This is a genomic window from Sphingomonas sp. P4_G3 (genome assembly GCF_056401105.1).
In genome coordinates, this window is record NZ_JBFUJZ010000002.1 from 1 (window position 1) to 55,924 (window position 55,924).

Sequence of the window (55,924 nt, forward strand, 5' to 3'; positions counted from 1 at the left end):
CGCCGCAGGCGCATTTCGCGGCACCGGCCCGCTCCCCCACCCGACCTCCCATAGAATACCCTGATTGGGAGGTCGGGTGGGGGAGCGGGCCGGTGCCGCGAAATGCGCCTGCGGCGCATTTCCAAACCGCGGTTTGTCAGGCCGCGGCGGCTTCGCCGCCCCAATCGCGCGAAGCCAGCGCTCGCGCTTCGCTGACCGGCAGCGGCCGGCCGAAATAATAGCCCTGAACCTTGGTGCAGCCGAGATCCTGGATCAGCCGGTGCTCGTCCTCGGTCTCGACGCCTTCCGCGGTCGTTGCCATACCCAAAGACTGGGCAAGCGCGACAACGGCGCGGATGATCGCGACCGGCTCCTTCTGACCCTTGGAAGCGCCCTGGACGAAGCTGCGATCGATCTTGATCGTCGAAAAGCGGGTGCGCGCGAGATAGCCCAGCGACGAATAACCGGTACCGAAATCGTCGAGGCTCAGGCGCACGCCGAGATCGAGCACGCGTTCGAGCACCTGCACCGCCACGGTGCCTTCGCGCATGAACACGCCCTCGGTCACTTCGAGTTCGAGCCGCTCCGGCGGCAGCCCGCTATTGGCGAGCGCCGATGCGACCACCGACACGAACGCGGGATTGTGGAGCTGTTCGGGCGATACGTTGACCGCGACCCGCGTCGGCGACGGCCATCGCGACGCTTCGTCGCACGCCTGGCGCAACACCCATTCGCCCATTGGAACGATCAGCCGTGCGTCTTCTGCCAGGGGCACGAACTTGGCCGGTGAAATGATGCCCAGTTCGGGATGCGTCCAACGCAAGAGCGCTTCGAAGCCGGTGAGGCTGCCCGACCCGGCGACCACCACAGGCTGGTATTCGAGGTGCATCTCACCCTTTTCGAGCGCCTGGCGCAGCGCCATTTCGAGCACGCGACGCTCTTCCGCCTTGACGTGGAGCTGAGGCTCGTAGGTGTGGAAGACGCCGCCGCCGGCATCTTTCGACCGATAAAGGGCAAGGTCCGCCGAGCGGATCAGCATTTCGGCGGTGCGGCCGTCGCGCGGGCCGATCGCGACGCCGACCGACGCACCGATATAGAGCGTGTGCGCATCGACCTCGTATGGCCGCGACAACATCTCGATAATCGCCTGTGCCAGCTTTTCGACGCGGGCCGTGTCGGACGCGTCGCGTACCACCACCGCGAATTCGTCGCCGCCGAGCCGGCCCACGACCTCATTGTCGCTGACCAGATGGCCGAGCCGTTCCGAGACGCGCCCGAGCAACCGATCGCCGACCGGATGGCCGAGCGAATCGTTGACCGCCTTGAAGCGATCGAGATCGATCATCATGAACGCACAGCGCGTGCCCCATTTCTCCGCCTCGGCCATCGCGCGGCCGAGTTGCTCGTTGAGGTGGAGCCGGTTGGGCAGGCCGGTGAGCATGTCGTACCGCGCCATGCGGTTGATCTTGTCGGCCGATTCGCGCTGGGCGGTGACGTCGGATCCCACGCCGCGGAAGCCGATAAAGGCGCCGTCGTCATCGTGGCGCGGGCTGGCGGCAAGCGCGAACCATCTTTCGGCCTCACCGACCTGCACGGGCAGCAGGATATCGCGAAACGGTTCGCGATTCTTGAGTTTGTCGGCGAGCATGCGCAGCCCGGACGAGAAGTCGCCGCTTTCCCAATGGACGCCGGCCAGCGCCTGGAGCAGCGGCATGCCGTTGATCTTCACCGGATCGAGATGGACCGAGCGCGCGAAACGCGGGCTGGCGCGCACGATGCGCCGGGCGCTGTCGGTCTCCCACAGCCAGTCGCCATCTTCTTCTTCGAATTCGCGGAGCAGCAGGCTGACGGTTTCGTCGCGTTCGGACAGACCGATTTCGTTAGCGCGGATCACCACCAGCGATTTTCCGCGCTGGAAACAACTGACCATCAGCAGGACGACGAACAGCATCGACGCCGCGGCCAGCAACGGGCTGCCGATCAATACCAGCATGACGGCAATGGCGGTGCCAAGGATACCGAGGAAGCTCAGCGTCGCCAGCGGTAGCGCGGCCATTGCCACGGCCGACGCCGTGAGCATGACCGACAGCACGATCCACAATGCCATCGCGGTGCCGATATCGACGCGCGACCCCAGCGCCAGCGGTGGAATCGACCAGACCGAGGCAAGCGCGATCCCTTCCAGCACGGTATCGCGCACATCGCCGAGGGTCGCGGAATTGGCGTCGCGATGGCGCGAGGCGAGGCGCCGCATCGTCACGCCGACCCCGACCAGGCCGGTCAGGACCGCCCAGCCGATCAGCATTTCGCGCGGCACCTGGCCGTCGAACATCATGACGACCAAAGCCGCGCCGATCAGGTTGGCGCCGAGCAGGAACAAGGCGAGCTGGCGTCCGGCGTGCAATTGCGCCGCCCGGATCGGACCCCAGTCGGTGGTGTCCGCCGGATCGTAGAGACCAAGCAACGCGCGGACGTCGATCCGCGGGGTGGCGAATTGGGAAGAGGGCTCCGTGCTCACCCCCTGCGGATAGCGCCTACAGGGTTAGCGAAGGGTTAGGCGCACGCAGGATTTTTTCGCGAATTCGCCCCGAAATGGAGAGCAATAGTCGCGACCGAGCCGCCAAAACTGTGGATAACCCCGCTCGATTGATCCAGATCAGTCCGTATTTTGCCGGCCCGCTAGGGCTTCAGGCGGCGATCGCGTATGGCTTGATCTCACCAGCGAGGTACAGATTGCGCGCCTTCGCCCGACTCAACTTGCCCGAACTCGTGCGCGGCAGCGTGCGCGGCGGGATCAGTTCGATCACGCAATTCATGCCGGTAACCGACCGCACCCGCTCGCGAATCTCGTCGCGCAGGCGCAGGCGTTCGGCTTCGTCGGACGTCCGGCACTGGACCAGGACGGCCGGCGTCTCTTCACCGCCCGGCGTGGTGATCGCGAAGGCGGCGATATCGCCCGCCTTGAAGCCGGGCAGCTGCTCGACTGCCCATTCGATGTCCTGCGGCCAATGGTTGCGGCCGTTGACGATGATCATGTCCTTGGCGCGGCCGACAATGTAAATATAGCCGTCCGACATATAGCCCATGTCGCCGGTATCGAGCCAACCGTCCTGCATGCAGGCGGCGGTCGCTTCGGGGTCGCGGAAATAGCCGACCATCACCGACGGCCCCGCGCACCACACCTTGCCGATCGCGCGTTCGGGCAGCGGCGTGCCGTCTTCCTCGCGAATCTCGATCTTCATGTCGCGCGCCGGTTTGCCGCAATTGACGATCGCGCGATACCGCTGCGGGCGATCGTGGCGGCCTTCCTGGCCCGACAGCTGGGTTTCCTCGACCAGTTCGACGCGGATGCCTTCGCCGGGCGGCATGATCGATACCGCGAGGGTCGCCTCGGCCAGGCCATAGCTCGGCAGGAACGCGGTCGCCTTGAACCCGGCATCGCCGAATGCGTCGACGAACGACTGCATCACGTCGGGACGGATCATGTCGGCGCCGTTGCCCGCCACGCGCCAGCGCGACAAATCGAATCGATCCCGCGCCTTGGTCTGGCTCGACATGCGGCGCGCGCAGATGTCGTAGCCGAAGGTCGGCGAATAAGAGAGCGTGGTGCCGGGATTGCGGCTGATCAGGTCGAGCCAGGCGAGCGGACGGCGGGCGAAATCCTCGGTCTTGAGGTAATCGGTCGATACCTGGTTGGCGACGATCGACAGGAAGCAGCCGACCAGTCCCATGTCATGATACCAGGGCAACCACGAGACGCAGCGATCGCCATCGCCGACATGCATGCCATGGCTGTGCGCGGCGAGATTGTTGAGCAGCGCATGATGCGTGATCGCGACGCCATGCGGAAAGCGCGTCGACCCGCTCGAATATTGCAGATAGGCGATGTCCTCGCCCGTGGCCTGCGGCAATTCGGCGTCGGGAGCGGGGCGCTCGGCGAAGCTCGCCCAGTCGATTCCCTCGACATTCTGGATCCTTGCCGCTTCGGCGCACATCGCGCCGATCTCGGGCGGATAGATCAGCATCGTCGGGTCGCAGCTTCTCAGCTGGACCGACAGCTGGTCGATATAACTTTGCGCGCCGCCGAAGCTGGTCGGTAGCGGCAGCGGCACCGGCCAGGCGCCGGCATAGACCACGCCGAAGAACAGGCTGGCGAACTCGACACCGGTTTCCGCGATCAGCGCGATCCGGTCCTCAGGCTTCACGCCCGACGCGATCAGCCGGCGGGCCATCGCCAGCGCGTCCTGCCGCATTTCGGAAAAAGGATAAGCGCGGACCAGCGCGCCGCGCGGATCGTGGAAATTGAGCCCGCGCACGCCTTGCGCGGCATAATCCAGCGCTTCGCCCAAAGTCCCGAAATCGGCCAGTCGGCGCGGCAAGGCGTCGTCGGTCGGAGTCGGCGCCAGGCTCTCCGTTCGCTCGCCTACCACGTCAGTCGCCATGTCTAATGTCATCACTTTCGCGCCCATGTTCCTGCGGCTCTTACCGGCCGCTTCATGCCAGCGACGGCCCCCTGCCGCCCGCACGCGTTCAAATTCGGTTGTCAGTGTGGCACAAACATGGCGACATGGCCCGAGTTCCTCGTCAATCCGCCCCACCGCTCGACCGTTCGAGCCTCGAACGACTGGCATTGCGCTATGTCGAACGCTTCGCGACGACGCGCGGACGGCTGACCGATTATCTCCGCCGCAAGATCCGCGAGCGGGGCTGGGACGGGGAAGCCGCCGACCCGGCGGCGATCGCCGATCGCATGGCCGAACTCGGCTATATCGACGATCGCGCCTGGGGAGAGGCCAAGGCGAGTACGATGGCGCGGCGCGGATTGGGGGCTCGACGCGTGGCAGGCGTATTGCGCCAGGCCGGCATCGGCGGCGACGATGTTGACGCTATCGCGCCGGCGGTCGCCGACCGGTCGGTCGATGCCGCGATCGCTTATGCGCGTCGGCGTCGGATCGGCCCGTTCGCCGATCAGCCGGGCGATCGCCCGACCCGCGAGAAGCATGTCGCGGCGCTGCTCCGCGCCGGCCATTCGTTCCAGCTGGCTCGCGCGCTGGCCAGCATGAATCCGGGCGATGATCCCGTTAAGCTGCTCGAATAGAACGATCCCGAAACGAGCGGCGCTAAGCCTTTGGCTTTCATCGTGATCGTGTTACACTGGTTGTTCGCAGGGGGTGACTGTGCGCGTAGAATCGCAGCTGGAGACGGGCGACCGCCCGCTGGAGCCGTTGGAAGAGGTTGACGTCGGGGCGCTGGCGGACGGCGAATCGCACCATCGTGGCGTCGTCAAATGGTTCGATGTCACGCGCGGTTTCGGCTTCCTGGTCGATGACGATCAGGCGGGCGATATCCTCATCCATTTTTCGGTGCTTCAGCCGCATGGCCGGCGCAGCCTGCCCGAGGGCGCGCGGGTCGATTGCATCGCGGTTCGCCGCGACCGCGGCCTGCAGGCAAGCGCAATCCTGGCCATCGACCTGTCGACCGCGATCGAGCCGCCGCCGCGCGTCCGTCCCGATGCCGATCGGGTCGATCCGGTCTCGATGCTCGACCAGGCCGGTCCGTTCGAACCGGTCGCGGTCAAATGGTTCAATCGCCTGAAGGGCTATGGTTTCCTGGTGCGCGACGCCGACTCGGCCGATATATTCGTGCATATGGAAACGCTGCGCCGAGCCGGTCTGCATGAGGTGGAACCCGAGCAACGTCTGAGGGCGCGGATCGTTGAGGGCCGCAAGGGCCCGTTGGCGGTCATGGTCGAACAGGACTGATTTCATGAAATTTGCTGTTGGATTGCTGGCGCTGGCCGCCGGCGTGGGTGGGGCTGGCTGGGCCGGTTATAGTTGGTACGCGTCGCCCTCGGCCGATGCCAGCGCCAACGCAGCCAAGACGATCGCGCTGACCGTCGCCAGCAGCAACGGCACCCACGCTTTCCAGGTCGAGGTCGCCAAGAGCGCGGGCGAACAGGAAAAGGGGCTGATGTTCCGGACCGACATTCCCGACAATGGCGGGATGCTGTTCTGGCCCTATCCGGCTGGCGGCGGCGCGCCCAAGGAAGCGAGCTTCTGGATGAAGAACACGCCGAGCCCGCTCGACATCATCTTCATCCGCGCCAACGGCACGATCGCGCGGATCGCGGAAAACGCGATTCCCGAAGATGAGACGCCGATTTCATCGGGTGAGCCGGTCGGCGCGGTGCTCGAGCTCAAGGGCGGGCGCAGTTCCGAGCTGGGGATTGCCGAGGGCGACAAGGTAACCTGGACCGGCAAATGACTCCTCAGCACCCCGGCGTAAGCTGGGGTCTCGGGCGGCATCGCCTCATCGCCAAAGATCCCAGCTTTCGCCGGGATGACGACGGCAGGCGTTGAACGCCGGACCGTCACCCGCTAAGCGCGGCCTATGGGTATCAATCTCAATCCCTTCACCTGGTGGACCGGCGCGACCTGGGGCACGATGGTCGGCCTGCTCGGCAAGGAACGCGTCGGCGAGGATGACCTCGGCAACGTCTATTACCGGGGTGGCAAGGACACTAACGGCAACCCGCGGCGCTGGGTGATCTATAACGGTGCGAACGACGCCAGCCGGGTGCCGCCCGAATGGTTCAGCTGGCTGCATCACCAGATCGACGACGTGCCCGATCGCGCGCTACCGGCGCAGCGTCGCTGGGAAAAGCCCGCCGTGCCCAATCTGACCGGGACCGCTCTGGCCTATCGGCCGCCGGGCGCGCTCGAAAAGGGCGGGCATCGTGCGCCTGCCACGGGTGATTACGAAGCCTGGACGCCGGAAGGATGAACTGGCGCCGCGTCGGCGGTATCACCGCGCTGGTGGCCGGAATCGGCGCGGCCGGCTGGGCTGGCTATAATTGGTACGAGACGCCGACGGCGCCGCCGCCCGACGCGGTGGCGACCGCCGCGCCGACCGCGCTCGACGATAGCGGCCAATCAGGTGGCGTCGAGACGATCGACGTATCGGGCGATGCGACCAATCCGACCCAGGGCGCGACGCCGATGAACCAGCGCGTCGCGACACTCGGCCTGCTCAACAAGCGCAACAGCCAGACGCGCGATCTGACGATGAAGCCCGGCGAGGCGATTCGCGTCGGGAATGCCATCGTCCGCCTGCGCGCGTGCGAGGAAACCGCGCCTTGGGAAGCCGAGCATTATACCGGTGCGTTCGTCCAGCTCGACATCGAACAGACCGACAAGCAGTGGAAGCGGGTATTTTCGGGCTGGCTGTACAAGGAGCGGCCGAACCTGAACGTCGTGATCGATCCGATCTACGACGTCTGGGTCAAGAGCTGCACGATGTCCTTCCCCAAAGGCGGCGCCGACACCGTGACGGCGCCGACCGAATCGCCCAAATCGGGCAGCCGGTCGAGCGCGCCGAAATCCCCCGCCGCGGCGCCCGACACCGCAGCGCCGAGCGAACCGTCGATCGCCGCGCCCAGCAACGCGACATAATCGCCCCGGCTGATCTCGATCGCGCCGAGCGAGGCGAGATGGGGCGTCATGAATTGGCAATCGAGCAGAGTGAACCCGCCCACGCGCAGGCGCGCCACCAACCAGGCGAGGGCCACTTTTGACGCATCGGTCGCGCGGCTGACCATCGATTCGCCGAAGAACGCCTTGCCGAGCGCGAGGCCGTAGAGACCGCCGATCAGCTGATCGCCGTCCCAACATTCGATCGAATGCGCGCGGCCCTGATAATGAAGCGTGGTGAACACGCTTTCGATCGTGGTGTTGATCCATGTCTCCGGCCGATCAGCGGCGCTTTCGGCACAGAGCGCGATCATGTCCTCGAACGCGGCGTCGGCAGTGACGCGGAACCGGTCCGAGGCAATCACCTTCCGGAGCGATTTCGACAGATGGAACCCGTCGAGCGGCAGGATCGCGCGCTTGCGCGGTTCGACCCAATAGACTCCGGCCGCGTCGCGCGCGTCGGCCATCGGAAAGACGCCGACGGCATAGGCCCCCAGAACGAGATTGGGATCGAGAACCTCATAGGACGGCTCTGGAGGCGGTTTCATCGCGCCAGCCGCTTCTCGATCGTCTGCCACAGCGTGGCGAATGCGTGCGCCGCCGCCGAGCTTCCGGCGAATTGACCCACCGCCGCGCGGCGATCGCCCATCTGTTCGACGATGCTGGCCATTGGGATGATCGGCCAGTCGGGATGTGCCGCCACCGCTTCGCCGTGCAACCGGCGGCGGCGATCGACCATGACATGGACCGGCAGCACCTTGGCCTTGCCCAAGGACGCGGCCATGTCGTCGAAGGCGCGTTGCGACAGCGGCGAGGGGATGACCGGCACGACGATCAGGTCGGCGGCGCGGATCACCTGTTCGCTGGTTTCGGTGAGGCCGGGCGGGCAATCCAGGATCACCCGATCATAATCCTTGGCCAAGGATGCCAACAGCTTTTGCAGCCGCTTCTTCTTGTCGAGTTCGTGGAACAGCAGGTCGAGCCCGCGCAGCGACGTGTCCGCGGCGATCACGTCGAGTCGCGCGATCGCGGTAGCCCGGGCGAGCTTGCTCGGCTCGATGTCTTTGGTGAACACCGACTGCGCGTCGGCCTTGCCCTTTTTGGTCGGCAGCAAAAAGGTGCTGGCCGCTTGCGGATCGAGATCCCAAAGCAATGTCCGGCGCGACGAGAGCGTGGCGGCGGCCCAGGCTAAATTGACCGCCAGCGTCGTTTTGCCGACGCCGCCTTTCAGGCTGTAGATCGCGATCGTTGCCATGCCGCTCCCGTTGGGCGATGATCGGCAAGGTGCCCAATCTGGGCAGTTGATGCAACAGCGGTCCGCGCCGAAACGCGGACCGCTGGGTTGGAATCACGCGTCGCAGGTCTGGGCGGGCTTGCCCGGCGCGGTCAGCTTGATCGATTTGGGCGTGCCCGACACTTCCCAGCCGCCGTCGCCGACATAGGGCTTGCCCGCTTCGGGCGCCTTCAGCACGACTGCCGTGGCGTCCGCAGGAGCCGACACGGTCAGCTGCTTGTCGCCTTCGAAAAAAGTCACGTGCGCCAATGTGTTATCGCCATGGCAGCGCATCGAGACCTCGGCCTTGATCGCCGGCGGAAGCTCGAATTTCGGCTTTTCGGCGACCGTCTTGTTCTCGACGGTGGTCGAGTTCTCGACAGTCGTGGCGTTGGTCTTGGATTGACAGGCCGTCAGCGCCAGAAGCGCTACGGCGGTTGCGGGGAGAAGGGGGGTCTTCATAGGCCTTCGCGCTTCGCGCACGCAGCAGCGAAGGTCAAGATGTAACCATTTTGGGCCGTTCCGGGCGTGATGCGTTGCAACAAAAGTGTCATTCGTGAAATTCGTCCATATCGGGGATACGGCCGAACGCAATTTTCGTACCGACGCGATCGATCCGTCCACCATAAAACGGCCCGAGCGACACCGCGTGGCGGCCGAATTTCTCGTTGAGCCGGTCCATCGCTCGGCTGAGCGCCAGCCCGCGAGTCTCGCGCGCCAGCGGGTCGTCGGGGTCGAGATGCTCGAACAGCGATCCCTGTTCGCCGGCGACCGGGACGATCTCGTTGAGCGTCACGCCGATCATCCGCACGCGCAGCGAACCGTGACGCTGTCGCCCTTCTTCGGCCAGCCGGGGAAACAAGGCATCGAGCGCAGCAAGCACCTGGAAACTGTCCTGCGTTGGCGCCAGGCGGCGGCTGGTCTGCCATACGATTTTGTCCTGCTCGAACCGGACATGGAGCACCAGCAGGCGCGCCGCATAGCCCTTGCGCCTGAGCCGGCTCGCCGCCTTGAGCGCTAGCCGCCGCGCGGTCAGCCGCACCGGCTCGAGCCCGCGCTTGCCGGGCGACAGCACGTGGCTGTGGCCGATCGACCGCGTTTGGGTCGCCTTGTCGGGCAGGTCGACGCCGTGGAGCAGATACCATAATCGATCGCCATTGGTGCCGCCCCAGGCGGTGCCGGCGTCGCGCGGGCGGCGCTCGCAATATTGACGGATATCGTTGACTCCGTCGCGCGCCAGCCGGCGCTCCATGTTCGCGCCGATCCCCGAAATGTCGCGCAACGCCAGTCCGAATAGCCGATGCGGCAATTGCTCGGCGGTCAGGATGATCAGCCCGTCGGGCTTCTGCATGTCAGAGGCGAGTTTGGCGAGCAGCCGGTTGGGCGCGATCCCGACCGACGAGGTCAGGCACTCGCCGACATTGGCACGGATCCCGGCCTTGATCCGCCGCGCCAATGCCATCGCCTGGTCGGGCGAATTCTCGTTGTCGAGCAGGCGGCACGCGACTTCGTCGATCGAACAGACGCGCGTCACGGGGATGTGCTTCCAGATTTCCGCGATCACGGCGTCGTGGAACTCGACATATTTGTCGTGGCGCGCGGGCGCGATCAGCAACTCGCGGCACAACCTCTTGGCTTCCCACACCGGCGTGCCGGTGGTGATGCCATAGCGCTTGGCTTCGACCGAGGCGGCGATCGCAACCGTGGTGTCGGACCCGACCGGCGCGACGATCACCGGCTTACCACGCAAGGCGGGGTCGAGCTGCTGTTCGACGCTGGCGAAATAGGAGTTCAGGTCGAGGAACAACCAGCGCAGCGGGCGCGGCGGCAAGGTCAAGTCGACCGACACGCCATATGCGTCGGAGGGGGCAGGGGAGAGCGATTCGGCCAGCGCCATAGGGTGGAACATTATCAGAACATTGGCGCGTGAAATAGCTCAGAGATAGGCACGGAGCGCCGTCCAAGCGCCCTGCTTCGCCGCAAGGCCGATCGTGTGGAGCGGGCTGCTCGACGGCAATGCGATCAGGTCATATCGCCGGACGTGCTCCTCCATCAGTCGTCGGCCGATCTTGTATGCGGTGCCGCCGTTGAACGCGATCGCGCGCAATCGAGGCAGCGACGCGGCGAGATGCTCGAGATCATTGGGCGCATGATCGCGGATCGCGGCGTCGCTGCTGCCGGGGCGAGTGGCGGTCGCGACGACGTCCCACAGGCCGATATGCGCGTCGAGCAGCGTTGCGAGCCGATCCTCATAGTCCAAGGCTGCCAGATCGCGCCCGACCACGGGGGAGAGCAGGCGCCAGAACTGGTTCTGCGGATGCGCGTAATAACGTTGCGCGGCGAGGCTGCGGTCGCCGGGCAGGCTGCCGCAGATCAATAACCGCGTTCGCGCGTCGACGACCGGCGGGAAGGAGCGTTTGAGTGTCACGGCGTCAGTGTAGCGCGGCCCGCCAGACACGTCCCGCCTTGACCGCGCGGGCCGATCGGGTGACGATCTCTCCAATCAGGGAGATGGGCATGAAGCGAGTGCTGTTGGTGGGCGTGATCCTGAGCATGCTGGCGGGATGCGGCGGCAGCCCGGCGGCGGTCGGGCAGAATTCGGCCGATTCGATCACCACTACAGCGGTCGGGAATGTCGTCGCGACCGTGCCGAGCCCGACGCCGACGCCCACAGCGAATGCTGCGGCGGCGGCACCCGACAACGGAGCGGTGTCCGACGACAGCGCCGCGTCCAACGACACCTCGGCAGATGCCGCGGCGAGCAGCGACGCGCACCAGGAGTAACGCTGAAACCCCTCTCCCCCGTGGGCGCATCGGGCCGCTCGGCGTTAGCCGAGTGGGAAGGTAAGGGGGCGAGCCGCAGGCTCGCGCGGCGCTAGCGCGCCCCCCTCATCCAAGCTTCGCTAGGCAGCAGGCTGCCAAGCTTCGCTATCCTTCTCCCACAAGGGGAGAAGGAAGAGGACACACACAACAAGGAATTGCCTCCCACGCAGCAGCGATTGCTTGCCCGCGCCGCGCGCCGGTTTATCTAGGTGCCATGCCCATCACGCCCGACACCCTGTCGCTCATCGGCCATACCCCTCTCGTCCGGCTCAACGGGCCGAGCGAAGCGGCTGGCGCCGAGATTTTCGGTAAATGCGAATTCGCCAATCCCGGCGCGAGCGTGAAGGATCGCGCCGCGTTGTTCATCGTCCAGGACGCCGAAGAGCGCGGGCTGATCGCGCCGGGCGGGACGATCGTCGAGGGGACGGCGGGGAATACCGGTATCGGGCTGGCGCTGGTCGCCAATGCCAAGGGCTACAGGACGATCATCGTCATGCCCGAGACGCAGAGCCGCGAGAAGATGGACACGTTGCACGCGCTCGGCGCCGAACTCGTGCTGGTGCCGGCCGCGCCTTATTCGAACCCAGGCCATTTCGTGCATACCAGCCGGCGCATCGCCGAAGAGACGCCGAACGCGATTTGGGCCAATCAGTTCGATAATATCGCCAACCGCAGGGCGCATATCGTCGGCACCGCCGAGGAGATCTGGGACCAGATGGATGGGCGGATCGACGGGTTCACCTGCGCGGTGGGGACGGGCGGGACGCTGGCCGGGGTTGGGCTCGGCCTCAAGTCGCACGACGAGAACGTGACGATCGCGCTCAGCGACCCCGATGGCGCCGCGCTCTATTCCTATTACGCCTGCGGTGAACTCCATAGCGAAGGATCGTCGGTGGCCGAAGGGATCGGGCAAGCGCGGATCACTGCCAACCTGGAAGGCGCGCCGGTCGACACCCAGTTCCGCATCTCGGACGCCGAAGGATATCATTGGGTCAGGCGCCTGCTCGACGAAGAAGGGCTTTGCCTGGGCCTGTCGTCGGGGATCAATGTCGCCGGTGCCGTCGCGCTGGCGAAACAATTGGGCCCGGACAGCAGGGTCGCGACGATCCTGTGCGACACGGGATTCCGCTACCTTTCAACGCTCTACAACAACGACTGGTTGGCATCCAAAGGATTGGTTCCCGCCTGATGCGGTAGACCGTGGCACCAGCAAGGTCGACAAACGCCTCGCGATGCGTTACATAAATGCCACACAAGTATGAAAACACTGGTTCGCGACAACATTCAAACGATGCAACGGGTGAAGGTCGGCATGATCGGCCTTGCGGCGGTATTGCTGATGATCGGCGTCGCCGCGACCCTGTTCGCGATCGTCAGCCGGGAACGTCCGCTTAATGCGGTGGGCGCGCCCAAGGTCGATGTCGCCGCCAACCTTGCCGCGTCGAACAGCACCGCCCCAATCGATACCGCGACGAGCGAACCGCTCGCCGAAATGGGCGTCGCTCCGGCGGCATCGCCCACTCCCGCCAAGCACTGATGTCCGCCTCCCTGCCGGGAAGCGATGGGAAATCATCCCAAAGCTGGGCTGAGTCGCGCCGATTCCAACATTTCAAGCCCTTGCCGGTGCCTGCAGGGGTCAGAAGGGCAGGCTATGGTTAAAGAAAATTTCATAGTGTTTGGAATAACTTAGCCAAAAGTGGGCAATTTTGGCCCATCAAACACCAAAAATTCCCATTGAATCCCATCCGGTGGCTTGATACGCCAGTCTCCGGAAGTGGGGCGTTTTTACCCGTTGATTCTGATCACCGCGGCGCGAGCGAGGGCTCGTTCCGCGAACGGGAAAACGCATGTCTGGTTCGGGGCGATCGGTGGCTGGGAGCAGTATCTATACGGGAACAGCGCTGCAGCTTGTCGATGACAAGAACCGCGTTTCCATACCTGCCAAGTTCCGCGACGCCGTCATCGACAACACGCCGCCCGAGCGCTTCAAGAAAGGCCCGTTCGTCCTCATGGGTCAGCACCCCGAGGCGAAGTGCCTGATCGCCTACGACCAGGGCTATGTCGACGCGAAGCTGGCCAAGGCTGCGGCGGGCGATAACGACCCCGCGTTCAACGTCCTTCGCGTCATTGCCGGCGGCGCCGAGGAAGTCGGCTTCGACAGCACTGGCCGCGCCGTCATCATCAACTGGATGAAGGAAGAGGCGGGCATCGCCAAGCACGCTTTCTTCTACGGGTCGCTGACGCATTTCGAGATCTGGGATCCCCACACCCTGCTCGCCGCGACCGACGACCAGGCTGCCCCTGTCCTCAAGCGTATCTGCCGCAACCTCATGCAGGAAAAGAACATCCTGTGAGCACGCCCACTCCCCATATTCCGGTGCTCATCGATGAGGTGATCGACGCTCTCCATCCCACCCCGGGAGAGCGTCATGTCGATGCGACCTTCGGCGCCGGCGGTTACACAAGGGCGATCCTTGCCACGGGCACCGAGGTGGTCGCGTTGGACCGTGACCCCGATGCGATCGCCGCCGGCCAGGACTTGGTCGCTGCGTCGGACGGGCGGCTTACGCTCGTCGAGGCGCCATTTTCCGCGCTCGAGTCCGAACTCGACGCCCGTGGCCTCGTCCCGGTCGATGGCGTCGTGATGGATATCGGCGTGTCGTCGATGCAGCTCGACCAGGCGGAGCGCGGCTTCTCGTTCCAGGGCGACGGGCCGCTCGACATGCGGATGAGCCAATCGGGCGAGAGTGCCGCCGATTTCCTCAACAGCGCCGACGAAAGCGACATCGCCGATGTCCTCTACCTCTATGGCGAAGAGCCTCGCTCGCGCCGTGTCGCCCGGGCGATCGTCTCCGCAAGACCCCTTACGCGGACTTCCGAACTCGCGACGGTGGTGCGGAAGGCGCTAGGTCATAAGCCGCACGACAAGAAGGACCCCGCGACGCGGACCTTCCAGGCCGTACGGATTCACATCAACCGGGAGCTCGGCGAGCTGGCCGATGGTCTCGCCGCGGCGGAGCGTGTGCTCAAGCCCGGTGGGCGGCTGGCAGTGGTGACCTTCCACAGCCTGGAGGATCGCCTGGTGAAGCATTTTCTGCGCGAACGGAGCGGCGCGATGCCGTCGGGTTCGCGGCATTTGCCGCCGCAGGCCGCTCCGGCCGAGGCGACATTCGAAACGATCGGGCGCGCGGTGCGCCCCAGTGACGCCGAGCTGGCGCGGAACCCGCGTGCCCGTTCGGCGACCTTGCGTGTGGCCAGGCGGACCGCGTCGGCAGCCTGGGTTGCGGGAGAAATGTGATGGTTGTGGCGCATCGATTTCGTTGGTTTGGCTGGTTCGTGCTCTGCGTGAGCGTGATCCTCGGCTGTTACCTCATGTCATCGCGCGTGGCGGCGGAACGCAACAAGCTCGCGGCGATCGAATCCTCGATCGCGCGGACGCAGCGTGACATCACCGCGCTCGAAACCGAATTCGACACGCGCGCCAGCTTCGCGCAGCTGCAGCGCTGGAACGGCGACACGCTGAAGCTGTCGGCGCCGACCGCCGGGCAATATATCCGTAACGACGCCGAGCTCGCCCAGGTCGATTTCAACGCGCCGACCCCAACGAACGGCCCGCAGGTCCAGACCGCGGCGGCGGTTATCCCGAGCGCCCCGGTCATGCCGACCGAAGTGGCGGTCGCCGCTACGCCGGCCGCGCCGGCGGCGGCCGCTCCGGCCAAGATGAAGGCGGCGGTCGCGATGGTTTCGGCACCGGTCGGGGCGAAGCTCCAGCCCGCAGCGGCCAAAACGGCGATCAAGGCGAAGCCGGCGACGGTGGCGTTGCTCGACCGCAAGCTGCTCAGCGACACGACGTTGGGCTCGCTGTCGCGCGGCGCGCGTCGGGAGGATGGCGCGCGATGAGCAATCTGCTCGCACGACCGATCGCGCCGCGTCGTCTTGCCGACGAACGCGCGCTGGTCCGTGCGACCGCGCAAAAGCGATTGATGATCATGATGCTGCTCTACGGCGCAGCGATCGGAGTCGTCGTCGCCAAGCTCAGCTTTTTCGCATTCTCCGCGGGAACCGCGACCGCGTCGACGATGGCCGACCGCGTGATCCGCGGCGATATCGTCGACCGCAACGGCGAGCCGCTGGCGCGCACGATCGACGCCTGGGCAATCGGTATCCACCCCGACCAGATCCTCGGCGATCGCCGTGAGATCGCACAGCGCCTGGCCAATATCCTCGGCCTCGACGAAAACCAGATCTACGCCAGGCTGCAGGGCACCAGGTTCACCTATATCGAGCGCGATGCCTCGGCATCGCTCGTCACCGAGGTCAATGCGATCGGCGAGCCGGCGATCGTGTTCGAACGCCAGCAACAGCGCCTCTATCCGCAATCGGAACTCGGCGCGCAGGTGCTCGGCTTCCTCGACGTCAACAACAAGGGCGCGAGCGGGATGGAGCGCGCGCTCGATCTGCGGCTGACCTCGCCCGACACCGCGGCCAAGCCGGTCGCGCTGTCGATCGACGCGCGCGCGCAATCGGCGCTCGAGAACGAGCTTGGCCAACAGGTCACCACCTTGAAGGCCAAGGGTGGGGCGGGCGTGGTGCTCGACGTTCGCACCGGCGAGATCATGGCGCTGGCGTCCTTCCCCACATTCAATCCCAACAATCCCGGCGCAGCGCCGAAACCGGCCGTGACCGAGGACGGCAAGCAGCTGCCCGGCCCGTTCTTCAACCGCGTGACCAGTGCGGCATACGAGCTTGGCTCGACCTTCAAGCCGATCACCATGGCCGCGGCGATCGACAGCGGTACCGTCACCTCGATGGCCAAGCGTTTCGACGCCACCCAGCCGCTGCAGATCGACGGTTTCAAGATCCATGACCATGATGGCGAAGGGCGCTGGCTCGATATCCCGGAGACGCTGATCCACTCGTCGAATATCGCCACCGCGCGGATTGCCGACGAAATGGGCGGCGACAAATTGTCGGCGATGTTCCGGTCGATGGGTTTCGACAAGCCGATGCCGTTCGAGTTGCCGGCGCGGGGTCGGACGATGTTCCCGCAGAAGTTCAGTCGCGTGACGACGATGACCACCGGCTTCGGGCACGGCATCGCGGTGACGCCGCTGCACCTGGCCGCGGCCTATGCTGCCCTGGTCAATGGCGGCGTGTGGCGGCCTGTCACGCTGATGAAGGTTCAGCCCGGTGCCGACGTTCCGGGGCGGCGCGTGATCAGCGAACAGACCAGCTACCGCATTCGCCAGCTGCTTCGGCTCGTGGTTACCCAGGGTACCGGCCGGACCGCCGATGCGCCCGGCTTCCGCGTTGGCGGCAAGACCGGCACCGCGGAAGTCGCGACGGGCGGCGGATATTCGAAGAAAGCCAACGTCTCGACCTTCGCGGCGGCTTTCCCAATGGACGCGCCACGCTATGTGGTGATCGTAATGCTCGATTCGCCACAGGGAGCCGTCAGGACCGCGGCCTATACCGCCGCACCGGTGGTCAACCGCTTCATCATGCGCGCCGGGCCGATGCTCGGCGTGATGCCCGACCCCTCGCGCGACATCAATGTCGACGAGCTGATGCCGCTGATCTGGCATCGCCCGGGGGAAAAGCCGCAGACGATGGCGGATCCCGAATGAAACTCGGCGGGCTGGTGACGGGCGGGGGCGACGCCAGCGTCACCGGCTTCGCGATCGACCATCGCAAGGTCGCGCCCGGTACGATCTTCGGCGCGTTCGAGGGCACGCGCGTCAATGGCGAGGACTTCATCCCGGCGGCGGTCGCGGCGGGTGCGATCGCGGTCGTCGCACGCCCGGACGTCGCCGTCGACGGGGCGCTGCACATCGCCTCGGACAATCCGCGCCAGACTTTCGCGCATCTCGCTGCGCAATTTTTCGCGCCTTTCCCCGAAACGGTGGTCGCGGTCACCGGCACCAACGGCAAGACCTCCACGGTCGAGATGACACGTCAATTGTGGCGGATGGCGGGGCATCACGCCGCGTCGATCGGGACGCTCGGCGTCACGACCTCGGACGACAGCGTCTCGACCGGCCTGACCACTCCCGACGTCGTCACCTTCCTGTCCAACGTCGCGGGGCTCGCGCGCGAGGGCGTCACCCATGTCGCCTTCGAGGCATCGAGCCACGGTCTGTCGCAATATCGCACCGAGGGGTTGAAGGTGATCGCCGCGGCCTTCACCAATCTCAGCCGGGACCATCTCGACTATCATGGCGACATGGCCGCCTATCTGACGGCAAAGTTGAGGCTGTTTTCGGAAGTGCTCGATCCCGACGGCACCGCCGTCGTCTGGGCCGACGATCCGCAAGCCGCGCGCGTCGTCGATCTCGCCCATGCGCGACGCCAGCGCCTCCTCACGGTCGGCGAACGCGGCGGCGCGCTTCGGCTGGTCAGCCGCGACCCGACCTTGCTCGGCCAGGGTCTGGTGATCGAAGCCGAGGATCGCGAGTTGAGGGTCACGCTGCCGTTGATCGGCGCCTATCAGGCGGCCAATGCGCTGACCGCGGCGGGGCTGGTGATCGCGACGGGCGGCGACGTTGCCCAGACCATCGCTAATCTCGCGCGGTTGCAGCCGGTGCGCGGGCGGCTCGAGCGCGCGGTGATCACGCGGACCGGGGCACCGGTCTATGTCGACTATGCCCATACGCCCGACGCGCTGGAGGCGGCGATCGCCGCGCTCAAGCCGCACACCGCCGGGCGGTTGATCGTCGTGTTCGGCGCCGGCGGCGACCGCGATCACGGCAAGCGCGAGCTGATGGGGGAGATCGCCGTGCGCTACGGCGACCTGGTGATCGTCACCGACGACAACCCCCGCAGCGAAGACCCGGCCGCGATCCGCGCCGAAGTGCTCAAGGGTGCGCCGGGAGCGATCGAAATTGGCGATCGCCGGTCGGCCATCGCTTATGCCGTCGGCCAGGCGGGCGCCGAGGACATCGTGCTGATCGCCGGCAAGGGGCACGAACAGGGCCAGATTGTCGGCGACCTGGTGCTGCCATTCGACGACGTGAGTGTAGCGCGCGAGGAGGCGGCGGCGTGACGCGTGGCCAAAACCGGGCTTCCCGGTTAGAGGAGGGGATGCTTGCCACTTTCCTCGCAATCGCCCTTTCTCGATCACCTCGTTCGGCCGGAGGAGCGCAATGACGCTCTGGACCTCGGCCGACATCGCGACAGCCACCAACGGCGCCGCTTCGGCGGCGTTCGACGTTTCTGGCGTCACCTTCGATTCGCGTGAAGTGGGGCAGGGCGACCTGTTCGTCGCGCTGACCGGCGAGACCACCGACGGCCACAAATTCCTCGATCAGGCGTTCGATCGCGGCGCGTCGGGCGCGATCGTCAGTCAGGATACGCCGCATCCCAACGTCCTTGTGTCGGACACGTTCGCCGCGCTGGAGGCACTGGCCAAGGCGTCGCGGGCCAGGACGTCTGCGCGGATCGTCGGGGTTACCGGGTCGGCCGGGAAGACCGGCACCAAGGAAGCCTTGTTCGCCGCGCTCGACCGCTCGCCGGCCAAGTCGGCGCATCGCTCGGTCAAGAGCTACAACAACCATACCGGCGTGCCGCTCAGCCTGGCGCGGATGCCCGCCGGGGTCGATTACGGCGTGTTCGAGATGGGGATGAACCATCCGGGCGAACTCGCCCATCTGACGACCCTGGTGCGCCCCCATGTCGCGATTGTCACCGCGATCGCGCCGGCGCACGCGGCGTTCTTTCCCGACGAAAGCGCGATCGCCGACGCCAAGGGCGAGATTTTCCAGGGCCTGGAGCCGGATGGCGTCGCGATCATCCCCTATGACAGTCCGCATCGCGACCGTCTCGCCGCAGCCGCCGCGCCCCATGCCGCACGCACGATCACCTTCGGGATCGACGAGGGCGCGGACGTCCGCGCGATCGAAGCGGTCAAGGCGGCCAATGGCGGCACCTTCGTCACCGCGCGGGTCGGCGAGCGCGAGCTCAGCTATACCGTCGCGCAACCCGGGAAGCATTGGGTATCAAATTCGCTGGCCGTGCTGGCTGCGGTCGACGCGGTCGGAGGCGATCTCGCGCTGGCTGGGCTCGCACTCGCCGATCTCGGTGGGCTTGCTGGACGCGGCGCCCGCTTCTCGGTCGAGGTGAAAGGCGGCCGCGCGCTGGTGATCGACGAGGCGTACAATGCCAACCCGGCATCGATGCGCGTGACGCTCGCGGTGCTCGGCGAAGAAGCGGCGACGCGGAAGATCGCGGTGCTCGGCGAAATGCGCGAACTCGGCGACAAATCGGACGAATATCACGCCGCGCTCGCCGGTCCGGTTCGTGACGCTGGCGTCCAGCTGGTCATTCTCGTCGGTGAAAAGATCGAGCCGCTCGCCGAAGCGCTTGAGGGCCAGGTCGAAATCGTTCATGTGCCCGACGCCGCTGCCGCGCGCGACCGCCTGACGGCGACACTCGAAGCGGGCGATGCGGTTCTCATCAAGGGTTCGAACGGGGTCGGGTTGGCTGCGGTGGTCGCAGCGCTCGCCGGCGGGAAAATATAATGCTGTATTGGATCGCGCAGGCGCTGGGTTTCCCGCACGTTCTCAACCTGGTCCGCTACCAGACCTTCCGCTCGGGAGCGGCGGTGGCGACCGCATTGCTGATTGGCCTGATCATCGGACCGCGCTTCATCGGCTGGCTGCGCGTGCGCCAGGGCAAGGGGCAGCCGATCCGCGCCGACGGTCCGCAAACGCACCTCGCCAAGCGCGGCACGCCGACGATGGGCGGGCTGATGATCCTGACCAGCATGACGATCTCGATCCTGATCTGGATGGACCTGACCAATCCGTATGTCTGGGCATGCCTGTTCGTGACCCTGGGATTCGGCACGATCGGGTTCCTCGACGATTACGACAAGGTGCGCAAAGCAAGCACTGCAGGCGTGTCGGGCAGGGTACGCCTGCTCGGCGAATTCGCCATTGCCGGCATCGCCAGTGCGATCATCATCCACACCAATACTGCCAACGGCACGCACCTCTATCTGCCGTTCTTCAATTCGGTGGTGATCGATCTCGGCTGGTTCTACGTCGTGTTCGCGGCGTTCACGATCGTCGCGTTCGGCAATGCGGTGAACCTGACCGACGGCCTCGACGGGCTCGCGACGATGCCGGTGATCATCGCCAGCGTCGCGTTCATGCTGATCGTCTATCTCGCCGGTAACGCGAAATTCGCCGATTATCTCGGCATCCCGCACATTCCGCGCGTCGGCGATCTCGCGATCTTCTGCGGCGCGATGATCGGGGCGGGGCTCGCCTTCCTGTGGTTCAATGCGCCGCCGGCGGCAGTATTCATGGGCGATACCGGCAGCCTCGCTTTGGGCGGCGCGCTCGGCGCGATCGCGGTCACCGTGCACCACGAGATCGTGCTCGGTATCATCGGTGGGCTGTTCGTGGTCGAGGCGATGAGCGTGATCATCCAGGTGTTCGTCTACAAGCGCACCGGCAAGCGCGTGTTCCGCATGGCGCCGATCCACCATCATTTCGAACAACTTGGCTGGCCGGAATCAACCGTCGTGATCCGTTTCTGGATCGTGGCTTTGGTTCTCGCGCTCGCTGGTCTGGCAACGCTGAAGCTGCGGTGATCACCAGTCCGTCCTGGCGCGGCGAACGCTATGCGGTGCTCGGGCTGGCGCGCTCGGGCCAGGCCACCGTGCGTGCGCTGCTGGCGTCGGGTGCTCAGGTCGTCGCGTGGGACACGGACGAGAGCAAGCGGACGATCGATGGGCCTGATTATGCCGATCCGGTCGAGATCGACCTGACGGGCTTCGCCGGTGTCGTCGTATCGCCGGGGGTACCGCTCAACCGTCACCCGATCGCGGCCAAGGCGCGCGGGGCGGGCGTGCCGGTGATCGGCGATATCGAACTGTTCGCCCAAGCGCGCGACTATCTGCCGTCGCACCGTGTCGTCGGCATCACCGGCACCAACGGCAAGTCGACCACCACTGCGCTGATCCATCACATCCTGGAGACAGCTGGTATTCCGGCGCGGCTTGGCGGCAATATCGGGCTGCCGATCCTGGGCGAGGAGCCGCTGCCGGTCGGCGGCGTCTATGTGCTCGAATTGTCGAGCTATCAGATCGATTTGACCTGCACGCTCGATTGCGATGTCGCGGTGCTGCTCAACATCACGCCCGATCATCTCGACCGCTACGATGGCTTCGATGCCTATGCCGCCTCGAAGGCGCGGCTGTTCGCGATGCAGTCGAAGGATCACGACGCGGTGATCGGGATCGGCGACGACGCTTCCGCAAAGATCGCGCGCGGCCTGTCGGCGCGTGGCGAGCATCTGTTCAAGATCGCGCCGGGCGTGTGCATGGACCAGTCGCGCTGGCCCTCGCTGCAAGGCCCGCACAATGCGCAGAATGCGCTCGCCGCGATCACTGCCTGCCAGGCGCTCGGCGTGGCGGAATCGGCGATCGACGCGGGCCTCGAAAGCTTCAAGGGCCTGCCGCACCGCATGGAGCGTGTCGGCACGGTCGACGGCGTCGCCTATGTCAACGACAGCAAGGCGACCAATCCGGACTCGACCGCCCCGGCGCTGGCGGCATTTGACGGCATCCACTGGGTTCTCGGCGGTCAGGCCAAGACCAAGGACCTCGACGCCTGTCGCCCCTCGTTCGGGCGTGTCCGCGCCGCCTATACGATTGGCGAAGCCGGGCCGATGTTCCTCGACCTGCTCAAGAACGACATTCCGACCGTTTATGCCGAAACGCTCGCGCATGCCGTCGAGCTGTGCCGCGCCGCCGCCAAGCCGGGCGAGACCGTCTTGCTGTCGCCGGCTTGCGCCTCGTTCGATCAGTTTCGCGATTACGAGGATCGCGGCGACACCTTCCGTGGACTGGTCGAGTCGCTGGCATGAACTCGCGGCCCGCCAAGGACGGATTCCTGACCCGGGTCGCGCGGCGCGGCGGCCGGTCGGACCGCTCGCCGCTCGGCGCGTGGTTCTGGGACATCGACTGGGTGCTGCTGATCCTGACTCTGTTCCTGATGGCGATCGGATTGGTCGCGGTTGCCGCTGCGTCTCCCGCATCGGCGCAGCGTTATTCAGACGCCACGCATCACATGCCCGCGCTCTATTATTTCTGGCGCCAGGTGATGTGGGTCGCGGTGTCGCTGCCGGTGCTGTTCATCGTCTCGATGCTGCCGACCGAGAGCGCGCGGCGGATGGCGCTGATCGGCTGCGCGGGATTCCTGATCATGCTGATGCTGGTGCCGCTGATCGGCGTTCAGGTGAATGGCGCGCGGCGTTGGCTCGGCGTCGGCGTCGCGCAATTCCAGCCGTCCGAATTCCTCAAGCCGTGCTTCATCGTCGCCGTCGCGTGGTTGTTGTCGCTCAAGAACAAGGAGCAGGGATTGTCGGGCGGCATGCTCGCCGCGCTGACCGGCGGATTGACCGCCTTGGTCGCCGCGTTGCTGATGCTGCAGCCCGATTTCGGCCAGACGGTGGTGTTCTGCGCGGTATGGCTCGCCTTGCTGCTGATCTCGGGGATTTCGGCGCGAGTGATCGGGGCGCTGTTCGGCGCCGCGTTCGTCGGCGTGATCTCAGCCTATCTCTTCTATTCGACCGCGCGCACCCGTATCGACGCCTTCCTGTTTCCGGACTCGACCGACGCCGCCGACCATTTCCAGGTCAATGCCGCCCGCGCGACGCTGACCGCGGGCGGCTGGTTCGGCACCGGTCCCGGAGGGGGACAGATGAAGTTCCGTCTGCCCGAAGCGCATACCGATTATGTCTTCTCGGTGATCGGCGAGGAATTCGGGCTGATCTCCTGCGCGATCGTCGCCGTGATCTTCCTCGCGATCGTCGTGCGCGTGTTCGTCAAGTTGCTGGATGAACAGGACGAATTCCGTGTGTTGGCCGCGTCCGGCCTGGCCATCCAGTTCGGATTGCAGGCGCTGATCTCGATGGCGGTGAATACCGGCCTGGCGCCGTCCAAGGGCATGACGATGCCGTTCATCAGCTATGGCGGATCGTCGATGATCGCACTGTCGATCGGGATGGGGTTGCTGCTTGCGTTTACGCGCCGGAACCCGTTTGTGAGCCGCTCACCCTATGTCGTGAAATGGAGCGGCGAATGACGAGAGTGCGGCAATTCGTTCTGGCCGCAGGCGGGACCGGTGGGCACATGGTGCCGGCCGCAGCGCTGGCCGCCGAGCTGAAGAAACGAGGCCACAAGGTCGATCTGATCAGCGACGAGCGCGGCGTGCGTTTCCCGGGCCTGTTCGACGGGATCGAGACGCACGTGCTCCCCGCGGGCCGCATGCAGGGCGGGCCGTTAGGCTGGTATCGCGCGGGCCGCGCGATGCTCGAGGGGCGCAAGCTGGCGATCAGCCTGTTCGAGAAGATCAAGCCGGCCGCGGTGATCGGCTTTGGCGGCTATCCGGCGCTGCCGGCGTTGCTCGCCGGGTTCAACCAGAAGGTGCCGACCGCGGTGCACGAGCAGAACGCCGTGCTCGGCCGCGTCAACCGGCTGGTGGCGGGGCGGGTCGATGCCATCGCCACCTCCTATGCCAAGGTCGACCGGCTGGCCGAAAAACATCGCGGCAAGGCGCACCTGACCGGCAATCCGGTGCGCGAGGACGTGCTGGCGCTGCGCGACAAGCCGTATCCGCTGCTCGAGGAGGACAGCATCTTCCGCGTGCTCGTCACCGGCGGCAGCCAGGGTGCCAGCATCCTGAGCAGCGTCGTGCCCGACGGGCTGTCGATGCTCCCGGTCAATTTCCGCCGCCGGCTGCAAGTGACTCACCAGGCACGGGTCGAGGACATCGACAAGGCACGGGCGAAATATGCCGAGCTGTCGATCGCCGCCGACCTCGCCACTTACCTGCCCGATCTGCCCGAGCATCTCGCCTGGGCGCATCTAGTGATCGCGCGTGCTGGCGCGTCGACGATTGCCGAACTGACCGCCGCCGGCCGCCCGGCGATTCTGGTGCCGCTGCCGAGCGCGACCGACGACCATCAGACCGAGAATGCGCGCGAAATCTCCGAAGCCGGTGGCGCGCGGACGATCCCGCAGAGCCAGTTCACCCCGGTCGAACTCGCCAAGCAGATGCAGAAACTCGGCCTCGATCCCGCCGCGCTGCAGAATGCCGCGGCGCGTGCCAGGTCGTGCGGCCATCCCGACGCGGCGCGCGATCTCGCCGATCTGGTCGAGGGGCTCGACCATCCTCCCGCTGACATTCCCGTCGGCAAAGTTCAAACCGCCGCTCCCGGCGGAGAGGCAGCAGCATTCGCATGACCGGGCTCAAGACCGATATCGGCGCCATCCACTTCGTCGGCATCGGCGGGATCGGCATGTCCGGCATTGCCGAGGTGATGCACAATCTCGGCTATAAGGTGCAGGGATCTGACGTCGCCGAGGGCTATGTCGTGCAAGGGCTGCGCGACAAGGGCATCGAGGTGAAGATCGGCCATGCCGCTGACAATCTCGGCGATGCCGCGGTCGTCGTCGTCTCGACCGCGATCAAGCGCGCCAATCCCGAAGTCGAGTGCGCGCTCGAACGCCGCATCCCGGTGGTGCGCCGCGCAGAGATGCTCGCCGAGCTGATGCGTCTCAAATCGACCGTCGCAGTCGCGGGAACGCACGGCAAGACCACCACGACGTCGATGGTCGCGGCGTTGCTCGACGCCGGCGGGATCGATCCGACGGTGATCAACGGCGGCATCATCAACAGCTATGGCTCGAACGCACGGCTCGGCGACAGCGAGTGGATGGTGGTCGAGGCCGATGAAAGCGACGGCAGCTTCCTGCGCCTCGACGGCACGCTGGCGGTGGTCACCAATATCGATCCCGAACATCTCGACCATTATGGCAGCTTCGACGCGATCAAGGACGCGTTCGTCCAGTTCATCGAGAACGTGCCTTTCTATGGCGCCGCCTTCCTGTGCCTCGATCATCCCGAAGTGCAGGCAGTGCTGCCGCGCGTCCGCGACCGCCGCATCGTCACCTACGGCTTCTCTACTCAGGCGGACATCCGCGGCGTCAACGTGACGCCGATCCCCGGCGGCAACCGGTTCGAGGCGATCATCCGTGGCCGCGACGGCACGACGCGCTCGATCGAGCATATCGAACTGCCGATGCCCGGCCGTCACAACGTCCAGAACGCGCTGTCGGCGATCGGCGTCGCACTCGAGCTCGGCGTCGATGACGCGACGATCCAGCAGGGCTTCGCCAAGTTCGGCGGGGTCAAGCGTCGCTTCACCAAGGTCGGCGAAGTTGCTTTTGCGGGAAATGGGGGCGCGGTCGTGATCGACGATTACGGCCATCACCCAGTCGAGATCCGCGCCGTGTTGTCGGCGGCGCGCGAGGGCGTCGCCAACCGCGTCATCGCGGTGGTTCAGCCGCATCGCTACACCCGTCTCGCCAATCTGATGGAGGATTTCCAACAGGCGTTCAACGATGCCGACATGGTTTATGTCACGCCGGTTTATGCCGCGGGCGAGCAACCGATCGAGGGGGTCGATGCGCAGGCTTTGGTCGATGGCTTGAAGCGCCGCGGCCACCGCGCGGCGGCGACGATCGGCTCGGCTGAAGAGTTGGCGACGGAATTGGCCTCGGTCGTCCAGCCGGGCGATATGATCGTGTGCCTGGGCGCGGGCGACATCACGAAATGGGCGGCTGGCTTGGCCGACGGGATCGAGGCGGTGCGGTGACGGTCTGCTACGCTTTGCCTCCGGTCCGCGGAAAACTGACCCAGGGCGCGCCGCTCGCGCCGCTGGTATGGTTCAAGAGCGGCGGCGCGGCCGAATATCTGTTCGAGCCGGCCGATGTCGAAGACCTCTCGACTTTCCTCTACGCGCTCGACCCGTCGGTGCCGGTGATGGGGCTCGGCCTGGGCTCGAACCTGATCGTCCGCGATGGCGGCGTCCCGGGCGTGGTGGTGCGACTAGGCAAGACGTTCGCCAAGGTCGAGCGGATCGACGAAACCACGCTTCGCTGCGGTGGTGGCGCGAGCGGCATCCTCGTTTCGTCGAATGCGCGCGACGCCGGGATCGCCGGCCTCGAATTCATGCGCTCGATCCCTGGCACGGTCGGCGGGTTCGTCCGGATGAACGGCGGCGCTTATGGCCGCGAGGTCAAGGACGTGCTGGTCGAGGCCGATGTGGTCCTGCGTTCGGGCGAGCGCCGGACGCTCGCGCTCGGCGATCTCGGCTACACCTATCGCCACAGCGAGTTGCCCGAGGGTGCGATTGTGATCGGCGCGACGTTCCGTGGCCACATCGATGAACCCTCCGCGATCCAGGCCGAAATGGACCGCATCGCCGCCGCGCGCGAGGAATCGCAGCCACTGCGCAGCCGCACCGGGGGCTCGACCTTCAAGAATCCCGAAGGCCAAAAGGCCTGGCAATTGGTCGATCAAGCGGGCTGCCGCGGACTTCGCAAGGGCGGTGCGCAAGTGTCGGAGAAGCATTGTAATTTCCTGCTCAACCTGGGCGACGCGACAAGCGCGGACATCGAGGGGCTGGGCGAAGAGGTACGCGAGAAGGTGAAGGCGAAGTCGGGCGTGATGCTGGAATGGGAAATTCAGCGCGTGGGAGTGGCGAAGTGACTCTCCACGTCGCGGTCCTGATGGGCGGCTGGTCGGCCGAGCGCGAAGTTTCGCTGATGTCGGGCAAAGGCATCGCCGAGGCGCTGGAATCGCTCGGCCATCGCGTGACGCGGATCGACATGGATCGCGACGTCGCGGCCAGGCTTACCGCGGCCAAGCCCGATATCGTGTTCAACGCGCTCCACGGCACGCCGGGCGAGGATGGCTCGGTGCAGGGCATGCTCGACCTGATGGGCCTCAAATACACCCATTCGGGCATGGTCACTTCGGTCATCGCGATCGACAAGGTGCTGACCAAGCAGGCGCTGGTCCCGCACGGCATCCCGATGCCCGGCGGACGGATCGTCAAATCGGCGGAAATATTCGAGGGCGACCCGCTCAAACGGCCCTATGTGCTCAAGCCCGTCAACGAGGGCTCGTCGGTCGGCGTTGCAATCGTCACCGACGACGGCAATTACGGCAACCCGATCGGCCGCGATGTCGCCGGCCCGTGGCAGGAATTCGAGGAACTGCTCGCCGAGCCTTATGTTCGTGGTCGCGAACTGACGACGGCGATCCTCGGCGGCCGTGCGCTTGGCGTGACGGAACTCAAGCCCAAATCCGGCTGGTACGATTACGACGCCAAGTACACTGACGGCATGACCGAGCACGTCTTTCCGGCGCAAATCCCCGATGCGATCGCCGCGGCCTGCAAGCGCCTCGCGCTCGAGGCGCATAATCTGCTCGGCTGCAAGGGCGCGTCGCGATCAGACTTCCGCTGGGACGATGAGCGCGGCGAGGACGGGCTGTTCCTGCTCGAGGTCAATACCCAGCCCGGCATGACGCCCTTGAGCCTCGTCCCCGAACAGGCGAGACATCTCGGCATCTCCTATCCGGAGCTGGTGCAGATGATCATCGACGAGGCGCTGGCATGAGCCGTGCCCCCACTAGGAGCGGGCGGCCGACCGCGCGCCGGCCGTCGGCAAAGCGCAAGCAGAAGAAGCCGTCGATCATCGACCGCATTCTCGCCTGGCTGCCGATTTCCCAGCATACTCTGCAGCGCATCGCGACCTGGTCGATCTTCGCGCTAGCAGTCGGGGCGGCGCTGGTCGTCGCGCAAATCTTCGGCATTCCCGGCGCGGTCGGCACCGCGGTCGCCGAACAGGCCGGCAATGCCGGTTTCCGCGTCGAACAGATCGAGATCCGTGGCGTCAAGCGGATGGACCAGATGACGGTCTATGCCGTTGCGCTCGAACAGAAATCGCGCGCGATGCCATTGGTCGACCTCAACCAGATCCGCGACAAGTTGCTGCAATATGGCTGGGTGCAGGATGCCCATGTTTCGCGGCGGCTGCCCGATACCTTATTGATCCGGATCGTCGAGCGCACGCCGGCGGCGGTGTGGCAGAACCAGGGGACGCTGAGCCTGATCGATCGCGACGGAGTCTATCTGGAAGCGGTATCGGCCGATGCCATGCCCGATTTGCCGCTGGTGATCGGTCCCGGCGCCGATCGCCAGGAGCCGGCCTATCAGACGCTGATGACCATTGCGCCCGCGCTCAAGCCGAAGGTGCGGGCTGCGACCTGGGTCGGCAACCGCCGCTGGGACCTGTTGTTCGACACCGGGGAGACTTTGTCGCTGCCCGAGGGAACCGATGAGGCTGCCAAGGCACTCCGGTTGTTTGCGGAGAGGGATGGTACGCTTCGACTTTTGGGTAGAGGATGGGTAAAGTTCGACATGCGCAACCCGGATGTGTTCGTGGCGCGCAAGCCCGACGGATCGAGCCGGATTGGGGTTCCGACGAGTTCGAAGGGCAATATGTCGACGCCGGCGCCGGCGTCGACGGATCGCGCGGCGTCGCGCGACCAGGTTTGAGTGGGGGAATAGAAACATGGCCAAGACACCGCCGGAGGGGTTGATCACGGCACTCGATATCGGGTCGTCCAAGGTCTCCGCGATGATCGCGCAGAAAGGCAGCGGCGGCGAGCTGATCGTGCTCGGCACCGGCCAGCGCGAAAGCCGCGGCGTGCGGCGCGGTTGCATCGCCGACATGGCGGCGACCGAAGTCGCGGTGCGCGAAGCGGTCGAACAGGCCGAACGTATCGCCCAGACCAATATCGAGAATGTCTGGGTCGGCTTTTCGGCGGGCGGGCTGGTCAGCGACGTCGCCTCGATCGAGTTCGAAATGGGTGGGCACCGTATCGAACAAAGCGATATCGACGCGCTGCTGCGCGCGGGGCGGGAATCGATCGATCCGGCCGGCCGTATGGTGCTCCATGCCCAGCCGGCGCTCTACACGCTCGACGGCATCACCGGGGTCAAGAACCCGCTGGGGCTTCATGCCGACCGGATGGGTGTCCACATCCATGTCGTCGCCGCCGATGGATCGCCGGTGCGCAATATCGGCCTGTGCGTCGCCAAGTCGCATTTGGAGGTAAAGTCGATCATCGCCGCGCCGGTCGCGACGGGGCTCGCCTGCCTCAGCGCGGAGGAGCGTGAGCTCGGGACGGCGCTGGTCGAGATGGGCGCCGGAATCACCAACGTTTCTTTGTTCGCCGGCGGCATGCTGGTCGGCCTGGTCACCGTGCCGATGGGCGCCAGCGACATCACCGACGACATTGCCTCGACTTTCGGCGCCAGCCGCGCCCAGGCCGAGCGGATGAAGTGCTTCCATGGCTGCGCCAACGCGACGCCGCGTGACAATCACGAGATGCTCGAGATCGCGCCGCTCAGCGACGATGGCGCGGGCGAGGGGCCGCGCATCACCAAGGCGCAGCTGATCGCGGTGATCCGCCAGCGGCTCGAATTGTTGATGGGAGAGATCGGCAAGGCGCTGACCGCGATGAAATTCGACGGCAATGTCGGGCGCCAGGTCGTGCTGACCGGCGGCGGTGCCGAGCTCAAGGGTATCGCCGATTATGCGCAAGCCGCGCTCGGCCGGTCGGTCCGGGTCGGGCGCCCGCGCGGACTTGCCGGCTTGCCCGATGCGCATTCGGGACCCGCTTTCGCGACCCTGGCGGGGCTGGTCCACCACGCCGCGACCGACCCGATCGACCTCAGGTCACTGGCATCGGGCGAACATCAGCTGGTGCATCGTCCGTCGCCGATGTCGATCTTCCGTCGCCTGATTAGAACGGCTCGGGCGAATTATTAAAGAAATGCGTCATCGACCCCCATTTGTAGTGGATAGTGCGGGGGGGATAGTGCAAGAAGTTGTGGGCATAAGTGCTTCGGGGGGCGGAGCATGTCGGAGAACGCGTAATGGTTGAATTTCTTCCTCCGGATGTAGACGAACTGACTCCGCGTATCGCGGTGATCGGCGTCGGTGGCGCAGGCGGTAACGCCATCGCCAACATGATGAAGAACGACGTCCAGGGCGTCGACTTCCTGGTCGCGAATACCGATGCGCAGGCGCTCAAGCAGAGTCAGGCGGGGCAGAAGATCCAGCTCGGCGTGCGGATCACGCAAGGGCTCGGCGCGGGGGCGCGGCCTGAGATCGGTCGTGCCGCGGCGGAGGAAGCGATCGACGGCGTCGCCAAGATGCTGGAAGGCGCACATATGTGCTTCATCGCCGCCGGCATGGGCGGCGGCACCGGTACGGGGGCTGCTCCGGTCATCGCCAAGGCGGCGCGCGACATGGGCATCCTGACCGTCGGCGTGGTGACCAAGCCGTTCGCGTTCGAGGGCAGTCGCCGTGCCAAGGCGGCGGAAGCTGGTATCGAGGAACTGCAGAAGTACGTCGATACGCTGATCGTTATCCCCAACCAGAATCTATTCCTGGTCGCCAACGCCAACACGACCTTCAAACAAGCCTTCGAAATGGCCGATGAAGTGCTGCAGCAGGGCGTGCGCGGGATCACCGACTTGATGGTCATGCCTGGCCTGATCAACCTCGACTTCGCCGACGTCCGTTCGGTGATGCAGGAAATGGGCAAGGCGATGATGGGCACCGGCGAGGCCGAGGGTGACAACCGCGCCATCGAAGCCGCGTCCAAGGCGATCGCCAATCCGCTGCTCGACGGCGTCAGCATGAAGGGCGCCAAGGGCGTGATCGTCTCGATCACCGGCGGCGAGGATATGCGCCTGCTCGAAGTCGACGAAGCGGCCAATCATATCCGCGAACTGGTCGACGAAGACGCCAACATCATCTGGGGGTCGGCATTCAATCCCGACCTGGAAGGCAAGATCCGCGTGTCGGTTGTCGCCACCGGGATCGAGGCCGACAGCGCCGCCGTGGCTGCCGCCGCGGCGGAGCCGGCGACCCGCGCCTTCAGCTTTGGCCGCAGGGCGGAGTCGGTGATACCGGCATCGCCGGTCGAAGCGGCGCCCGAGCCTGAAGCGAAGGCGGAACCCGAAGCGGACACACAGCCGCTGACGCTCGATACTCCGGCAGACGCTACCGCGCCGGACGCTGACGCCGACGAACTGGTGCTCGGCAGCGAGGTTGCGGTCGACGATGAAGCCGTTCCGGCAGAGTATGAAGCGCCTGTGGCCGCCGAGGCTGCGGCGGAGGAAACTCCGGGCTGGCTGTCGCCGGGCGAGAGCGCCGAAGAGGCTCCGGCCATCTCCTCCGGTGACGAGGCGGAAGCTCCGCCGGCGCCGCGCATGAAGCTGGGCGGTACGCTGTTCGAGCGGATGCAGAGCGTCGCGCGCGGCGGCTCGCGCTCCGAAGCAGACGAGGGTGAGAGCAAGGATTCGCTCGATATCCCGCGCTTCCTGCACCGCCAGAACAACCAGTAAGCCGATTTGCGGGGTGTCGGCGGCGTTCATCGCCGCCGCGCCCCGCCTCGCCGCTCGTGAAACCCAAGGCCATTTCCCGTTCAGCCGCCAATCGGTTTAGGCTGGCATCCGACATGATATTCCGCCGCGCTCTCGGCCTCGCCGCCGTTGTTTTAGCAATGAGCGGCGGACAGGCCTTCGCTCAGACCACCGATGAAAATCGAGATGCCGACGCGCTGGCCGCGGACATGCGCATCCTCGCTGCCAATCCGCTGGACATCGAAGCGCTGGTCACCGCTGGCGAACTGACCCTCAGGATGGGCGACAACACCGCCGCGGCGGGGTTTTTCGGCCGCGCCGAAAAGCTCGACCCGCTCAATCCGCGGGTGAAGGCCGGGCTCGGCAGCTTGTTGGTGCGTGCCGAGCGCCCCGGTGAAGCATTACGCCGGTTCCAGGAAGCCGAAGCGCGCGGGCTCGATCCCAGCAAATATGCCGGCGATCGCGGCCTCGCTTATGATCTGATCGGCGAGCAGGAACGTGCGCAACGCGACTACCGCCTGGCGCTGCGGGCAAAGCCTGATGACGAGATAACGCGGCGCTACGCGCTGTCGATGGGGATTTCCGGGCGCAAGAAGGAAGCACTTGACCTGCTCGACGCGTTGCTCCGCAAAAGCGATCGCGCGGCGTGGCGCGATCGCGCCTTCATCCTGGCGATGAGTGGCGACCGCGACGGCGCGCAGAAGATCGCGAATTCGATGATGTCACCGGGCCTTGGCGCGGGGCTCGCCCCGTTCTTCGACCGGCTGCCGATGCTGTCGGCCGCCGATCGCGCCTTTGCGATCAATTTCGGCGAACTGCGCGCGACGCCAGAACGCATCGCCGACGCGCGGATGATCCCGGCGCTGCCGCGGCTCGGGCCCGACCCGACCGCGCCCAGGGTGCTCGCGGCGGCGGAGCAACCCCGGCCGCGTCCGATTGTCCAGGAGGACACCAGGAAGAAGAAGCGCAAGAAAGGCGATTATCTTGCGCCTGCCGTACCTGCCGCCACGCCTACGCCGCCCGTCGAGGTAGCGATGAACCCGCCGTCTTACGTCGCACCGCGCGCGGTATCGACGCCTGCGCCGCCATTGCCGCAGCCGTCACCGCGCGTCGTCTATGCGCCGCCGCTTTCCGCGCCGAAGCCTGGGTTGACCCCGGCGCCGACTCCCCTGCCGCCGCCCGTTAAGGTCGCCGAGTCTCCGAAACCAACATCGACGCCGGCGGCACCACCGCCCTCGGCGACCGTCGCCGCTCCTCCTCCAGCGCCATTGCCCGCACCAATTGTGGTCGCGGCGCCGCCCCCGCCGGCTCCCGGCTTTAGCGCGACGAGCGCCGATAGCGGTGTAGCCGACCGTCCAACCGCCGCGGAGGCGGGGATCAGCCCGGCGCCGACCGCGACCTCGCGCGTCAGCGAGGATACCGTGCTCGCCAGGATCATCGCTGGCATCTCGGTGCCGGGTGCGGAACTCGGCGTGGCGCCGCTGCCGACGCGCGCCGTACCACCGCCACCGCCACCGGCGCCGAAACCGGCCGAAGTTACGCCCCAACCCAAGGTAAAGGTGGAGGCACCCAAGCCCGCCGCCAGGGCGCCCGAACCCAGGGCAACGACCCGCAAGACCGCGAATGACGAAACCACGGACGCCAGCGACAGCAAGTCCGCCAAGGGGCGCAACGGAAAACCGCCTGCTGATGCGAAGGCATCGAAGGATGACGCCGCCACGATCGACCAGGTCGCGTGCCCCCCGCTGTCCAAAAGCAAAACGACGACGCGGAGCCGGACGACGGCAAAGGGGAAATCGACTGCCAAATGCGAGGTCGCGGACACGAAGGGCGGCCGCGATGCCAGGCAGGACAGCGCCGCGCTCGACGACAATGGATGTCCGCCGCCGGCCAAGGGCAGGGCGGCGACGCGCGGCAAGGCGACGCTGAAAGGGAAGTCGGTCGCCAGGTGCGAGACTGCTGACGCGAAGAGCGCGCGCGACGCAAAGGACGACGCAGTCGCGCTCGACAAGAATGGTTGTCCGTTACCCCCAGCCAAGGGCAAAGCGGGGACGCGGGGCCGGGCCGATCAGGTCGCCACCACGCGCGGCAAAACGAGCGCGAAAGGCAAGGCGTCAGCCAAATGCGAAGCTGCCGACGCCAAGGGCTTCAAGGCTGATATAGCGACCAAGGGCGATCCTGCGCGCGTCTGGGTGCAGGTGGCCGGCGGCGCCAACCAGGCGGCGCTGGAAAAGGCCTGGAGCGCGCTCAAGACCAAGGCGCCCGATCTGTTCCGCAATCGCCAGGGATGGTCGACGCCGCTGCGCGCGACCAACCGCGTCCTGACCGGACCGTTCAAGTCCGAGGACGAGGCGCAAGCGTTCGTCAATCAAATGGCCAAAGCCGGCCTGTCGGGCTTCGTCTTCACCAGCACCAAAGGGCAGAAGGTCGACCGTCTCGGCGGCAAGTAGTCATTTTCCGTCATCCCGGCGGAGGCCGGGATCGCTGGCCGTATTGCGCCTTCGCCAGCGGCCCCGGCCTTCGCCGGGGCGACGACTTGACAGCAAGTATCGGTTAGATTTCCCAAACTCCCGCCGCTACACGCGAGCACGATGACCAGGACGCCCGCACCTTACGCTTCGCATCCCGAGGACAGCCGTGGGCGGCTTTATCCCGAACCGGAAACCACCACGCGGGGGCCGCGCGACGCATTTCAGCGCGACCGCGACCGCATCATCCACTCGATCAGCTTCCGCCGTCTGCGGCACAAGACCCAGGTCTTCCTGGCGCCCGATGGCGACCATTTCCGCGTCCGGCTGACCCACAGCCTGGAAGTCGCACAGATCGGCCGTACCGTTGCGCGCACGCTCGGCCTCAACGAAGACCTCACCGAAGCGCTGTGCCTGGCGCACGATATCGGCCACCCGCCGTTCGGCCATGCCGGCGAGGATGCGCTGGAGGCAGCGCTCAAGGATCGCGGCGGGTTCGACCATAACGGCAACACGCTGCGCACGCTGACCGAGATCGACAGCCCCTATCCGCGTTTCCCCGGCCTCAATTTGACCTGGGAGACGCTGGAAGGGCTCGCCAAGCACAATGGTCCGATCATCGAACCGCAATGGGCGCTGGCCCGTGCCGACGACCAGTTTCCGCTCGAACTCACCGACTGGCCGAGCCTTGAGGCGCAAGTCGCGGCGATCGCCGACGATATCGCCTATGACAATCACGACATTGACGACGGGCTGCGTGCCGGGCTGCTGAGCCTGGATCAGCTGCTCGCCCTGCCGATGATCGCCGCGCGCTGGGACGAATGCCGCGCGCGGTTCTCGGATGTGCCGCCCGAGCGGCTGGTCGGCGAACTGATCCGCGGCCAGATCGGCGGGATGGTCATGGACCTGATCGAGACCAGCCGTGCCGCTATCGCCGACGCGCGGATAAATTCGGCCGACGAAGCGCGCGAGGCGGGCAGGGCGCTGATCACATTCTCCGAGCGGATGCGCGATGACGAGCGCGACCTGAAGCGGTTCATGTACGCCAACCTTTATCACCATCCGCGCCAAATGGCGGCGGCGGAAGCGGCGCGGCACGTCGTTGCCGGGCTGTTCGCCGCTTATCATGCCGACCCCTCGCTGATGCCGAGCGATTGGGCGGGCCGCCTGCCCGCGGACGAGCCTTGGCTCAGCCGCCACATCGCCGATTTCATCGCCGGGATGACCGACCGCTATGCGATCGCGCGCTATCGGGAAGTGGTCGGACCGATCGACCTGCCTGATGGGTTCTAAGCAAACCCATCACCGGCGCGAAGGGATGCGCCCACTGATACGTTATGCTCGGGATAGTTGTGCGACACTGGCGGGGTAGACCGCAGGTGCGAACAGGAGTGACGCGCCGATGGCGGCGACCGATGCCAGCATTGCCCTCAATCGCTTCGGGCTTGGCGCCCGACCCGATGAGAGCATTTCCGACAATCCCAAGGTCTGGCTGAAGCAGCAGATCGAGGCGTTCGATCCAAGGCCCCCCGCGATCGCCGCGGTGCCGCCGCGTGCCAAGGTGGCGGGTGAACTCGCTGATTTCTACGAACAGCAACGCGAGTTGCGGCAGATGGGGATGGGCCGCCGCCAGCAGCAGCGTGCCGCCACCGCACCAACGCCGCCGGGGCAGCCAGACATGGCACAATCCGGTGCCTCTCAAGACATGGCGATGCGGCCGAACGCCGCCATGGTGCCGCCGGGCACGCCCGAACCAGGCGCCAAGCCCGATGCCGACGATCCGCTCAAGGACGCGCGGCGCTTCGTCGGCCGCCAGGTCCGCGACGATTACGCCGCCGCAGTCGGCGCGCGGATCAATGCCGCGCTGAGCAGTACCGCTCCGTTCGCCGATCGCCTGACGCATTTCTGGGCCAACCATTTTGCGGTGTCCGCCGACAAGCTCCAGGTGATCGGCCTGTCGGGCCTGCTCGAATTTGAGGCGATCCGCCCCAATCTGACGCGCACGTTCGGCGACATGCTCAATGCCGTCGAGCGCCATCCCGCGATGCTGCTCTATCTCGATCAGGCGGTGTCGGTCGGCCCCAATTCCACGGCGGGCCGGTTCGCTGCGCGGCGCCCACGCGCGAACGGCCGGAAGCTCGGTCTCAACGAGAATCTCGCGCGCGAGATCATGGAATTGCACACTTTGGGCGTGCGCAGTGGCTACACCCAGGCCGACGTCACCGAATTCGCGCGCGCGCTGACCGGCTGGTCGGTGGCTGGGATCGGTCGCGGGCCGGGCGCAAGGATGGCGGGCACCGATGGCACGCCGGGCGATTTCGTATTCGCCGAGCGCCTGCACGAACCCGGCGAGCGCACCATCATCGGGCGCACATACGGGCAGGAGGGCGAGAAACAGGCCCAAGCGGTGCTCGACACGCTGGCGACCAGTCCGGCGACCGCGCAGCACATCGCGACCAAGCTGGCGCGCCATTTCGCCGGCGATACGCCACCACCCGCGCTCGTCCAGCGGCTCCAGGCCAGCTTCGTCAAGACCGGCGGCGATCTGCCCAGCCTCTACCGCGTGCTGATCGACAGCCCCGAATGCTGGGTGCCGCAACCGGTCAAGTTCAAGTCGCCCTGGGAATGGACGGTGTCGGCCTATCGCGCGCTTGGCATGAAGCAGGTCCAGCCGCTCGCCGCGGTCGGCTTGCTCAACCAGCTCGGCCAGCCGACGTGGAAGCCGGGCTCGCCCGCCGGCTATGACGATATCGCCGCGAGTTGGGCGGGGCCCGATGCGTTGGTCCGCCGGGTCGAGGCGTCGGAACGTTTCGCCACCCGCGCCGGCGCACAGATCGACGCGCGGGCGCTTGCCCCCAGACTGTTCCCGGCGATGCTCACGCCGGCGACCGAACAGGCCTTGGCCCGCGCCGAAAGTCCCGGCCAGGCGCTCGCCTTGCTCCTCGTCTCTCCCGAAATGCTGCGGAGGTAATCATGTACGATCGCCGCTCCTTCCTGATCGGTTCCGCAGGCGCCGCCGCGCTCGCGCTGGCGCCCCGCATGGCCTTCGCCAAGGCTGAGACCGACCGCCGCTTCGTCTTCATCATCCAGCGCGGCGCGGCGGATGGGCTCGGCACGATCGGCGCGGTCGGCGATCCGGCCTTTGCCGGCGCACGCGGCCAGTTGGTCGAGGATTTCGCCACCGCCAAGAAGCTCGACGCGATGTTCGCGCTCCACCCCGCCATGACGTCGCTCGCCGGCATGTACGACGCCAGGGAGGCGCTGTTCGCGCACGCAATTGCCTCGCCCTATCGCGACCGTTCCCATTTCGATGGCCAGAACGTGCTCGAAAGCGGCGGGCTCGGCGCCTATCAGGTCAAGGACGGCTGGATGAACCGCATGCTCGGCGTCATCCCGTCGGGCGAGGCCAAGGCGATCGCGATCTCCGCGACGATCCCGCTCGCGATGCGCGGACCGCATGAGGTGACCAGCTACGCGCCGTCCGCGCTCCCCCAGGCATCGGACGATCTGCTGACGCGTGTCGCCGCGCTCTACCAGGGCGATAGCCAGCTCCACGGCTTGTGGAGCGAGGCGATGGACACGCGCCAGCTGACCGGCGATCTCGTCGATGTCAGCGTCAAGAACGCGGCGGCGACCGGCCAGCTCGCGGCGCGTTTGCTGGCGCCGGCGAACGGCGCGCGGATCGCGATGATCGAGACCGGCGGCTGGGACACGCATGCCGGCCAGCGCGGCCGGCTGGCGACGCAGCTCAAGGGGCTCGACGCGATGCTCGCCAGCCTGAAGACCGGCTTGGGTCCGGTGTGGAACGACACGATGATCCTGGTCGCGACTGAATTTGGGCGCACCGTCGCGGTCAACGGCACCGGCGGCACCGACCATGGTACCGGGTCGGCGGCGATGCTGGTCGGCGGCGCGGTCAAGGGCGGGCGCGTGGTGGCGGATTGGCCGGGGCTGGGGCAGGCGGCTCTGTTCGAAAGCCGCGACCTCAAGCCAACGCTTGGCCTCGACCAGTTCGTCGCCGGCGCGGTTGCCGGGCATTATCAGGTCGAGCCGGGCAAAGTGATGGCAAGCTTGTTTCCGGATACGAAAGGTGCGGCGCCGGTCAGCGGCCTGTCGCGGGCATGATCCGCGCGGGCGTGGCAGGGGGGCGAGCAGTCTCGGCCGGCGCAGAGCGATTCCAATAAGGCGGGTTGCCGAAGGCGCGCCGCAGGCTGTCGGTCAGCGCGGCGACTTTGGCGGATTGGGTGCGGGCCAGCGGATAGCAGATGTAGAGTTCGGCGCCTTCGCCTTCCGTGCCGATATCGACATGGACGAGCGATCCGTCGGCAAGCTCCGCATGGACGAAGAAATCGGGCAGCAGGGTGATGCCCAGCCCGGCCAAGGCCGCGTCGCGCATGATCAGCCCGTTGTTCACGCGCATCACGCTGCGCGGCCGGATCACGGTCCAGCCCTCCGGCCCATCGAACCGCCAATCGGCCTCGCGATTGGTATAGACGATGCCTTTATGCGCGTTGAGGCAGGCCAGCGAATGCGGCGTCCCGTTACGCGCCAGATAATCCGGCGATGCGACCAGGATCCTCCGCGTCGTCGCCAGCCGCTTGGCGACCAGCCGATTGTCCGCCACCGGACCATGGCGGATGACCGCGTCGAAGCCATCGGCCGCGGCATCGACGAACCGGTCGTCGAGGTCGAGCGTCAGTTCCAGGCCGGGATGCTCGGCGAGGAAATCGTATAAAGCCGGCCCCAAATGCAGCACGCCGAAGCTGACGGGCGCCGACAATTTCAGCGTGCCGGCCAGCGTATCGCGCCGCTCGGCGATTTCGGACTGCGCTTCCCGCGCCTCGAACAGAATCCGTTGCGCTCGGGGCAGGAAGCTGTCGCCGTCCTCGGTCAGCGATAGCTTGCGCGTGGTTCGCTGGACGAGCCGGACACCCAATGTCCGCTCGAGCTCGGTCAGCCGTTCGCTGATCACCGACTTGGCATGGCCCAATTGTCGGGCGGCCTCGCTGATCGATCCGGATTCGGCGGTAGCAACGAACGCGGCGATGCCGTCCATCTTGATCATCGTTCGATCCTTCCGAAAACCGATTTCGGCATTGGCCGGCTAGTCCGGACGATGCATCGTGGGCACTTTCCTGTCGATAGCGTCCAACGTGACGCGCCAAACAGGGATATCGCCATGTTTCGTTCAGCCATTCTCGCGTTAAGCCTGCTCGCCGCGGCGCCGGCGGCGGCACAAGTTCAGCCGTTTCCGGCATCCTTTGTCGAGCGCGACATCGCCACCAACGGCACGACGCTGCACGTCCGCGTCGGGGGCAAGGGCCCCGCCGTGGTGTTGCTGCACGGTTATGGCGAAACCGGCGATATGTGGGCGCCGCTCGCCGCCGACCTCATGCGCGATCACACCGTGATCGTTCCCGATCTGCGCGGGCTCGGTCTGTCGGCACGCCCGACCGGCGGTTATGACAAGAAGACGCAGGGTCAGGACATTGCCGGCATTCTCGATGCCCTGAAGATCGACAAGGTCGACCTCGTCACGCACGATATCGGCAATATGGTCGGCTATGCCTTTGCCGCCGAGCATCGCGATCGCATCAAGCGGTTCGTACTGATGGACGCGCCGATCCCGGGTATCGGGCCATGGGAAGAGATATTGAAGAACCCGCTGCTCTGGCACTTCCGCTTCGGCGGACCCGATATGGAGCGGTTGGTCGCCGGGCGCGAGCGCATCTATCTCGACCGTTTCTGGAATGAATTCTCCGCCACCCCGGCCAAGTTCAGCGAGACGTCGCGCGAGCATTACGCGAAACTCTACGCGCTGCCCGGCGCGATGCATGCGGGCTTCTCTCAATTCGCGGCGTTCGACCAGGACGCGATCGACGACCAGGCGTTCCTCGCCGCGGGCAAGCTGAACATGCCGGTCCTGGCGATCGGCGGCGACAAATCGTTCGGCACGACGATGGCGGCTGTCATGCGATTCACCGCGACCGATGTGACAGGAGCGGTGGTGCCGAATTCCGGCCACTGGCTGATGGAGGAACAGCCCGACGCGACGGTGAAGCTGGTTCGCGACTTCCTCGATGTCGGTAAATGAGCGCGCAGGCTTAGACTGGCGCGCCTAACCGGGCTTGCGTGCCATACCGATCAGCGCGGTCGATCGGATTCCTTCGCGTGGCAGGTTCAGCGCGAGCGCGGCGGCTTCTTGGGCAAATGCGGCGCGCTGTTCCTCGTCGAGATCGCGCCATAAAGGCGACCAACCGAACGCGAGCTTGGCATTGTCGTGAAACCATTCGATGGGCGGTGCCGGCCAGGCCCGCTCCACCGAATGGATCGCTTGCGGTTCGAGCCCGACCGCGTGGAACGCTTCGTCGAGTAATGCCGGTGAATTGAACAGCCGCGCCATCGGTGTCGGGACGGGACGGTCGGGAAACAGGCGCCGCGCCGCCTCCTGGAACAATATCGCGGGGCCGGCACCGCCGGCATTCTCCCACACCGCGATCACCGCCAGCCCGCCCGGCCGCAGCACGCGGGCGATCTCCGCGAAACCGGCGATCGGATCGGGGAACATGAATACGCCGAACATCGAGAAAGCGGCATCGAAGCTCGCCTCGACGAAATCGAGCGCTTGGCCGTCCATCACCATCGCGCGTTCGCCCGGACGGATGGCGGCGGCCCGTTCCTGCGCCACGCGAACCATGCCGGGCGAGAAATCGATCCCGATCGCATCGGCGCCGTCCTTCAGCGCGATCGACAGCAGGGCGCCGGCTCCGGTCGCGACGTCCAGCACGCGAGCGCTCGGCGGGAGGGCGGCGAGTTGCCATGCCGCTTCGCAATACATGCCGGTCATGCGATCGGCCTCGTCCGCGTAGCGTTCCGCGAGCGAATCCCAGTGCGCGGGATCGTTCATGGCTAGAGGATGGGCAGTCATATTAGCCAGCTAATGATACAACATAACATAGTCAATTGCGTTGGCGTTGAATATGATGGCCGGCATCGCAATTTGAGTGTCGCGCGCGCTTGGTCTAAGGGCGCGCCTTCTCCTTATCGTTGGACCCCAGGAATGACCCTCTACACCCGCTTTGCCGCGCATATCGACGCGGCGCTCGATGCCCTGACCGCGCATGGCGACTTGCCGAGCGGGCTGGGGCGAGGCGCGGTGACGGTCGAGCCGCCGCGCGATGCCAGCCATGGCGATCTCGCGACCAACGCCGCGATGGTGCTGGCCAAGCCGGCCGGGACCAATCCGCGCGTGCTGGCCGACAAGATCGCGGCGGAACTGGGCAAGCTCGACGAAGTCGCGAGTGTTGCCGTCGCGGGCCCCGGCTTCATCAACATGACGCTGACCGACGACACTTGGCGCAACGAACTCGCCGCGATCATCGATGGCGGCCCTGATTACGGGCGCTCGACGAAGGGGCTCGGCCAGACGGTCAATGTCGAGTACGTCTCGGCCAATCCGACCGGGCCGATGCATATGGGCCATTGCCGTGGCGCGGTGGTCGGCGATGCGCTCGCCGCCTTGCTCGAATGGGGCGGCTACAAGGTCATCCGCGAATATTATGTCAATGATGCCGGCGGGCAGGTCGATACGCTCGCGCGCTCGGCGCACTTGCGGTACCGCGAGGCGCTGGGCGAGGGCGTCGGCGAAATCCCCGAGGGCCTGTACCCGGGCGACTATCTGATCCCGGTCGGCCAGGCACTGGCGACCGAGTTCGGTGACAAGTTCGTGTCGGCGCCCGAGAGCGACTGGCTGGTGCTCTTTCGCAAGATCGCGGTCGCGCAGATGCTGGTGCTGATCAAGGACGATCTGGCCCTACTCGGCATCCATCACGACCTGTTCTCGTCCGAGGCCGAGTTGCAGGCGGCGAAGAAGCCCGAAGCAGCCGAGAAGGAATTGCGCGCGCGGGGGCTGATCTATGACGGTGTACTCGAAGCGCCCAAGGGCGAGACGCCCGAGGATTGGGAGCCGGTCGAGCTGCCGCTGTTCCGCTCGTCGCAATATGGCGACGACCAGGACCGGCCGATCAAGAAGTCGGATGGCAGCTGGACCTATTTCGGCGCCGATCTCGCTTATCATTGGCAGAAGGCGCAGACCGCCGACGCGCTGATCGATATCTGGGGCGCCGATCATGCCGGCACGGTCAAGCGGATCGTCGCGGCGGTGCAAGCGCTGACCGGCGGCAAGACCCGGTTCGACGTCAAGCTGGTGCAGATGGTGCGGCTGCTGCGCGCCGGCGAGCCGGTCAAGATGTCGAAGCGTTCCGGTAACTTCGTGACGCTGGCTGACGTGGTGCGCGAAGTCGGCAAGGACGTCGTCCGCTTCACCATGCTGACGCGCAAGGCCGATGCCCAGATGGACTTCGATTTCGCCAAGGTGGTCGAGGCGTCGAAGGACAATCCGGTGTTCTATGTCCAGTACGCCCATGCGCGAGTCGCATCGCTCAAGCGGCGTGCGGCCGAGGCCGGGATCGCGTGCAATGGCGTCGACCTGTCCCAGCTTGATACGGAGGACTTGCGGCTGGTGAAGCTCGCGGCGCAGTTCCCTCGCGTGGTGGAGACCGCGGCGGCGGCGCGTGAGCCGCACCGGATTGCCTTTTATCTCTACGACTTGGCGGCAGAGTTTCACGCGCAATGGAATGTCGGCAACGATCGTCCGGAGCGCCGCTACCTGATTCCCGACCGTCCCGACCTCACCTGCGCGCGGCTTTTCCTCGGCGACGCTATCGGGCAGATTGTCCGCAACGGTCTCGCCATCATGGGGGTCGAGGCCGTCCAGGAGATGAAGTGATGGCGGGCGAAGAGGACGAATATGTGGCGTCGGAGCCTGTGCCCGAACCCGCGGCACGCGATGAGGACCGACTGCCCTGGCTCGAAACCGCGGCGGATGACGAGGATGAGGGGCCCTCGCTTGGTCGTCTCGTGGGTCTCGTCCTGCTCGGGCTGGTCGCGCTCGGAGCGGTGCTCGGCGGCGTCTATTGGTGGAAACATCGCGCGCCCGCGCCGGGCAATGGCGATCTGATCGCCGCGCAGGAAGGCGATTACAAGGTCAAGCCCGAGGATCCCGGCGGCCTCAAGGTCGATGGCGAAGGTGACGCTTCGGTCGCGACGAGCGGCGGCAATGGCGGCGGCAACAGCCAGATCGCGGTGACCAAACTGCCCGAGGCGCCGGTCGCCGGCACCCGGGCGGCGGCCAACGCGAAAACCGGACCGGGCAGTTCGGTCGCGACGACCAGCGTGGCGGGCTCGCGCGGCAAGCTGGTGGCACCGCCACCGGGCAAGCCGATCGCGGTCGCCAATGGCGGTGGCGGCGGTGCGTTGGTCCAGCTCGGCGCTTTCCCGAGCGAAGCCGCGGCCAACACGGCGTGGGCGCGGGAATCGAAGCGCTTCAATTACATCGCCAATCTCGGCAAGTCGGTCGAGAAGGCGGAGGTCAATGGCCGCACTTTCTACCGCCTCAAGGTCAATGCCGGCAGCGCGGGCGCGGCGCAGGAATTATGCGGCAAGCTGAAGGTGGCGGGCGAGGCGTGCATCGTCACGAATTGACGACGCCTTACGCGGTTTGAACAAGGTGGGAATGGAAGGCCGGGGTTGATCCCCGGCCTTTTTGTCCGGACTTGGCGACCCTGTCGTTTCGGTCGCATTCGACCCTAGGTTGGGACTGATATTCCCGTCATCATCCCCGCGGAATCCTTCCGTCGCCCCAGCGCACCTTCCGTCGCCCCAGCGCACCTCCCGTCACCCCAGCGAAAGCTGGGGTCTCTGGCGGTGACGCGATGCCGCTTGAGATCCCAGCTTTCGCTGGGATGACGGATTATGGAAATGGATCGCTTTAAGAACAACGGCTTATTTGGGTTCTCAACCTAGGACTCGGCGCCTTCGGGGATCGGCTTGGGAGGGTGAAGGCGTAACCGTTCGATGCGGCGCGAATCCGCTTCGAGCACTTCGAGCGTCCAGCCCGACGGTGTCTCCAGGCATTCGCCCTTGAGCGGGACGCGGCCGGCGAGCACCGCCGCGAGGCCACCCAGCGTGTCGACATCCTCGTCATGTTCGGCGAGGCGTGGATCGATCGTCGCGCCGACGTCCTCGAGCTCGACGCGGGCGTCGGCATCCCAGGCCCCGCCGTCCAGCGGCACGAGCAACGCCTCGGGCGCGTCGTCATGCTCGTCCTCGATATCGCCGACGATCTCCTCGATCAGGTCCTCGATCGTGACCAGGCCTTCGGTGCCCGAATATTCGTCGAGCACGATCGCCAGGTGGACGCGTTTCGATTGCATGTCGACGAGCAGGTCGAGTGCGCCGCGCGACATCGGGACGTAGAGCGGCTGACGGATCAGGTCGGCAATGTCCTCGGGATGTGGCACGCCGGTGGCCAGGATCGCGAACACGTCCTTGACGTGGATCATCCCGATCACTTCGTCGAGGCTGCCGCGATACACCGGCAGGCGGCTATGTCCCGCTTCGGCGAACAACTGGACGAGGCCGGCGAAGCTGGTCTTCTCTTCGACCGCGACGATGTCCGCGCGCGGCACGCCGACATCGCCCGCGTCGCGCTCGCCGAAATGGAGCAGGTTGCGGACCATCTGGCGCTCGAGTTGCGACAGGTCGCCGGCGGCATCGGGAGCCGGATCGTCCTCGTGACGTTCGATCACGTCCTCGAGCTGATCACGTAGCGTCGGTTCGTGTTCTCCGAACAGCGACTTCAGCTTGCGCCAGATACTGTCGCCGGCGTCGGTACTGGGGCCCTCGGGCATTGTAGTCGGTCAGTCCTCTTCGATCAGATAGGGGTCGTCGATGCCGAGCGAGGCGAGCGCGTCGGTCTCGATCGCTTCCATCGCTTCGGCCTCGCGGTCGTTCATGTGGTCATAACCTAGCAGATGCAGCACGCCGTGCACGATCAAATGAGTCGCATGCGTTTCGATCGGGATATTGCGCTCTGCCGCCTCGGCCGCGCAGACGCCATGGGCCAGCACGATATCGCCCAGCAATACCTCGCCATCGTCCGAATTCTGCGTCACCGTTTCGAGCAGATCGGCCTGGACCATCGGGAAGCTGAGGACGTTGGTCGGCTTGTCCTTGTGGCGGTATTGGCGATTGAGCGTGTGGACTTCGTCGTCCGATGTCAGGCGCAGCGAAATCTCGACCGCGGCGGGGATCGTCAGCAATTCGCCGTGCGGCGTGCGGTCGATCGCCGCACGCGTAGCGCGATCGGCGAGGGTATCCCAGTCGTGCTCGGGCCAAGGGGATTCGCGGGTGAGGGCGATTTCAAGCATCAGTAGCCCCTCCCCTTCAGGGGAGGGGTTGGGGTGGGGGATGCCTCGCAGAGCCCGTCGCTTGTGACTGCCCCACCCCAAACCCCTCCCCTGAAGGGGAGGGGCTTAGCAATGCTTACCCCGCTCACGCGTGCGGCCCCTCATACGCCTCGACGATGCGCCCGACGATCGGATGGCGCACCACATCGGCGGCGGTGAAGCGGCTCATCGCGATCCCTTCGATCCCCTCCAGCCGGGTGACCGCGTCGCGCATGCCCGAGGCCTCGACGCCGCCGGGAAGATCGACCTGGTTGGGATCGCCGCAGATCACCATCCGGCTGCGCTCGCCGAAGCGGGTCAGGAACATCTTCATCTGCGCGGGCGTGGTGTTCTGCGCCTCGTCGAGGATGATGAAGGCGTCGGCCAGGGTGCGCCCACGCATGAAGGCGATCGGCGCGATCTCGATCTCGCCCGAACTGATCCGTCGCTCGACCTGTTCGGCGGGCAGGCAGTCGTTGAGCGCGTCGTAGAGCGGACGGAGATAGGGATCGACCTTCTCCTTCATGTCGCCGGGCAGGAAGCCGAGCTTCTCGCCCGCCTCGACCGCCGGGCGCGACAGGATCAGCCGCTGGACGCTGCCGGTGATCAGCTGCGACACCGCTTGGGCCACCGCGAGATAGGTCTTGCCGGTGCCCGCCGGTCCGAGCGCGAAGATCATGTCATTGGTGGTCAGCTCGCGCATGTAATGCGCCTGGGCGGGCGTGCGCGGGACGATCGTCTTCTTGCGCGTGCGGATCATGATCGGCGGCGCCGGACTGGCTTCCGCGCTGATGATCCCGTCGAGCACCGGCTCCGACGCCATCGCGATCGACGCGTCGACCAGGCCGGTGTCGATATCCTCGCCGCGCTGCAGGCGCTTGTAGAGATCGTAGAGCACGTCGCGGCCCATCGCGACCTGCTCGGCCGACCCCTCCAGCCCGACGCGATTGCCGCGCGCGGTGATGTAGATGCCCAGGCGATGTTCGAGCGCGACCAGATTCTGGTCATATTGCCCGAAAAGTTGCGCGAGCAGCTGTGGCTTGTCGAAGGTCAGCTCGACCCGGCTGCGTTCACCGGATTGGGCGGGGACAGGCTTGCGGCTCATGCGGTCCTTTCTGGGCATAGGGATGGGTGGAGCGGCAAATAGCCGGCTTTCATGACAGCGCCGAACGAGGCCATGCGGAAGCTGGTTCCGTCAGGCACAAGGGCGGAAAGGGCGTCGCTCATCCGTGTGTGACGATGGCAGATCGGATGCGGAGAGGACAGCGCAAATCAGTGCGTCTGTCGCAAAAAGCTGGACCGCTGTTGCTCAATCGCCTCGCCTTATAGGCAATCGCCGAATCGGATGCACACGAAGGTCACGCCCCACATGATTTCGACTGTGCAGGCGATCGGGACGATCACGATCGCCGCCAGCGCCTTCATCCACGGCTTCAACGGCAGCAGGACGACGCCGACCAGACTGAGGAGCGGAATGGTCAGGCCGAGCGCGGGTCCTAGCCACCCGCGGGTGGCCGGGAGATCACGCGTCGCATAGGCGACAATCGTTTCCCAGATCAGCGGGATCGGCAGGATCAGCAGCGCGCCGAGCCACAGCCGCCGTGAAGCGGGATGCGTGACGTCGACGGGATCGATGGCGTCGTTCACCGGGCTCAGGACCGGCCTTGCGTCATCGCTCGCCCGACATAGGCGATCGGCCAGCCAAAGCCGATGACATGGATGGCGAAGCTCAGCGCCATCATCGTCGGGTTGGTAGTCGGCTTGTAGCCAACCGCCGACATCGGCAACACGACCCAGTTCATCACGACATAGGCGACGATCGCGCAGAGCAGGCCGCCGATCAGCGGGCGGCTATAGAGGAACGGCAGGCGCGTGGCCGCGGCGATATAGGCGCCCGCCGCGACGACCGAGATGAGAATGTGGTAGAATATGCCGAGCAGCACCGCCGGCGTTCCGCCGATATAAGCGGCCTTGCCCATTGTCCCGCTGGCGATCGACTGGAACACGATCCCCGGCGAATTGCCCAGCGACGCCTGGATCGGCAGCACGAAGATCATCTCGATCGCGGCGGCGGCGATGCCGGCGACCAACGCCGCGGTCAGATAGTTTTTGGCGGTCATCGGTTCCTCCCCCTCGTCGGCGGAGAGGATGCCAGATGCCGCCTTCGACCGCCATATCCGGTTCAGCCAAGCTTTCCCGACTGGCTCACCCGCCACATCAACGGATCGAGCAAGCTGTCCGGCAAGACGTTGCGCAGGAACATGAACAGCTTGGCGCCACCCCCGATCGCGTAACGCGCTTTCGGGCTCCTCGTATCGGCGATCCGCGCGATCCCCTTCGCGACGACGTCGGGCGGGGAGACGATCGACGACGTGTCGGCGCTCCCCAGCGTCGCGGCATGACGCAGCGCATAGGGTGCGTAGTCGGTCTTGCCCGACCGTTCGACCAGGCTCTCGTGCGCGATGCCGGCCCATTCGGTGCGGATCGCGCCGGGTTCGACGATCACGACGCGGATGCCGAACGGGCGGAGTTCCATCCGCAGGCAGTCGCTCAGCCCTTCGACCGCGAATTTGGTGGCGTGGTACCAGCTGCCGAATGGCTCGCCGAACCGCCCGCCGATCGACGTGACGTTGACGATCGTGCCGCTACGCTGGGCGCGCATCATCGGTGTGGTGAGCTGACACAGGCGTGCAAGGCCGAACAGATTGACCTCGACCTGGCGCCGCGCCTCGCTCATCGGCACGTCCTCAAGCGCGCCATAGCTGCCATAACCGGCATTGTTGACCAGCAGGTCGAGGCGGCCGGCGTCGCGCCTGATCGTCTCAACCGCGGCGATGATAGACGCGTCGTCGGTCAGGTCTAGCGGCAGCAATGTGGCGCCCGCCGCCTCCAACTCCTTCATCCGGTCGAGCCGGCGCGCGGCAGCGAACACGCGCCAGCCACGCTCGATCAATTGCCGCGCGGTAGCCTCGCCGATCCCGGCTGAAGCGCCGGTCACTAGCGCGATCCTGATCATGGAAAATGCTCCTCTTGATTCGATGGAGCACGAGCATATAACCGTGGACCATAGTCCATGGTCAAGGGATAAAAGATGCTGATTTCGGAATTTGCGCGGCGCGCGGAACTCAGCACCGACACGGTCCGCTTCTATGTCCGAAAGGGCCTGCTCGCACCCGGGACGGGGATGAAGGGCGGCTCCAACCCGTACCAGATCTTCTCCGATCAGGATCTTGAGGCGGCGCGGATGATCCGCATGGCGCAAGGCCTGGGCTTTTCGTTGCGCGAGATCGCCGCGCTGGCGGCCGAGTATAATGCGGGGAGGATGACACCCGAACGCAGCTTGGAGTTGATGCGCATCCAGCTCGCGCGGCTGGAGGAAAAGGCGGCCCAGATCGGCGCCATGGTCACCTATACGCGCGCAAAGGTGGCGTGGCTGGAAGCGGGACAGCGCGGTGCGGAGCCGACGTTCGGCGAATTCGAAGGCTGTATGCCTGACGCGTTAGCCGGCGCTGATGCGAAGGAGCGCGTGGCAGGTTAGGCGGCCACCGGTATTCGCTCGACGCCCGCTAGCGAGTTGGGGCCGGCGCTGACGATCTCGACCTCGACGAGATCACCGATCTCGGCATTGGTGATCAGGTGGATCGATTGCAGCCAGGGCGACTTGCCGAGCATCTGGCCAGGCAGCTTGCCCTTGCGCTCGATCAGTACCTGGCAGGTGTGGCCGACACTCGCGGCGTTGAACGCGGCCTGGTCGCGGTTGAGCGCGCCCTGCAGGCGCTGGAGCCGCTCATCCATCACCTCGGGCGCGATCTGACCATCCATGTCGGCTGCGGGCGTGCCCGGGCGCGGGCTGTATTTGAAGCTGAACGCCTGGGCGTAGCCGACCTCGTCGATCAGGCTCAGCGTGTCTTCGAACTCAGCCTCGGTCTCGCCGGGGAAGCCGACGATGAAATCGCCGCTCAGCGCGATATCGGGCCGCACCGCGCGGACGCGGTCGAGGATGCGCAGGTACGAATCGCGGCTGTGACTGCGGTTCATCGCCTTGAGGATGCGATCGTTCCCCGCCTGCACCGGCAGATGGAGGAACGGCATCAATTTTTCGACGTCGCGATGCGCGGCGATCAGGCCGTCGGTCAGGTCGTTGGGATGGCTGGTCGTATAACGGATCCGTGCCAGGCCCGGGATGCGGTCGAGCTCGCTGATCAGCGCGCCGAGATCGCGATCGCCATCGGACCAGGCATTCACGTTCTGGCCGAGCAGCGTGATTTCCTTGGCGCCGGCATCGACCAACGCCTTGGCTTCGTCGACCAGGGCACCCCAGCCTCGGCTGATCTCCGCGCCGCGGGTATAGGGAACGACGCAATAGGTGCAGAATTTGTCGCACCCTTCCTGCACCGTCAGGAACGCGGTCGGGCCGACCTTGCGCCGCGCGGGCAGCGCGCCGAATTTCGAGAGGACCGGCATGTCGGTATCGAGCCCGAGTTCGCCGCGCGACGCCTTGGCGACCAGATCGGGTAGATTGTGATAGGCTTGCGGGCCGACGACGATGTCGACCTTGGCGCGATGCGCGATCTCGACGCCCTCCGCCTGCGCCACGCAGCCGGCGACCGCGATCATCGGATCGTTGCCGTGCTTCCTGAGGCGCCCGATGTCCGAATAGACCTTTTCGGTCGCCTTTTCGCGGATGTGGCAGGTGTTGAGCACGACTAGATCGGCGGCATTGGCATCGTCGGTCGCGGTCAGGCCTTGGGCTGCCATCAACTCGGTCATGCGCTCGCCGTCATAGACGTTCATCTGGCAGCCGAACGACTTGACGTGAAAGGTTTTGGGATTGGTGGGCTTCGTCATGGGCCGGCGCCTATAGCAGGTCCTCTCCGGGACGGGGAGGGGTTCGTCCTGCCCAGACATCGTGCCCGATGAACGTCGGGACATCATGGCCCAGCGCTGCCGCCAGCGCCTCGCGGATGCGGCGCATGCTTTCCGCCGCGATCGCCTTGCGGCCGGGAAAATCGCGCGGATCGAACGGATCGAGGAAAGTGATGCACAACCGGAAATTGCCCGGCCGCGCGAGCACACGCAGCGCATTATCCTTGCCGTGCTCGTCGCCGATCCAGCCGATATCCGGCCCCACCTCGCCATAATCGAGCAGCACTGGCTGGACGAGGACGCCCGCGGGTGGTGGCTCCAGCACCTTCAACAGCGGCGACTTGAACGGCAGCAGCGAGCGGCCGTCGGTGGTGGTGCCTTCGGGGAATACCGTGACCGACCAGTTTTCGGCGAGCGCCTCGCGCAGCCGGTTGATCTGCTCGGCGACGCCCAGTCTGTCTTCGCGCGAGACGAAGACGGTGCGGTTGAGGGTCGAGAGCCAACCGACCACCGGCGCCTTGCGCAACTCCGCCTTGGCGACGAACGCGGTGCCGCTCGCCCCGGCGATCGCCAGGATGTCGATCCAGCTGCAATGGTTGGAGATGTAGAAGACGTCGCGCTTGAGCGGCGTGCCGATCCGCTCGACGCGCGCACCCGAACAATAGCCGGCCCAGGCGAGGAACAGGCGCGGCCACGGCGAACTCAGGTGCAGCAAGCGCCAGCAATAATGGAGTGGAACGAACAGAATGAGCCCGGCGACCATGCCGGCGGCGCGCCGCCAGATACGGAGTCGGCCAGTCAATGGAATCGGCTGCGGTTTCCCCCTGGCCGCCTGAAGGCGAGCCTCAATCCTTGCGGGAGAGGCTGACTCCATACAGCTCCATCCGGTGATCGACGAGGCGGAAGCCCAGCTTCTCCGCGATCTGTTTCTGGAGCTGTTCGAGCTCGGGATCGACGAACTCGATGACCCGGCCGGTCTCGACGTCGATCAGATGGTCGTGATGCGCCTCAGGCGAGGGCTCGTAGCGCGCGCGTCCGTCGCCGAAATCGTGGCGGTCGAGAATGCCGGCTTCCTCGAACAGGCGAACGGTGCGGTAGACGGTCGCGATCGAGATGCCGGGATCGATCGCAGATGCACGGGCATAGACCTTCTCGACGTCGGGATGATCCTCCGCCTCACTCAGCACGCGAGCGATCACGCGCCGCTGGTCGGTGATGCGCAATCCTTTTTCGTGACAAAGGGCTTCGAGGTCGATGTTGCGCGCCATAGGACCGATATAGGCGCAACACCCTTGTTGCGAAAGTAGAGAGTTATTCGCAATTAGCGGAGACATGCCAACGGCATGTCCGGATCATGCGGTGCATGATCCGCCTCGTAGCTCCCGAGCGATAGCGAGGGGCGGCACGTGCGATACTAAACGAAAAAGGCCGGGAGTGATCCCGGCCTTTCGTTTTTGGCTTCCGGCTTCGCCGGAACGATTGGATCGACCATGCCCCGCACAGTCGAGATCGCCCTTCGGCGATCCGGGTCCAATCACTTGGTCTTGCGGCGCTTCGTGCCCAGACCGATCTTCTTCGCCAAGGTACGGCGCTGTTCGGCATAGTTCGGCGCGACCATCGGATAGTCGGCGGCCAGGTTCCACTTGGCGCGATACTGTTCCGGCGTCATCTGATAATGCGTCATCAGGTGGCGCTTGAGCATCTTGAGCTTCTTGCCGTCCTCAAGGCAGACGATATAGTCGGGCTTGATCGAAGCGCGGATCGAAACCGCCGGTTCCTGCTTCGGCTCGGGCGCCGGCGCCTGCGGGGTGAGACGCGAGAGCCCGCGATAGATGTTCTGGATGACCAGTTCGATATCCGAAACGGCGACGTTGTTGTTACCGAGAAATTCGGCTGCAATATCGGCGGTCAACGTGACCAAAGTTTCCTGCATATCGTTGGTGTTGTCCATCGTGATTCCTTCGACCCTATACGTAAGATTTGCGATCCCCCAACGCCGCGGGGCTTTGATCCATTTTGGATAGAAGTGCAAGGACTAACCCCAAGCAAATGAGATTATTCACGCAATCTTGCGATGAAGCGTTAGCGCCGAATAAGTCCTGCCATCGACTCCGCGATAATAGTCGCGGCGTTCGCCGATCTTGGAAAAGCCAGAACTGCTGTATAATTTTATAGCGTCGTTGCCGGCGCGGACTTCCAGATGGATGCGCGAAATCTTGCGAGCGGCGCAATCGGCCATCACCGCGCGAAGCAAGGCCGCACCGACACCGCGCCGGCGGGCTTCGGGCATGACTGCGAGCAACAATAACTCGGCTTCGTCCAGCACGCCGCGCGTCAATGCGAAACCGACGGCGCGACCGTTGAGTTCTGCGATCGTCAGCCACACGCCGGGAACTGCCAATATTCCGATCACCTGACTTCGCGTCCACGCCTCGCCCCAGCGCGCGTCGAAGGCGTCCGCCATGATCCGGTCGACCCGATCGAGATCGCGGACATCGCCGTCGCGCAGATCGATCGCCGCGGTGCTCATGCGCCTGGCTTTTCTGGCGCCATGGGCTTGGCGTCGGGTGCACGGCCATAGATCGGACGCGGCGGCAAGCTGGTCAGGGCGAGGGGCAGCAGGGGCAGGGCCGCCGCGTTGGGAAGCGCACCCCCGGGAGCCGAGCGAGGATCGTCAAAGCTAAGCCAGCGCAAACCATCGCCGACAGCGTGCATACCCCCGAGCTTGCGCCGGGCATCAACCGGAGAAAGAGATTCCAGCGGGCCGTGGACTCGCACCGGGGGGCCGTAGAACGTCTGCATGAAGACCTCGCCATGCCCGCCTTCCAGCACAACGGCAAGAGGGCCGGCGATCGATTGGTCGCTCGCAAAGGCGGCGGCCGCGACGAGCGGCAGAGAGGAGAAACCCTGTACCGGCACGCCCCAGCCCAAACCGAGTCCGCGCGCGGCGGCGATGCCGACGCGGATGCCGGTAAAGCTGCCCGGACCGCAATCGACCAGGATCGCGTCGGCACGGCCACCATCGGGCAATGCCGCGATCATCGGCACCAGCCGTTCGGCATGACCCCGCCCGACGACCTCATGCGCCGACGCGACCACCGCGGCCCCTTCGATCAGGGCAACCGAACAGGCGGCGGTGGCGGTTTCGATGACGAGCGTGCGCATTTGACCGTCATGCCAGCGAACGAGCGTCGGGTTAAGTGTGCCCCGTACACTTAAGGCCCTCACACTTAAGGATCGTCCGGGGGACGATCCGACCCGACGCTTATCTCAAGCCTCTTGAGACCCCAGCTTGCGCTGGGGCGACGATTTTTTCTCAGAGAACAGTGTTGAACTTCTCGAACGCGGGGCGCGGCAGGCGGCCGAAGATGCTCGCCGGGTCGCCATGGCCGAGTGTCGAGAGGATCGTCGAGCGGTAATTGGGCTGGTCGGCGAAGAAAGCGGCATCGACCGCGGCGTTGTTGAACCCGGTCATCGGGCCGGTGTCGAACCCCAAGGCGCGCGCGGCGATGATGAAATAGGCGGCCTGCAGCGTTGAGTTGAGGAAAGCGTGGCGCTCGCGCGATACCGGCTCGGCGAACCAGGGCCGCGCGTCGACGTGCGGGAAGAATTCCGGCAGATGCTCGTGGAATTCCGTGTCATAGGCGATGATCACACTGGCCGGCGCCTTGCGGATCTTGTCGGCATTGGTCGCGCTGGCGGCGGTGGCGAGCTTGTCCTTGGCGTCCTGGCTCAACAACCATACGAACCGCGCGGGCTGCTGGTTGGCCGAGGTCGGGCCCATCTTCACCAGCTCGTAGATCGCCTTGATATCGTCCTGGGTGACCGGTGCGTCGGTATAGCCGTTATAGGTGCGCGCGGTGCGGAAGATCGTGTCGAGTGCGCTGTCCGTGAGCTTCTCGCCCATGGCCATTCTCCTGTATTGATGCGTGAAAGACGTCGACCGGCGCAGCTCAGACCGCACGAACCTCGGTAACTTCGGGAACGTAATATTTGAGCAATTGCTCGATGCCGTTCTTGAGTGTCGCGGTCGAGGACGGACAGCCTGAGCACGCGCCCTGCATGCGCAGGAATACCTTCCCCTTCTCGAACCCCTGATAGATGATGTCGCCGCCGTCATTCGCGACGGCAGGGCGGACGCGCGTATCGATCAGTTCGCGGATCTGCGCGACGATCTCGGCATCGGCGGGATCGTCGTTCAGGCCCGCATCGTCTCCAGGAACGCTGATACCAGCCGCGGACGCCGGCTTGAACAGTGGCATGCCGGCAGAGAAATGGTCGAGCAGGATCGCCAGCACGTCGGGCTTCAGTCCCGGCCAGTCGACACCCGGACCCGCCGTGACCGAAACGAAATCGCGGCCGAAGAACACTCCGGTGACATCGCCCAGGTTGAACAGCGCCTCGGCGAGCGGCGACGCGTCAGCCTCTTCAGGTGTCGCAAAGTCGCGCGTACCCGCGTCCATCACGGTCCGGCCGGGCAGGAACTTTAGGGTCGCCGGATTGGGCGTGGCTTCGGTTTCGATCAGCATATTCATGATGTGGGCCGTAAGGTGCTCCGGATCAAGCGCCGATGGGGAAACCTATTGTTGCCATGGGCGGGCTATCCCTATTGGCGTTCGGTCGTTCACCGCCGCCTGCCAGGCGCGCGAAACGCTCAGACGTCGAGCTGTTTCACAGCGTCGTTCCAGGCCATCACGTTATCGCGCGCTTCCTGGACGAAGGCCGAGCGGCGGACGACGTTGAGGAACGTGTCGGCGATCCACTTGCCGGGGTTGCGCAGCGGGCGCTTGATCTGGATGAGCAGGACGACACGGATATTGTCGGTGTCGTTCCACACTTCGTGATCATAGGTGTCGTCGAACACCAGGGTCTCGCCCTCGGCCCAGCGCACGATACGGTCGTCGACGCGCATCCGGACGTCGCCGTCCCTGGGCACGATCAGGCCGAGGTGGCACGTGATCAGCCCCTTGGTCACGCCGCGATGCGCCGGGATGTGGGTGCCCGGCGCGAGGATCGAAAAGAACGCGCTGTTGAGGTTGGGAATCTTCGCGACGGTCGCGGTGGTCGTCGGACAGCGCTCGATATTCTCGTCGATCCGATAACCGTACCCCCACAAGAAGAAACTGCGCCACTTGTTGACCGGGGCGATCGCGCGATGGTCGGGCGAAATGCTCGACAGCGAGGGTGATTTGTCGCCCATCGCCGCGTCGAGCATCTCGTCGCGGATCGCTTGCCAATTGTCGCGCAGATGCTGGGTCCAGGGGAAGTCGCGGACGTCGAGCACCGGGTCGTTCGGCACCAGTGACGACGAGGCGATCATCCGGTCGAAGAACCCGCGCAAATGCTTGCCATAGCGGATGATGAACGGCCGCTTCTCGGCCTTGCCGCCGATCGGCGCGCCATCGGACTGGGGCGTGCCCGATATCACGGTCATGTTGGGCACGCTGCCTTCGGCGA

The 55,924-nt window shown here is 65.7% G+C and carries 55 protein-coding genes and 1 pseudogene (1 of these 56 cut by a window edge); 32 read left to right on the forward strand and 24 right to left on the reverse strand.

The window, feature by feature from the left end; all coding sequences use genetic code 11:
• Window positions 1-136: 136 nt before the first annotated feature.
• Entirely contained in the window at window positions 137-2,497 is a 2,361-nt protein-coding gene (locus AC1DQQ_RS05500; protein ID WP_478044519.1) for a putative bifunctional diguanylate cyclase/phosphodiesterase, read from the reverse strand.
• A gap of 169 nt (window positions 2,498-2,666) precedes the next feature.
• Window positions 2,667-4,421: a fatty acyl-AMP ligase gene (locus AC1DQQ_RS05505; protein ID WP_478032591.1), complete on the reverse strand. Its 1,755-nt coding sequence runs from the start codon at window positions 4,419-4,421 to the stop codon at window positions 2,667-2,669.
• A gap of 125 nt (window positions 4,422-4,546) precedes the next feature.
• On the opposite strand from AC1DQQ_RS05505, the gene AC1DQQ_RS05510 reads away from it, so the two are divergent.
• The 5 genes and pseudogenes from AC1DQQ_RS05510 to AC1DQQ_RS05530 form a co-directional block, all read left to right on the forward strand.
• Window positions 4,547-5,077, forward strand: a complete 531-nt coding sequence (locus tag AC1DQQ_RS05510; RefSeq protein ID WP_478032592.1) for a regulatory protein RecX — start codon at window positions 4,547-4,549, stop codon at window positions 5,075-5,077.
• 79 nt (window positions 5,078-5,156) lie between these two features.
• Window positions 5,157-5,741, forward strand: coding sequence for a cold-shock protein (locus tag AC1DQQ_RS05515; RefSeq protein ID WP_478032593.1), 585 nt, complete (start codon window positions 5,157-5,159; stop codon window positions 5,739-5,741).
• Window positions 5,742-5,745: 4 nt separating this feature from the next.
• A complete protein-coding gene (locus AC1DQQ_RS05520; RefSeq protein ID WP_478044521.1) occupies window positions 5,746-6,243 on the forward strand; it encodes a DUF192 domain-containing protein in 498 nt (165 codons plus the stop codon).
• A gap of 126 nt (window positions 6,244-6,369) precedes the next feature.
• Window positions 6,370-6,762: an NADH:ubiquinone oxidoreductase subunit NDUFA12 gene (locus tag AC1DQQ_RS05525; RefSeq protein WP_066822722.1), complete on the forward strand. Its 393-nt coding sequence runs from the start codon at window positions 6,370-6,372 to the stop codon at window positions 6,760-6,762.
• A gap of 281 nt (window positions 6,763-7,043) precedes the next feature.
• Window positions 7,044-7,211, forward strand: a pseudogene (locus tag AC1DQQ_RS05530) (DUF2155 domain-containing protein); the annotation flags it as partial.
• A 35-nt stretch (window positions 7,212-7,246) separates the two neighbouring features.
• On the opposite strand, the gene aat reads toward AC1DQQ_RS05530, so the two are convergent.
• From aat to AC1DQQ_RS05555, 5 genes are all read right to left on the reverse strand, one after another.
• Window positions 7,247-7,996, reverse strand: a complete 750-nt coding sequence (gene aat, locus AC1DQQ_RS05535) for a leucyl/phenylalanyl-tRNA--protein transferase (protein WP_478032595.1) — start codon at window positions 7,994-7,996, stop codon at window positions 7,247-7,249.
• Window positions 7,993-8,703 carry a ParA family protein gene (locus AC1DQQ_RS05540; protein ID WP_478032597.1) on the reverse strand — a complete coding sequence of 237 codons (711 nt, stop codon included), beginning with the start codon at window positions 8,701-8,703 and terminating at the stop codon, window positions 7,993-7,995. The genes aat and AC1DQQ_RS05540 overlap by 4 nt, the downstream gene beginning before the upstream one ends.
• Before the next feature lie 93 nt (window positions 8,704-8,796).
• Window positions 8,797-9,183 (reverse strand): hypothetical protein, encoded by a 387-nt coding sequence (locus tag AC1DQQ_RS05545; RefSeq protein ID WP_478032598.1) that lies wholly within the window; start codon window positions 9,181-9,183, stop codon window positions 8,797-8,799.
• Between the two features lie 88 nt (window positions 9,184-9,271).
• Window positions 9,272-10,630 (reverse strand): DNA polymerase Y family protein, encoded by a 1,359-nt coding sequence (locus AC1DQQ_RS05550; RefSeq protein WP_478032600.1) that lies wholly within the window; start codon window positions 10,628-10,630, stop codon window positions 9,272-9,274.
• A gap of 27 nt (window positions 10,631-10,657) precedes the next feature.
• A complete protein-coding gene (locus tag AC1DQQ_RS05555) occupies window positions 10,658-11,179 on the reverse strand; it encodes a DNA-deoxyinosine glycosylase (RefSeq protein WP_478032601.1) in 522 nt (173 codons plus the stop codon).
• A gap of 59 nt (window positions 11,180-11,238) precedes the next feature.
• Here AC1DQQ_RS05555 and AC1DQQ_RS05560 point away from each other — a divergent pair, with 59 nt between their 5' ends.
• The 23 genes from AC1DQQ_RS05560 to AC1DQQ_RS05670 all read left to right on the forward strand — a co-directional run bounded on the left by AC1DQQ_RS05560 (window position 11,239) and on the right by AC1DQQ_RS05670 (window position 38,438).
• Window positions 11,239-11,505: a hypothetical protein gene (locus AC1DQQ_RS05560; protein ID WP_478044522.1), complete on the forward strand. Its 267-nt coding sequence runs from the start codon at window positions 11,239-11,241 to the stop codon at window positions 11,503-11,505.
• 253 nt (window positions 11,506-11,758) lie between these two features.
• On the forward strand, window positions 11,759-12,733 hold the full coding sequence (locus tag AC1DQQ_RS05565) for a cysteine synthase A (RefSeq protein ID WP_478044523.1): 975 nt from the start codon (window positions 11,759-11,761) through the stop codon (window positions 12,731-12,733).
• 102 nt (window positions 12,734-12,835) lie between these two features.
• Complete coding sequence (locus AC1DQQ_RS05570) at window positions 12,836-13,081, forward strand: hypothetical protein (protein WP_478044525.1); 246 nt, start codon at window positions 12,836-12,838, stop codon at window positions 13,079-13,081.
• A gap of 331 nt (window positions 13,082-13,412) precedes the next feature.
• Window positions 13,413-13,898 carry a division/cell wall cluster transcriptional repressor MraZ gene (locus AC1DQQ_RS05575; protein ID WP_478042944.1) on the forward strand — a complete coding sequence of 162 codons (486 nt, stop codon included), beginning with the start codon at window positions 13,413-13,415 and terminating at the stop codon, window positions 13,896-13,898.
• On the forward strand, window positions 13,895-14,842 hold the full coding sequence (rsmH, locus tag AC1DQQ_RS05580; RefSeq protein WP_478044526.1) for a 16S rRNA (cytosine(1402)-N(4))-methyltransferase RsmH: 948 nt from the start codon (window positions 13,895-13,897) through the stop codon (window positions 14,840-14,842). The genes AC1DQQ_RS05575 and rsmH overlap by 4 nt, the downstream gene beginning before the upstream one ends.
• 47 nt (window positions 14,843-14,889) lie before the next feature.
• Window positions 14,890-15,444 carry a hypothetical protein gene (locus tag AC1DQQ_RS05585; protein ID WP_478044527.1) on the forward strand — a complete coding sequence of 185 codons (555 nt, stop codon included), beginning with the start codon at window positions 14,890-14,892 and terminating at the stop codon, window positions 15,442-15,444.
• The gene (locus AC1DQQ_RS05590; RefSeq protein WP_478032610.1) at window positions 15,441-17,171 is read left to right on the forward strand and encodes a peptidoglycan D,D-transpeptidase FtsI family protein; all 1,731 of its coding nucleotides are present in this window, start codon (window positions 15,441-15,443) and stop codon (window positions 17,169-17,171) included. The genes AC1DQQ_RS05585 and AC1DQQ_RS05590 overlap by 4 nt, the downstream gene beginning before the upstream one ends.
• Complete coding sequence (locus tag AC1DQQ_RS05595) at window positions 17,168-18,586, forward strand: UDP-N-acetylmuramoyl-L-alanyl-D-glutamate--2,6-diaminopimelate ligase (protein ID WP_478044528.1); 1,419 nt, start codon at window positions 17,168-17,170, stop codon at window positions 18,584-18,586. Before AC1DQQ_RS05590 ends, AC1DQQ_RS05595 begins: the two co-directional genes overlap by 4 nt.
• Window positions 18,587-18,686: 100 nt before the next feature.
• The gene (locus AC1DQQ_RS05600) at window positions 18,687-20,060 is read left to right on the forward strand and encodes a UDP-N-acetylmuramoyl-tripeptide--D-alanyl-D-alanine ligase (RefSeq protein WP_478044529.1); all 1,374 of its coding nucleotides are present in this window, start codon (window positions 18,687-18,689) and stop codon (window positions 20,058-20,060) included.
• Window positions 20,060-21,139: a phospho-N-acetylmuramoyl-pentapeptide-transferase gene (gene mraY, locus AC1DQQ_RS05605; RefSeq protein WP_478032614.1), complete on the forward strand. Its 1,080-nt coding sequence runs from the start codon at window positions 20,060-20,062 to the stop codon at window positions 21,137-21,139. Before AC1DQQ_RS05600 ends, mraY begins: the two co-directional genes overlap by 1 nt.
• Window positions 21,136-22,416, forward strand: a complete 1,281-nt coding sequence (gene murD / locus AC1DQQ_RS05610) for a UDP-N-acetylmuramoyl-L-alanine--D-glutamate ligase (protein WP_478042949.1) — start codon at window positions 21,136-21,138, stop codon at window positions 22,414-22,416. Before mraY ends, murD begins: the two co-directional genes overlap by 4 nt.
• A complete protein-coding gene (locus AC1DQQ_RS05615) occupies window positions 22,413-23,636 on the forward strand; it encodes an FtsW/RodA/SpoVE family cell cycle protein (protein WP_478042950.1) in 1,224 nt (407 codons plus the stop codon). The genes murD and AC1DQQ_RS05615 overlap by 4 nt, the downstream gene beginning before the upstream one ends.
• Window positions 23,633-24,796: an undecaprenyldiphospho-muramoylpentapeptide beta-N-acetylglucosaminyltransferase gene (gene murG, locus AC1DQQ_RS05620; protein ID WP_478042951.1), complete on the forward strand. Its 1,164-nt coding sequence runs from the start codon at window positions 23,633-23,635 to the stop codon at window positions 24,794-24,796. The genes AC1DQQ_RS05615 and murG overlap by 4 nt, the downstream gene beginning before the upstream one ends.
• Window positions 24,793-26,211 (forward strand): UDP-N-acetylmuramate--L-alanine ligase, encoded by a 1,419-nt coding sequence (murC, locus tag AC1DQQ_RS05625; RefSeq protein WP_478032619.1) that lies wholly within the window; start codon window positions 24,793-24,795, stop codon window positions 26,209-26,211. The genes murG and murC overlap by 4 nt, the downstream gene beginning before the upstream one ends.
• Window positions 26,208-27,107, forward strand: coding sequence for a UDP-N-acetylmuramate dehydrogenase (gene murB / locus AC1DQQ_RS05630; RefSeq protein ID WP_478044530.1), 900 nt, complete (start codon window positions 26,208-26,210; stop codon window positions 27,105-27,107). Before murC ends, murB begins: the two co-directional genes overlap by 4 nt.
• A 20-nt stretch (window positions 27,108-27,127) precedes the next feature.
• Window positions 27,128-28,021: a D-alanine--D-alanine ligase gene (locus AC1DQQ_RS05635; protein WP_478042980.1), complete on the forward strand. Its 894-nt coding sequence runs from the start codon at window positions 27,128-27,130 to the stop codon at window positions 28,019-28,021.
• Entirely contained in the window at window positions 28,018-28,962 is a 945-nt protein-coding gene (locus AC1DQQ_RS05640; protein WP_478044531.1) for a cell division protein FtsQ/DivIB, read from the forward strand. Before AC1DQQ_RS05635 ends, AC1DQQ_RS05640 begins: the two co-directional genes overlap by 4 nt.
• Before the next feature lie 16 nt (window positions 28,963-28,978).
• Window positions 28,979-30,241, forward strand: a complete 1,263-nt coding sequence (gene ftsA, locus AC1DQQ_RS05645; protein WP_066810394.1) for a cell division protein FtsA — start codon at window positions 28,979-28,981, stop codon at window positions 30,239-30,241.
• Window positions 30,242-30,348: 107 nt separating this feature from the next.
• Window positions 30,349-31,827: a cell division protein FtsZ gene (gene ftsZ / locus AC1DQQ_RS05650; RefSeq protein WP_478044532.1), complete on the forward strand. Its 1,479-nt coding sequence runs from the start codon at window positions 30,349-30,351 to the stop codon at window positions 31,825-31,827.
• Window positions 31,828-31,985: 158 nt separating this feature from the next.
• Window positions 31,986-34,295, forward strand: coding sequence for an SPOR domain-containing protein (locus AC1DQQ_RS05655; protein ID WP_478044534.1), 2,310 nt, complete (start codon window positions 31,986-31,988; stop codon window positions 34,293-34,295).
• 141 nt (window positions 34,296-34,436) lie between these two features.
• On the forward strand, window positions 34,437-35,606 hold the full coding sequence (locus AC1DQQ_RS05660) for a deoxyguanosinetriphosphate triphosphohydrolase (RefSeq protein WP_478042955.1): 1,170 nt from the start codon (window positions 34,437-34,439) through the stop codon (window positions 35,604-35,606).
• A gap of 109 nt (window positions 35,607-35,715) precedes the next feature.
• Window positions 35,716-37,284 (forward strand): DUF1800 domain-containing protein, encoded by a 1,569-nt coding sequence (locus AC1DQQ_RS05665; RefSeq protein WP_478044535.1) that lies wholly within the window; start codon window positions 35,716-35,718, stop codon window positions 37,282-37,284.
• A gap of 2 nt (window positions 37,285-37,286) precedes the next feature.
• A complete protein-coding gene (locus AC1DQQ_RS05670; protein ID WP_478044537.1) occupies window positions 37,287-38,438 on the forward strand; it encodes a DUF1501 domain-containing protein in 1,152 nt (383 codons plus the stop codon).
• Here the strand turns inward: AC1DQQ_RS05670 and AC1DQQ_RS05675 are convergent.
• On the reverse strand, window positions 38,416-39,378 hold the full coding sequence (locus tag AC1DQQ_RS05675; RefSeq protein WP_478032628.1) for a LysR family transcriptional regulator: 963 nt from the start codon (window positions 39,376-39,378) through the stop codon (window positions 38,416-38,418). The two genes, AC1DQQ_RS05670 and AC1DQQ_RS05675, sit on opposite strands and share 23 nt — an antisense overlap.
• Window positions 39,379-39,492: 114 nt before the next feature.
• Here AC1DQQ_RS05675 and AC1DQQ_RS05680 point away from each other — a divergent pair, with 114 nt between their 5' ends.
• Window positions 39,493-40,407, forward strand: a complete 915-nt coding sequence (locus AC1DQQ_RS05680; RefSeq protein WP_478042959.1) for an alpha/beta fold hydrolase — start codon at window positions 39,493-39,495, stop codon at window positions 40,405-40,407.
• 24 nt (window positions 40,408-40,431) lie between these two features.
• Here AC1DQQ_RS05680 and AC1DQQ_RS05685 read toward each other — a convergent pair whose 3' ends face one another.
• Window positions 40,432-41,241: a class I SAM-dependent methyltransferase gene (locus tag AC1DQQ_RS05685; RefSeq protein WP_478044538.1), complete on the reverse strand. Its 810-nt coding sequence runs from the start codon at window positions 41,239-41,241 to the stop codon at window positions 40,432-40,434.
• A gap of 132 nt (window positions 41,242-41,373) precedes the next feature.
• Between AC1DQQ_RS05685 and argS the strand changes: the two genes are divergently transcribed.
• Together argS and AC1DQQ_RS05695 are read left to right on the forward strand one after the other, a co-directional pair.
• Window positions 41,374-43,101 (forward strand): arginine--tRNA ligase, encoded by a 1,728-nt coding sequence (gene argS / locus AC1DQQ_RS05690; protein WP_478032631.1) that lies wholly within the window; start codon window positions 41,374-41,376, stop codon window positions 43,099-43,101.
• Window positions 43,101-43,856, forward strand: coding sequence for an SPOR domain-containing protein (locus AC1DQQ_RS05695; protein ID WP_478044540.1), 756 nt, complete (start codon window positions 43,101-43,103; stop codon window positions 43,854-43,856). The genes argS and AC1DQQ_RS05695 overlap by 1 nt, the downstream gene beginning before the upstream one ends.
• A 317-nt stretch (window positions 43,857-44,173) precedes the next feature.
• Here the strand turns inward: AC1DQQ_RS05695 and AC1DQQ_RS05700 are convergent, their stop codons facing one another.
• The 6 genes from AC1DQQ_RS05700 to AC1DQQ_RS05725 all read right to left on the reverse strand — a co-directional run bounded on the left by AC1DQQ_RS05700 (window position 44,174) and on the right by AC1DQQ_RS05725 (window position 48,617).
• A complete protein-coding gene (locus AC1DQQ_RS05700; protein ID WP_478032634.1) occupies window positions 44,174-45,064 on the reverse strand; it encodes a hemolysin family protein in 891 nt (296 codons plus the stop codon).
• A 9-nt stretch (window positions 45,065-45,073) separates the two neighbouring features.
• On the reverse strand, window positions 45,074-45,583 hold the full coding sequence (ybeY, locus tag AC1DQQ_RS05705; RefSeq protein WP_478044542.1) for an rRNA maturation RNase YbeY: 510 nt from the start codon (window positions 45,581-45,583) through the stop codon (window positions 45,074-45,076).
• A 124-nt stretch (window positions 45,584-45,707) separates the two neighbouring features.
• Window positions 45,708-46,706, reverse strand: a complete 999-nt coding sequence (locus tag AC1DQQ_RS05710; protein WP_478042964.1) for a PhoH family protein — start codon at window positions 46,704-46,706, stop codon at window positions 45,708-45,710.
• 218 nt (window positions 46,707-46,924) lie between these two features.
• The gene (locus tag AC1DQQ_RS05715) at window positions 46,925-47,248 is read right to left on the reverse strand and encodes a hypothetical protein (RefSeq protein ID WP_478032639.1); all 324 of its coding nucleotides are present in this window, start codon (window positions 47,246-47,248) and stop codon (window positions 46,925-46,927) included.
• 5 nt (window positions 47,249-47,253) lie between these two features.
• Window positions 47,254-47,721, reverse strand: coding sequence for a hypothetical protein (locus AC1DQQ_RS05720; RefSeq protein WP_478042965.1), 468 nt, complete (start codon window positions 47,719-47,721; stop codon window positions 47,254-47,256).
• A gap of 62 nt (window positions 47,722-47,783) precedes the next feature.
• Entirely contained in the window at window positions 47,784-48,617 is an 834-nt protein-coding gene (locus AC1DQQ_RS05725; protein ID WP_478032642.1) for an oxidoreductase, read from the reverse strand.
• Between the two features lie 75 nt (window positions 48,618-48,692).
• On the opposite strand from AC1DQQ_RS05725, the gene AC1DQQ_RS05730 reads away from it, so the two are divergent.
• Window positions 48,693-49,139 (forward strand): helix-turn-helix domain-containing protein, encoded by a 447-nt coding sequence (locus AC1DQQ_RS05730; RefSeq protein WP_478032644.1) that lies wholly within the window; start codon window positions 48,693-48,695, stop codon window positions 49,137-49,139.
• Here AC1DQQ_RS05730 and miaB read toward each other — a convergent pair.
• From miaB to AC1DQQ_RS05775, 9 genes are all read right to left on the reverse strand, one after another.
• On the reverse strand, window positions 49,136-50,449 hold the full coding sequence (gene miaB, locus AC1DQQ_RS05735; RefSeq protein ID WP_478044544.1) for a tRNA (N6-isopentenyl adenosine(37)-C2)-methylthiotransferase MiaB: 1,314 nt from the start codon (window positions 50,447-50,449) through the stop codon (window positions 49,136-49,138). The genes AC1DQQ_RS05730 and miaB overlap by 4 nt on opposite strands.
• 10 nt (window positions 50,450-50,459) lie before the next feature.
• Window positions 50,460-51,341, reverse strand: a complete 882-nt coding sequence (locus AC1DQQ_RS05740; protein ID WP_478042967.1) for a lysophospholipid acyltransferase family protein — start codon at window positions 51,339-51,341, stop codon at window positions 50,460-50,462.
• Window positions 51,313-51,735 carry a Fur family transcriptional regulator gene (locus tag AC1DQQ_RS05745; protein ID WP_066812252.1) on the reverse strand — a complete coding sequence of 141 codons (423 nt, stop codon included), beginning with the start codon at window positions 51,733-51,735 and terminating at the stop codon, window positions 51,313-51,315. Before AC1DQQ_RS05745 ends, AC1DQQ_RS05740 begins: the two co-directional genes overlap by 29 nt.
• Window positions 51,736-52,001: 266 nt before the next feature.
• Window positions 52,002-52,418 (reverse strand): Ros/MucR family transcriptional regulator, encoded by a 417-nt coding sequence (locus tag AC1DQQ_RS05750; RefSeq protein ID WP_066812250.1) that lies wholly within the window; start codon window positions 52,416-52,418, stop codon window positions 52,002-52,004.
• A 108-nt stretch (window positions 52,419-52,526) separates the two neighbouring features.
• Entirely contained in the window at window positions 52,527-52,997 is a 471-nt protein-coding gene (rimI, locus tag AC1DQQ_RS05755) for a ribosomal protein S18-alanine N-acetyltransferase (protein WP_478042968.1), read from the reverse strand.
• Window positions 52,994-53,632, reverse strand: a complete 639-nt coding sequence (gene tsaB / locus AC1DQQ_RS05760; protein ID WP_478042969.1) for a tRNA (adenosine(37)-N6)-threonylcarbamoyltransferase complex dimerization subunit type 1 TsaB — start codon at window positions 53,630-53,632, stop codon at window positions 52,994-52,996. The genes rimI and tsaB overlap by 4 nt, the downstream gene beginning before the upstream one ends.
• Before the next feature lie 151 nt (window positions 53,633-53,783).
• On the reverse strand, window positions 53,784-54,374 hold the full coding sequence (locus AC1DQQ_RS05765; protein WP_478032653.1) for a malonic semialdehyde reductase: 591 nt from the start codon (window positions 54,372-54,374) through the stop codon (window positions 53,784-53,786).
• A 46-nt stretch (window positions 54,375-54,420) separates the two neighbouring features.
• Window positions 54,421-54,996, reverse strand: a complete 576-nt coding sequence (locus AC1DQQ_RS05770) for a NifU family protein (RefSeq protein WP_478032694.1) — start codon at window positions 54,994-54,996, stop codon at window positions 54,421-54,423.
• A gap of 125 nt (window positions 54,997-55,121) precedes the next feature.
• On the reverse strand, window positions 55,122-55,924 hold the 3' portion of the coding sequence (locus AC1DQQ_RS05775) for an aspartyl/asparaginyl beta-hydroxylase domain-containing protein (RefSeq protein WP_478044546.1). 55 nt of this gene lie beyond the right edge of the window; only the last 803 of its 858 coding nucleotides appear in the window; its start codon lies beyond the right edge, outside the window; its stop codon occupies window positions 55,122-55,124.

What these genes read in the sequence shown, in the direction of transcription:
- ftsZ (WP_478044532.1), top strand. Translation starts at nt 30,349, where the DNA reads ATGGTTGAATTTCTTCCTCCGGATGTAGACGAACTGACTCCGCGTATC.
- ftsA (WP_066810394.1), top strand. Translation starts at nt 28,979, where the DNA reads ATGGCCAAGACACCGCCGGAGGGGTTGATCACGGCACTCGATATCGGG.
- AC1DQQ_RS05570 (WP_478044525.1), top strand. Translation starts at nt 12,836, where the DNA reads ATGCAACGGGTGAAGGTCGGCATGATCGGCCTTGCGGCGGTATTGCTG.
- AC1DQQ_RS05550 (WP_478032600.1), bottom strand. Translation starts at nt 10,630, where the DNA reads ATGTTCCACCCTATGGCGCTGGCCGAATCGCTCTCCCCTGCCCCCTCC.
- AC1DQQ_RS05725 (WP_478032642.1), bottom strand. Translation starts at nt 48,617, where the DNA reads ATGATCAGGATCGCGCTAGTGACCGGCGCTTCAGCCGGGATCGGCGAG.
- AC1DQQ_RS05680 (WP_478042959.1), top strand. Translation starts at nt 39,493, where the DNA reads ATGTTTCGTTCAGCCATTCTCGCGTTAAGCCTGCTCGCCGCGGCGCCG.
- miaB (WP_478044544.1), bottom strand. Translation starts at nt 50,449, where the DNA reads ATGACGAAGCCCACCAATCCCAAAACCTTTCACGTCAAGTCGTTCGGC.
- AC1DQQ_RS05525 (WP_066822722.1), top strand. Translation starts at nt 6,370, where the DNA reads ATGGGTATCAATCTCAATCCCTTCACCTGGTGGACCGGCGCGACCTGG.
- AC1DQQ_RS05730 (WP_478032644.1), top strand. Translation starts at nt 48,693, where the DNA reads ATGCTGATTTCGGAATTTGCGCGGCGCGCGGAACTCAGCACCGACACG.
- AC1DQQ_RS05615 (WP_478042950.1), top strand. Translation starts at nt 22,413, where the DNA reads ATGAACTCGCGGCCCGCCAAGGACGGATTCCTGACCCGGGTCGCGCGG.
- argS (WP_478032631.1), top strand. Translation starts at nt 41,374, where the DNA reads ATGACCCTCTACACCCGCTTTGCCGCGCATATCGACGCGGCGCTCGAT.
- AC1DQQ_RS05600 (WP_478044529.1), top strand. Translation starts at nt 18,687, where the DNA reads ATGACGCTCTGGACCTCGGCCGACATCGCGACAGCCACCAACGGCGCC.
- AC1DQQ_RS05640 (WP_478044531.1), top strand. Translation starts at nt 28,018, where the DNA reads ATGAGCCGTGCCCCCACTAGGAGCGGGCGGCCGACCGCGCGCCGGCCG.
- AC1DQQ_RS05720 (WP_478042965.1), bottom strand. Translation starts at nt 47,721, where the DNA reads ATGACCGCCAAAAACTATCTGACCGCGGCGTTGGTCGCCGGCATCGCC.
- AC1DQQ_RS05665 (WP_478044535.1), top strand. Translation starts at nt 35,716, where the DNA reads ATGGCGGCGACCGATGCCAGCATTGCCCTCAATCGCTTCGGGCTTGGC.
- rimI (WP_478042968.1), bottom strand. Translation starts at nt 52,997, where the DNA reads ATGAGCACCGCGGCGATCGATCTGCGCGACGGCGATGTCCGCGATCTC.
- AC1DQQ_RS05740 (WP_478042967.1), bottom strand. Translation starts at nt 51,341, where the DNA reads ATGGAGTCAGCCTCTCCCGCAAGGATTGAGGCTCGCCTTCAGGCGGCC.
- ybeY (WP_478044542.1), bottom strand. Translation starts at nt 45,583, where the DNA reads ATGCTTGAAATCGCCCTCACCCGCGAATCCCCTTGGCCCGAGCACGAC.
- AC1DQQ_RS05635 (WP_478042980.1), top strand. Translation starts at nt 27,128, where the DNA reads ATGGGCGGCTGGTCGGCCGAGCGCGAAGTTTCGCTGATGTCGGGCAAA.
- tsaB (WP_478042969.1), bottom strand. Translation starts at nt 53,632, where the DNA reads ATGCGCACGCTCGTCATCGAAACCGCCACCGCCGCCTGTTCGGTTGCC.
- AC1DQQ_RS05540 (WP_478032597.1), bottom strand. Translation starts at nt 8,703, where the DNA reads ATGGCAACGATCGCGATCTACAGCCTGAAAGGCGGCGTCGGCAAAACG.
- AC1DQQ_RS05505 (WP_478032591.1), bottom strand. Translation starts at nt 4,421, where the DNA reads ATGGCGACTGACGTGGTAGGCGAGCGAACGGAGAGCCTGGCGCCGACT.
- AC1DQQ_RS05560 (WP_478044522.1), top strand. Translation starts at nt 11,239, where the DNA reads ATGAAGCGAGTGCTGTTGGTGGGCGTGATCCTGAGCATGCTGGCGGGA.
- AC1DQQ_RS05565 (WP_478044523.1), top strand. Translation starts at nt 11,759, where the DNA reads ATGCCCATCACGCCCGACACCCTGTCGCTCATCGGCCATACCCCTCTC.
- murC (WP_478032619.1), top strand. Translation starts at nt 24,793, where the DNA reads ATGACCGGGCTCAAGACCGATATCGGCGCCATCCACTTCGTCGGCATC.
- AC1DQQ_RS05675 (WP_478032628.1), bottom strand. Translation starts at nt 39,378, where the DNA reads ATGATCAAGATGGACGGCATCGCCGCGTTCGTTGCTACCGCCGAATCC.
- AC1DQQ_RS05520 (WP_478044521.1), top strand. Translation starts at nt 5,746, where the DNA reads ATGAAATTTGCTGTTGGATTGCTGGCGCTGGCCGCCGGCGTGGGTGGG.
- AC1DQQ_RS05660 (WP_478042955.1), top strand. Translation starts at nt 34,437, where the DNA reads ATGACCAGGACGCCCGCACCTTACGCTTCGCATCCCGAGGACAGCCGT.
- AC1DQQ_RS05750 (WP_066812250.1), bottom strand. Translation starts at nt 52,418, where the DNA reads ATGGACAACACCAACGATATGCAGGAAACTTTGGTCACGTTGACCGCC.
- AC1DQQ_RS05695 (WP_478044540.1), top strand. Translation starts at nt 43,101, where the DNA reads ATGGCGGGCGAAGAGGACGAATATGTGGCGTCGGAGCCTGTGCCCGAA.
- AC1DQQ_RS05670 (WP_478044537.1), top strand. Translation starts at nt 37,287, where the DNA reads ATGTACGATCGCCGCTCCTTCCTGATCGGTTCCGCAGGCGCCGCCGCG.
- AC1DQQ_RS05545 (WP_478032598.1), bottom strand. Translation starts at nt 9,183, where the DNA reads ATGAAGACCCCCCTTCTCCCCGCAACCGCCGTAGCGCTTCTGGCGCTG.
- murG (WP_478042951.1), top strand. Translation starts at nt 23,633, where the DNA reads ATGACGAGAGTGCGGCAATTCGTTCTGGCCGCAGGCGGGACCGGTGGG.
- AC1DQQ_RS05595 (WP_478044528.1), top strand. Translation starts at nt 17,168, where the DNA reads ATGAAACTCGGCGGGCTGGTGACGGGCGGGGGCGACGCCAGCGTCACC.
- mraY (WP_478032614.1), top strand. Translation starts at nt 20,060, where the DNA reads ATGCTGTATTGGATCGCGCAGGCGCTGGGTTTCCCGCACGTTCTCAAC.
- AC1DQQ_RS05710 (WP_478042964.1), bottom strand. Translation starts at nt 46,706, where the DNA reads ATGAGCCGCAAGCCTGTCCCCGCCCAATCCGGTGAACGCAGCCGGGTC.
- AC1DQQ_RS05590 (WP_478032610.1), top strand. Translation starts at nt 15,441, where the DNA reads ATGAGCAATCTGCTCGCACGACCGATCGCGCCGCGTCGTCTTGCCGAC.
- AC1DQQ_RS05685 (WP_478044538.1), bottom strand. Translation starts at nt 41,241, where the DNA reads ATGACTGCCCATCCTCTAGCCATGAACGATCCCGCGCACTGGGATTCG.
- AC1DQQ_RS05770 (WP_478032694.1), bottom strand. Translation starts at nt 54,996, where the DNA reads ATGCTGATCGAAACCGAAGCCACGCCCAATCCGGCGACCCTAAAGTTC.
- AC1DQQ_RS05700 (WP_478032634.1), bottom strand. Translation starts at nt 45,064, where the DNA reads ATGCCCGAGGGCCCCAGTACCGACGCCGGCGACAGTATCTGGCGCAAG.
- AC1DQQ_RS05510 (WP_478032592.1), top strand. Translation starts at nt 4,547, where the DNA reads ATGGCCCGAGTTCCTCGTCAATCCGCCCCACCGCTCGACCGTTCGAGC.
- AC1DQQ_RS05745 (WP_066812252.1), bottom strand. Translation starts at nt 51,735, where the DNA reads ATGGCGCGCAACATCGACCTCGAAGCCCTTTGTCACGAAAAAGGATTG.
- AC1DQQ_RS05765 (WP_478032653.1), bottom strand. Translation starts at nt 54,374, where the DNA reads ATGGGCGAGAAGCTCACGGACAGCGCACTCGACACGATCTTCCGCACC.
- aat (WP_478032595.1), bottom strand. Translation starts at nt 7,996, where the DNA reads ATGAAACCGCCTCCAGAGCCGTCCTATGAGGTTCTCGATCCCAATCTC.
- AC1DQQ_RS05655 (WP_478044534.1), top strand. Translation starts at nt 31,986, where the DNA reads ATGAGCGGCGGACAGGCCTTCGCTCAGACCACCGATGAAAATCGAGAT.